This is a genomic window from Streptomyces sp. NRRL S-455, assembly GCF_000717875.1.
Classification (GTDB): Bacteria; Actinomycetota; Actinomycetes; order Streptomycetales; family Streptomycetaceae; genus Streptomyces.
Map to the genome: position 1 here is coordinate 284,797 of NZ_JOCT01000001.1, position 57,671 is coordinate 342,467.

General features: G+C 71.7%; 43 protein-coding genes and 1 pseudogene (2 of these 44 only partly in view). 23 read left to right on the forward strand and 21 right to left on the reverse strand.

The window, feature by feature from the left end; genetic code table 11:
• From IE97_RS0101245 to IE97_RS0101265, 5 genes are all read left to right on the forward strand, one after another.
• Nucleotides 1-43, forward strand: partial view of a sensor histidine kinase gene (locus IE97_RS0101245; protein WP_030147279.1) — the end only. It extends 920 nt beyond the left edge of the window; the window shows 43 of its 963 coding nt (coding positions 921-963); its start codon lies beyond the left edge, outside the window; the stop codon is at nucleotides 41-43.
• The gene (locus IE97_RS0101250; RefSeq protein ID WP_030147280.1) at nucleotides 36-719 is read left to right on the forward strand and encodes a response regulator; all 684 of its coding nucleotides are present in this window, start codon (nucleotides 36-38) and stop codon (nucleotides 717-719) included. The genes IE97_RS0101245 and IE97_RS0101250 overlap by 8 nt, the downstream gene beginning before the upstream one ends.
• Nucleotides 716-1,114, forward strand: coding sequence for a hypothetical protein (locus IE97_RS0101255; protein ID WP_030147281.1), 399 nt, complete (start codon nucleotides 716-718; stop codon nucleotides 1,112-1,114). Before IE97_RS0101250 ends, IE97_RS0101255 begins: the two co-directional genes overlap by 4 nt.
• A gap of 75 nt (nucleotides 1,115-1,189) precedes the next feature.
• A complete protein-coding gene (secD, locus tag IE97_RS0101260) occupies nucleotides 1,190-3,487 on the forward strand; it encodes a protein translocase subunit SecD (protein WP_030147282.1) in 2,298 nt (765 codons plus the stop codon).
• Nucleotides 3,488-3,610: 123 nt separating this feature from the next.
• Nucleotides 3,611-4,561, forward strand: coding sequence for a pirin family protein (locus IE97_RS0101265; RefSeq protein WP_030147283.1), 951 nt, complete (start codon nucleotides 3,611-3,613; stop codon nucleotides 4,559-4,561).
• A gap of 25 nt (nucleotides 4,562-4,586) precedes the next feature.
• On the opposite strand, the gene IE97_RS0101270 is transcribed toward IE97_RS0101265, so the two are convergent.
• From IE97_RS0101270 to IE97_RS0101290, 5 genes are all read right to left on the reverse strand, one after another.
• A complete protein-coding gene (locus IE97_RS0101270) occupies nucleotides 4,587-6,326 on the reverse strand; it encodes an amylo-alpha-1,6-glucosidase (protein WP_030147284.1) in 1,740 nt (579 codons plus the stop codon).
• A 43-nt stretch (nucleotides 6,327-6,369) separates the two neighbouring features.
• A complete protein-coding gene (locus IE97_RS0101275; protein WP_030147285.1) occupies nucleotides 6,370-7,194 on the reverse strand; it encodes a carbohydrate ABC transporter permease in 825 nt (274 codons plus the stop codon).
• Complete coding sequence (locus IE97_RS0101280) at nucleotides 7,191-8,135, reverse strand: carbohydrate ABC transporter permease (RefSeq protein ID WP_078603036.1); 945 nt, start codon at nucleotides 8,133-8,135, stop codon at nucleotides 7,191-7,193. The genes IE97_RS0101275 and IE97_RS0101280 overlap by 4 nt, the downstream gene beginning before the upstream one ends.
• A 31-nt stretch (nucleotides 8,136-8,166) precedes the next feature.
• Nucleotides 8,167-9,408 (reverse strand): sugar ABC transporter substrate-binding protein, encoded by a 1,242-nt coding sequence (locus IE97_RS0101285; protein ID WP_030147287.1) that lies wholly within the window; start codon nucleotides 9,406-9,408, stop codon nucleotides 8,167-8,169.
• A 136-nt stretch (nucleotides 9,409-9,544) separates the two neighbouring features.
• Nucleotides 9,545-10,573: a LacI family DNA-binding transcriptional regulator gene (locus IE97_RS0101290; protein WP_030147288.1), complete on the reverse strand. Its 1,029-nt coding sequence runs from the start codon at nucleotides 10,571-10,573 to the stop codon at nucleotides 9,545-9,547.
• A 389-nt stretch (nucleotides 10,574-10,962) separates the two neighbouring features.
• Here IE97_RS0101290 and IE97_RS0101295 point away from each other — a divergent pair, with 389 nt between their 5' ends.
• Nucleotides 10,963-13,602, forward strand: a complete 2,640-nt coding sequence (locus IE97_RS0101295; RefSeq protein ID WP_051704809.1) for a cellulosome protein — start codon at nucleotides 10,963-10,965, stop codon at nucleotides 13,600-13,602.
• A gap of 80 nt (nucleotides 13,603-13,682) precedes the next feature.
• Here IE97_RS0101295 and IE97_RS0101300 read toward each other — a convergent pair whose 3' ends face one another.
• Nucleotides 13,683-14,555, reverse strand: a complete 873-nt coding sequence (locus IE97_RS0101300) for an LLM class flavin-dependent oxidoreductase (RefSeq protein WP_030147290.1) — start codon at nucleotides 14,553-14,555, stop codon at nucleotides 13,683-13,685.
• 428 nt (nucleotides 14,556-14,983) lie between these two features.
• On the opposite strand from IE97_RS0101300, the gene IE97_RS41230 reads away from it, so the two are divergent.
• The 5 genes from IE97_RS41230 (at nucleotide 14,984) to IE97_RS0101325 (ending at nucleotide 19,593) form a co-directional block, all read left to right on the forward strand.
• Complete coding sequence (locus IE97_RS41230; protein WP_106975261.1) at nucleotides 14,984-15,094, forward strand: keywimysin-related RiPP; 111 nt, start codon at nucleotides 14,984-14,986, stop codon at nucleotides 15,092-15,094.
• Between the two features lie 26 nt (nucleotides 15,095-15,120).
• On the forward strand, nucleotides 15,121-16,971 hold the full coding sequence (locus tag IE97_RS0101310) for a lasso peptide isopeptide bond-forming cyclase (RefSeq protein ID WP_030147291.1): 1,851 nt from the start codon (nucleotides 15,121-15,123) through the stop codon (nucleotides 16,969-16,971).
• A 98-nt stretch (nucleotides 16,972-17,069) separates the two neighbouring features.
• Entirely contained in the window at nucleotides 17,070-17,324 is a 255-nt protein-coding gene (locus IE97_RS0101315; RefSeq protein ID WP_030147292.1) for a lasso peptide biosynthesis PqqD family chaperone, read from the forward strand.
• Nucleotides 17,321-17,758, forward strand: coding sequence for a lasso peptide biosynthesis B2 protein (locus tag IE97_RS0101320; RefSeq protein ID WP_030147293.1), 438 nt, complete (start codon nucleotides 17,321-17,323; stop codon nucleotides 17,756-17,758). Before IE97_RS0101315 ends, IE97_RS0101320 begins: the two co-directional genes overlap by 4 nt.
• The gene (locus IE97_RS0101325; protein WP_030147294.1) at nucleotides 17,755-19,593 is read left to right on the forward strand and encodes an ABC transporter ATP-binding protein; all 1,839 of its coding nucleotides are present in this window, start codon (nucleotides 17,755-17,757) and stop codon (nucleotides 19,591-19,593) included. Before IE97_RS0101320 ends, IE97_RS0101325 begins: the two co-directional genes overlap by 4 nt.
• A 191-nt stretch (nucleotides 19,594-19,784) precedes the next feature.
• On the opposite strand, the gene IE97_RS0101330 is transcribed toward IE97_RS0101325, so the two are convergent.
• Nucleotides 19,785-21,524 (reverse strand): SpoIIE family protein phosphatase, encoded by a 1,740-nt coding sequence (locus tag IE97_RS0101330; protein WP_030147295.1) that lies wholly within the window; start codon nucleotides 21,522-21,524, stop codon nucleotides 19,785-19,787.
• A gap of 216 nt (nucleotides 21,525-21,740) precedes the next feature.
• Between IE97_RS0101330 and IE97_RS0101335 the strand changes: the two genes are divergently transcribed.
• On the forward strand, nucleotides 21,741-22,253 hold the full coding sequence (locus tag IE97_RS0101335; protein WP_030147296.1) for an ATP-binding protein: 513 nt from the start codon (nucleotides 21,741-21,743) through the stop codon (nucleotides 22,251-22,253).
• A 29-nt stretch (nucleotides 22,254-22,282) separates the two neighbouring features.
• Here the strand turns inward: IE97_RS0101335 and IE97_RS0101340 are convergent, their stop codons facing one another.
• Nucleotides 22,283-23,794, reverse strand: coding sequence for an MFS transporter (locus IE97_RS0101340; RefSeq protein WP_030147297.1), 1,512 nt, complete (start codon nucleotides 23,792-23,794; stop codon nucleotides 22,283-22,285).
• Nucleotides 23,795-24,016: 222 nt separating this feature from the next.
• On the opposite strand from IE97_RS0101340, the gene proP reads away from it, so the two are divergent.
• The gene (proP, locus tag IE97_RS0101345; RefSeq protein WP_030147298.1) at nucleotides 24,017-25,513 is read left to right on the forward strand and encodes a glycine betaine/L-proline transporter ProP; all 1,497 of its coding nucleotides are present in this window, start codon (nucleotides 24,017-24,019) and stop codon (nucleotides 25,511-25,513) included.
• Between the two features lie 458 nt (nucleotides 25,514-25,971).
• Here proP and IE97_RS0101355 read toward each other — a convergent pair whose 3' ends face one another.
• The 3 genes from IE97_RS0101355 to IE97_RS0101365 all read right to left on the reverse strand — a co-directional run bounded on the left by IE97_RS0101355 (nucleotide 25,972) and on the right by IE97_RS0101365 (nucleotide 28,621).
• On the reverse strand, nucleotides 25,972-26,631 hold the full coding sequence (locus IE97_RS0101355) for a DUF5701 family protein (RefSeq protein WP_030147299.1): 660 nt from the start codon (nucleotides 26,629-26,631) through the stop codon (nucleotides 25,972-25,974).
• Between the two features lie 31 nt (nucleotides 26,632-26,662).
• Nucleotides 26,663-27,673 carry a helix-turn-helix domain-containing protein gene (locus tag IE97_RS0101360; RefSeq protein ID WP_051704798.1) on the reverse strand — a complete coding sequence of 337 codons (1,011 nt, stop codon included), beginning with the start codon at nucleotides 27,671-27,673 and terminating at the stop codon, nucleotides 26,663-26,665.
• A gap of 111 nt (nucleotides 27,674-27,784) precedes the next feature.
• Nucleotides 27,785-28,621, reverse strand: a complete 837-nt coding sequence (locus IE97_RS0101365) for an alpha/beta fold hydrolase (protein WP_030147301.1) — start codon at nucleotides 28,619-28,621, stop codon at nucleotides 27,785-27,787.
• A 193-nt stretch (nucleotides 28,622-28,814) separates the two neighbouring features.
• Here IE97_RS0101365 and IE97_RS0101370 point away from each other — a divergent pair, with 193 nt between their 5' ends.
• On the forward strand, nucleotides 28,815-29,753 hold the full coding sequence (locus IE97_RS0101370; RefSeq protein ID WP_234310398.1) for a phosphotransferase: 939 nt from the start codon (nucleotides 28,815-28,817) through the stop codon (nucleotides 29,751-29,753).
• A 17-nt stretch (nucleotides 29,754-29,770) separates the two neighbouring features.
• Here the strand turns inward: IE97_RS0101370 and IE97_RS0101375 are convergent, their stop codons facing one another.
• A complete protein-coding gene (locus IE97_RS0101375; RefSeq protein WP_030147303.1) occupies nucleotides 29,771-30,223 on the reverse strand; it encodes an Lrp/AsnC family transcriptional regulator in 453 nt (150 codons plus the stop codon).
• A 111-nt stretch (nucleotides 30,224-30,334) separates the two neighbouring features.
• On the opposite strand from IE97_RS0101375, the gene IE97_RS0101380 reads away from it, so the two are divergent.
• Together IE97_RS0101380 and IE97_RS0101385 are read left to right on the forward strand one after the other, a co-directional pair.
• Entirely contained in the window at nucleotides 30,335-30,952 is a 618-nt protein-coding gene (locus IE97_RS0101380; RefSeq protein ID WP_030147304.1) for a LysE family translocator, read from the forward strand.
• Nucleotides 30,953-31,080: 128 nt separating this feature from the next.
• Nucleotides 31,081-33,504 (forward strand): SpoIIE family protein phosphatase, encoded by a 2,424-nt coding sequence (locus IE97_RS0101385; protein WP_030147305.1) that lies wholly within the window; start codon nucleotides 31,081-31,083, stop codon nucleotides 33,502-33,504.
• A 6-nt stretch (nucleotides 33,505-33,510) separates the two neighbouring features.
• On the opposite strand, the gene IE97_RS0101390 is transcribed toward IE97_RS0101385, so the two are convergent.
• Nucleotides 33,511-34,416 (reverse strand): SDR family oxidoreductase, encoded by a 906-nt coding sequence (locus IE97_RS0101390; protein ID WP_030147306.1) that lies wholly within the window; start codon nucleotides 34,414-34,416, stop codon nucleotides 33,511-33,513.
• Between the two features lie 210 nt (nucleotides 34,417-34,626).
• Between IE97_RS0101390 and IE97_RS0101395 the strand changes: the two genes are divergently transcribed.
• The 5 genes from IE97_RS0101395 (at nucleotide 34,627) to IE97_RS0101415 (ending at nucleotide 43,962) form a co-directional block, all read left to right on the forward strand.
• On the forward strand, nucleotides 34,627-35,922 hold the full coding sequence (locus IE97_RS0101395; protein WP_030147307.1) for an ATP-grasp domain-containing protein: 1,296 nt from the start codon (nucleotides 34,627-34,629) through the stop codon (nucleotides 35,920-35,922).
• A gap of 49 nt (nucleotides 35,923-35,971) precedes the next feature.
• Entirely contained in the window at nucleotides 35,972-38,014 is a 2,043-nt protein-coding gene (locus IE97_RS0101400) for a CocE/NonD family hydrolase (protein ID WP_030147308.1), read from the forward strand.
• A gap of 355 nt (nucleotides 38,015-38,369) precedes the next feature.
• Entirely contained in the window at nucleotides 38,370-39,854 is a 1,485-nt protein-coding gene (locus IE97_RS38085) for a cytochrome P450 (protein WP_078603037.1), read from the forward strand.
• Nucleotides 39,838-40,845: a (-)-alpha-amorphene synthase gene (locus IE97_RS0101410; RefSeq protein ID WP_030147310.1), complete on the forward strand. Its 1,008-nt coding sequence runs from the start codon at nucleotides 39,838-39,840 to the stop codon at nucleotides 40,843-40,845. The genes IE97_RS38085 and IE97_RS0101410 overlap by 17 nt, the downstream gene beginning before the upstream one ends.
• A 207-nt stretch (nucleotides 40,846-41,052) precedes the next feature.
• Nucleotides 41,053-43,962 carry an ATP-binding protein gene (locus tag IE97_RS0101415; protein WP_030147311.1) on the forward strand — a complete coding sequence of 970 codons (2,910 nt, stop codon included), beginning with the start codon at nucleotides 41,053-41,055 and terminating at the stop codon, nucleotides 43,960-43,962.
• A 14-nt stretch (nucleotides 43,963-43,976) separates the two neighbouring features.
• Here the strand turns inward: IE97_RS0101415 and IE97_RS0101420 are convergent, their stop codons facing one another.
• Nucleotides 43,977-45,446: an MFS transporter gene (locus IE97_RS0101420; protein ID WP_030147312.1), complete on the reverse strand. Its 1,470-nt coding sequence runs from the start codon at nucleotides 45,444-45,446 to the stop codon at nucleotides 43,977-43,979.
• Between the two features lie 208 nt (nucleotides 45,447-45,654).
• Between IE97_RS0101420 and IE97_RS0101425 the strand changes: the two are divergent.
• Nucleotides 45,655-46,194 (forward strand): annotated as a pseudogene (locus tag IE97_RS0101425) (ATP-binding cassette domain-containing protein); the annotation flags it as partial.
• Between the two features lie 144 nt (nucleotides 46,195-46,338).
• Here IE97_RS0101425 and IE97_RS0101430 read toward each other — a convergent pair.
• The 7 genes from IE97_RS0101430 to IE97_RS0101460 form a co-directional block, all read right to left on the reverse strand.
• On the reverse strand, nucleotides 46,339-47,739 hold the full coding sequence (locus IE97_RS0101430) for a cytochrome P450 (RefSeq protein ID WP_030147314.1): 1,401 nt from the start codon (nucleotides 47,737-47,739) through the stop codon (nucleotides 46,339-46,341).
• Between the two features lie 144 nt (nucleotides 47,740-47,883).
• Entirely contained in the window at nucleotides 47,884-48,990 is a 1,107-nt protein-coding gene (locus tag IE97_RS0101435) for an NAD(P)/FAD-dependent oxidoreductase (RefSeq protein ID WP_030147315.1), read from the reverse strand.
• Nucleotides 48,991-49,158: 168 nt separating this feature from the next.
• A complete protein-coding gene (locus IE97_RS0101440) occupies nucleotides 49,159-50,322 on the reverse strand; it encodes a substrate-binding domain-containing protein (protein ID WP_030147316.1) in 1,164 nt (387 codons plus the stop codon).
• 46 nt (nucleotides 50,323-50,368) lie between these two features.
• Nucleotides 50,369-51,451: an ABC transporter permease gene (locus tag IE97_RS0101445; RefSeq protein WP_030147317.1), complete on the reverse strand. Its 1,083-nt coding sequence runs from the start codon at nucleotides 51,449-51,451 to the stop codon at nucleotides 50,369-50,371.
• On the reverse strand, nucleotides 51,448-52,998 hold the full coding sequence (locus tag IE97_RS0101450) for a sugar ABC transporter ATP-binding protein (protein WP_030147318.1): 1,551 nt from the start codon (nucleotides 52,996-52,998) through the stop codon (nucleotides 51,448-51,450). Before IE97_RS0101450 ends, IE97_RS0101445 begins: the two co-directional genes overlap by 4 nt.
• Before the next feature lie 104 nt (nucleotides 52,999-53,102).
• Nucleotides 53,103-56,009 carry a SpoIIE family protein phosphatase gene (locus tag IE97_RS0101455; RefSeq protein ID WP_030147319.1) on the reverse strand — a complete coding sequence of 969 codons (2,907 nt, stop codon included), beginning with the start codon at nucleotides 56,007-56,009 and terminating at the stop codon, nucleotides 53,103-53,105.
• 184 nt (nucleotides 56,010-56,193) lie between these two features.
• Entirely contained in the window at nucleotides 56,194-56,616 is a 423-nt protein-coding gene (locus IE97_RS0101460) for a secondary thiamine-phosphate synthase enzyme YjbQ (protein ID WP_030147320.1), read from the reverse strand.
• Nucleotides 56,617-56,675: 59 nt separating this feature from the next.
• Between IE97_RS0101460 and IE97_RS0101465 the strand changes: the two genes are divergently transcribed.
• Nucleotides 56,676-57,671, forward strand: the 5' portion of a protein-coding gene (locus tag IE97_RS0101465; RefSeq protein WP_030147321.1) for an NAD(P)-binding domain-containing protein. Its footprint extends 81 nt past the window's final position; the window shows 996 of its 1,077 coding nt (coding positions 1-996); its start codon is at nucleotides 56,676-56,678; its stop codon lies off the right edge, out of view.

Here is a 57,671-nt window from a genome sequence, read left to right on the forward strand (position 1 = left end):
GCTCACCGCGCCTCATGCCAGGAGCAGTCCTGACCATGCCTGAAACGACCGTGACCGCCAGGCCGGGGACGAGCACGATCCGCATCCTGCTCGCCGACGACCACGCGCTGGTCCGCCGCGGTGTGCGGCTCATCCTCGACCAGCAACCGGACCTGCACGTGGTCGCCGAGGCCGGCGACGGCGCGGAGGCCATCGACCTGGCCCGTACCCACGACGTCGACCTGGCCGTACTCGACATCGCCATGCCCCGCCTGACCGGACTGCAGGCCGCCCGCGAACTGACCGCCCGCAAGCCGGGCCTGCGGATCCTGATGCTCACCATGCACGACAACGAGCAGTACTTCTTCCAGGCCCTCAAGGCCGGGGCCAGTGGGTACGTGCTGAAGTCCGTCGCCGACCGGGACCTGGTCGCCGCGTGCCGGGCCGCGATGCGCGACGAGCCCTTCCTGTACCCCGGCGCGGTCACCGCGCTGATCCGCAACTACCTCGACCGGGCCCGTCAAGGCGAGGAGACCTCCGACCAGATCCTCACCCCCCGCGAGGAAGAGGTCCTCAAACTGGTGGCCGAGGGGCACTCCTCCAAGGAGATCGCCGACCTGCTCTTCATCAGCGTCAAGACCGTCCAGCGGCACCGCGCCAACCTGCTGCAGAAACTCGGCCTGCGGGACCGCCTGGAACTCACCCGCTACGCGATCCGCGCCGGCCTGATCGAACCATGACATCCCCCTGCCCCCGCAGCGCCCGGCCGCCCGCCGTCGCGGTACTCGCGACCGTCGTCCTGACGCTGCTGGCCGCGCTCGGCCTCGCCGGGCCCGGGGCGGCGGGCGGCCCCACCGCCGACGTGGCCGCGGCAGCGGGCCACCACCGGGACACCGGGCCGCGTGCCGATGACAGGTGTGACACCGCCTGCGCCGTCCGGGCGGCAACCCGCCACGAGCCGCACAGCGAGCAGCCTGCCCCCCGCGGCCAGTTCGCCACCGGCTGCGGCCACGGCACGGACGTCGCCCCACCCGGCTCCGAGCGGCTCCCGGCACCGGTCGGCCACATCCCCTCCTCGGGCCCTCATGTCCCCCACGACCGTGGACGGGCACCCCCTGAGCTCTCCGGCACCTGACTCCACCCATTCCTCTCTCCTCGACACCAGCGGCCGCGCCCGTGCGGCCGGTGGTGCGCCTGCCGGAGGTCTTCTGTGACCCGTTCCGCCCGGGTGAGGGCGCTGCTCGCCCTCGCCCTGCTCGCCGTATCGCTGTACATCGCCGTGACCGTGCCGGTCCGCCTGGGACTCGACCTGCGCGGTGGTACGCAGATCGTGCTGGAGACCCGTTCCACCCCCACCGCCGAGGCCGACCGCGAGGCCACCGACCGCACCCTGGAGGTGCTGCGCGGACGTATCGACGCGCTCGGCGTCGCCGAACCCGCCCTCGTCCGCTCCGGCGAGAGGCGGATCATCGCCGAACTGCCCGGTGTGCAGGACCCGAAGCGGGCCGCCGACGTCCTGGGCCGTACCGCGCAGCTCACCTTCCACCCGGTGCTCGGCGCCGCCGACAGCGCCCCCGAGCGGCACCGGGACCGGGTGCTGCCCGACGAGTCCGGAACGCCGCTGCGCCTCGGGAGCGCGGCCCTGACCGGCGAGCACGTCAAGGAGGCCGCCGCCCGGTTCGACCAGCAGGGTGGCGGCGGATGGCACGTCACGGTCGGCTTCGAGGGCGCCGGCCGCGACGGCTGGGCCCGGCTGACCGGTGAGGCGGCCTGTCACCAGGCGGGCGACCCGGCACGACGGGTCGCCATCGTCCTCGACGAGAAGGTCATCTCCTCACCCCAGGTCGATCCCTCGGTCGCCTGCGGGGCCGGCATCCGGGACGGCGCCACGCGGATCACCGGCTCCTTCGGCCCGGAGGAAGCCCGCGAGCTCTCCCTGCTCATCAACGGCGGCGCCCTGCCCGTCCCCGTCGAGACCGTCGAACAACGCACAGTCGGGGCGACCCTGGGCGCGCAGGCCATCACCGCCGGCGCCTGGGCCGCGGCCATCGGCACCATGCTGACCTCGCTGTTCATCATCGTCGTCTACCGCTTGATGGGCACCCTGGCCGTTGTCGCCCTGGCCTGCTACGGCCTCGTCTCCTACGCTGCGCTGGCCGCGCTCGGCGCGACCCTGACCCTGCCGGGTCTGGCCGGCTTCGTCCTGGCCGTCGGCATGGCCGTGGACGCCAACGTGCTGGTCTTCGAACGAGCCCGCGAGGAGTACGCGGCCCGCCGCCGCCCCAGCACCCGCTCGGCGCTGGCAGCCGGTTTCCGCAACGCCTTCAGCGCCGTCGCCGACTCCAACGTCACCACGCTGATCGCGGCGGTCCTGCTGTTCTTCCTCGCCTCCGGGCCCGTGCGGGGCTTCGGCGTCACCCTCGGCATCGGCGTGCTCGCCTCCATGTTCAGCGCCCTGGTGATCACCCGCGTGCTCGCCGAGTTCGCCGCGGGCCGCCCCCGGGTACGCCGCCGCCCCCGCCTCACCGGCATCGCGACCACGGGCCCGGTCCGTGACCGCCTCACCCGCCGCGACCCCCGGCTGATGCGCCGCCCGCGCCGCTGGCTGGCCACGTCCGCCGCCGTGTTGGTCCTGGCCGGCTCGGGCATCGCCGTGCGCGGCGTCGACCTGGGCGTGGAGTTCACCGGTGGCCGCCTCATCGAGTACGCGACGAGCACCCCCGCCGACCCCGAACGGGTCCGCTCCGCCCTCGCCGATGCCGGATTCCCCCGAGCCGTCGTGCAGTCCTCCGGGGACACGGGCCTGACCGTGCGCACCGACCCACTGACCAACGCCGAGGAGGCCGAGGTCACCGGCACCGTGCGCGAACTGGCCGACGGCGTGGACAAGGTCCGCGACGAACTGATCGGCCCCAGCCTCGGCGAGGAACTGCGCCGTGGCGCCCTGATCGCGCTGACCGTGGCCCTCGGAGCGCAGCTCGTCTACCTCGCCGCGCGCTTCCGCTGGGTGTTCGGCGCCGCCTCGGTCGCGGCCCTCGCCCACGACGTGGTCATCCTGGTCGGGGTCTTCGCCTGGCTCGGCAAGTCCATCGACGGCGTGTTCCTCGCGGCCCTGCTCACCGTCATCGGCTACTCGGTCAATGACTCCGTGGTCCTCTTCGACCGCGTCAGGGAACTGGCCCGCAGGTCCCCCGGGGCGCCGCTTCCCGGCGTCGCCGACCAGGCGATCCTGCAGACCCTGCCCCGCACCGTGAACACCGGCATGGGCGCCGCCTTCGTCCTCACCGCCCTCGCCGTGCTCGGCGGGTCCTCCCTCACCGACTTCGCCCTGGCCCTGCTCATCGGCCTGGCCGTCGGCACGTACTCGTCCGTCTTCACCGCTGTTCCGGTGGCCGTGGAGCTCGACCGGCGCGGCGACCGGGGCAGACCGAGCGGCCGGCGGCGCGTCAGTGGGCCGGAGGGTGCGGGGGCGGTTCCGACTGGCCGTTCCGGCCGGTCAGAACACTGATCATGCCGTTGGGCACGAGGTAGGCCAGATGGACGCGGGCTCGGATTCCTGCCGGGTGTCGCCCCACCCACCGGGGACCGATCCTTGAGGTATGCGGACAGCGACACGGAAAGAGGGCTTGTGATGAGCGGACCGGTCAGCACTGTCGACGCGCCCGCCGATCAGCCCGACACCGGCCATCCGGCCCCGCCCTGCCTGGAGGTGAGTGACAGCCGTGAGGCGACCGTCGGGGCGGTGCGGGTACGCCGGGCCCTGCCCCGCCGGGGCCGCCGGACGGTGGGCGCCTGGTGCTTCGCCGACCACATGGGGCCGGCCGACGTCACCGAGAACAGCGGCCTGGACATCGGCCCGCACCCCCACATCGGCCTGCAGACCGTCACCTGGCTGACCGACGGCCAGGTCCTCCACCGCGACAGTCTGGGCTCCGAACAGGTCATCAAGCCCGGCCAGCTCAACCTGATGACCTCCGGCCATGCCATCGCCCACGCGGAGGAGGCCACCGGCCATTACCACGGCACCCTGGAGGGCATCCAGTTGTGGACCGCCCTTCCGGAGCACACCCGGCATGGTGCACCGGCCTTCGAGCACCACGCGGAGCTGCCACAGGCGGACCTCAACGGTGGAGCCGGCGCCGCGACCGTCCTGATCGGCGGCTTCGCGGGCCTGACCAGCCCTGCCCGTCAGGACTCTCCGCTGGTCGGCGCCGAGCTGGACCTGCGTGGACCGGCCACGGTGCCACTGCGGCCCGACTGGGAGTACGCCCTCGTCGTCCTGCGGGGTGTCGTCGACGTCCACGGGCAGGCCCTCGCCCCCGGCCGGCTCGGTTACCTCGGCGAAGGGCGGGACGAACTCTCCCTCGGCGTGCGGGAACCTGCCCGGGTCATGCTTCTGGGCGGCGAGCCCTTCCCTGAGCCGATCCTCATGTGGTGGAACTTCGTGGGCCGGAGCCGCGAGGAGATCGACGCCGCCTATGCCTCCTGGGCCCGGCAGGACGACCGTTTCGGCCGCGTGGCGTCTTCTCTGCCCCTCATTCCCGCCACGGCCCCCTTCTGGCACCGGACCGCGGAGGACTGAGACGCCCGGGGTCGTACGGGGCGGATCAGTCCCGAGGCGGAAACGCGCGGAGGGCGTGTGCCTCCGCCAGGAGGAGGTAGCCGGCGGCGGTCCAGGTGTAGGCCCGGTCGCGCAGGCCCTTGCCCGTGAGGGCGTCGAAGTTCTCCGCGAAGCCGTGGGTTTCGCACAGGGTGCGGAAGCGGGCGCTGATCTCGTCGGCGAGGCGGACGTGGCCGCCGCGGCGCAGCCCGTCCTCGATGAGGACGGTGGCGGGCGCCCAGATCGGGCCCCGCCAGTAGCCGTCCGGGCGGTAGTGGGGTGAGGCGGGCAGTTCGGTCGCCAGTCCGTGCGGGGTCAGATGGGCCTCGATGCGTGTCGCCAGCGCGGCCGAGACGTTCTCGGGCAGATGCTCGCCGAGCACCATCGGCATGAGGTCCAGCAGGCTCGCGGTGCTCCAGGTCCGCGAGGTCTCGACGCCGCGGGCGACGAACCGCTCTCCCGTCCACAGCTCGTCGAGCATGGCGGCCCGGGTGGCCGAGGCGGTGCGCGTCCAGCGGCGGGCGTCCTCGGGAAGGCCCAGTTCAGCCGCCAGGGACGCGAGTTCCTGGAGCTGGAGTACGAGGAACGCGGCCAGGTCGGCGGTGACGATCAGGCGCTCGGGGTCGAAGGTGGTGGCGTTGTCCCAGCCGCTGTCGTTGCCGTGCTGGTAGTGGGGCAGGGCGGAGCCGGGTGCGCGGCGCATGGTGAGCCAGAAGTCCGTCCAGCGTTCCAGACGGCGGTAGATCTCGCTGAGTTCCGTCCGGTCGAGGGGGCCGGGGAGTCTTCGGCGCAGGTGGCTCAGGGTCCAGCCGTGGATGGGGGGTTTGACGAAGTTGTGGAGGACCTCCGAGTGGGTCACCGAGTCGGGCAGGGCCCCGCTCTCGTCCTGGTGGTCGAAGGGCAGCGAGAACTGGTCCCGGGCCAGCGCGGGTACTCCGCGTGCCAGGGCGAGGGCGTTGAAGCAGTGGTCCCAGCTCCAGACCTTGTCCATCCAGTGCTTGGACATCAGCACCGCGGGCCGGGTGACCAGGGCCGCGGGGCGGACCGTCGCCGACCACAGGACGTACACGGCGAGTTCGGCGGCCGGCGTGCCGGGCGAGCGCCAGGGGGCCACCGCGTCGGCGAAGGCGGTGAAGGCACGCTCCGCGGACGTCACCACATCACCGAAGGTCTGTGAGGAGGCGTAGGGGCGCCGTGCGCTGTCCAGTTCCTCCACGGCCGCTTCCCAGGCCCCGTCTCTGTCCGCGGTGATCGTGAGGCCGCGGTCGCCGCTGCCGAGGGCCTGGCTGCCGGACACCTCGGCGAGGGAACCGGACAGCAGGGTGATCCGGTAGCGGCGGCCGGTCTCGTACGAGGTGAAGACGTACGCGCCGGCCACCGGGTCGCGGTGGAAGTAGGTGCCCGTGAAGGGGGTGAGGGCGTCCGCGGCCGCGGCGATGCGCAGCCCCAGCCCCTCGCCCCGCAGGCGGACGGTGTCCGGGGACTCGTAGGCGCAGCCGACGCTCCCGCCCGGGTGAGCCCAGGTGAGCAGACCTGGTGTCGTCTCGACCCGGGTCTCGGCCCGGTCGCCCGTCGCCGGGTCGAGGGGCACGAGGCGCAGGACGGCGTGCATGCCGTTCTGGTGGGAGACCAGGTGGAGGTCGTCGGCGTAGGTCTTCTCCCCCACCACGGGCGAGAGGTCGAACCAGGAGCCGTGCGTGCTGAAGGGGATGTCGTGGACGGAGAAGGCCGGGCCGGCGGCGGTCATCAAGGAGTACTCGTTTCTTGGGCGTTGGTGGTCGGCGAGCGGCTCAGTCCTTGACGGCCCCGGCCGTGACGCCGGCGGCGACGTAGCGCTGGGCGAGGACGAGGATCACCGTGGCGGGCAGCGAGGCCACGACGGCGGTCGCCATGATGGCGTTCCACTCCTGGTTGTTGTTGCCGATGTAGTGGTAGATGCCGAGCGTGATCGGCTCGTGGGCGCCGCCGCCCGCGAGGGTGCTGGCGAAGACGAAGTCGGACCAGGACCACAGGAACGCGAACAGCGACACCGTGACGACGGCGTTGCGGCTCATGGGGAGCACGACGGACCAGAAGGTGCGCAGGGCCCTCGCCCCGTCCACCTGCGCGGCCTGGAGCAGTTCTCCGGGGATGCCGGACATGAACGCGGTGAAGATCAGCACCGCGAACGGGACGGCCAGAGTGGAGTCGGCGACGATCAGGCCGGGCACGGACTGGAGCAGGCCGAGCTGGAGGTAGATGGCGTAGAAGCCCATCGCCATGATGATGCCGGGGATCATCTGGGCGACCAGGAGGAGGAAGCCGAGCACCCCGCCGCCGCGTGGGCGCAGTTTCGCCAGGGCGTAGCCGGCGGGCGCGGCGAGCGCGACCGTCAGCACGACCGTGCCCAGGCCGATGAGCAGGCTGGTGGCGAGGTAGGGCAGTTGCTGGTCGAGGACGGCACGGTAGCCGTCCAGGGTGCCGTGGACGGGGAACCAGTCAGGCGGCGATTTGCGCATGTCCTGATCGCGGGTGAAGGAGACGTTGAGCATCCAGTAGACCGGAAAGAGCATGACCGCGGTCAGGAGCAGACCGACGGCCGTTTTCCACCAGGTACGGCCTGAGGCTCGGTTCATGACAGTGCCTGCTTTCGCTGGACCCTCAGGTACACCAGCCCGAAGACCAGTGCCGCGACGACGAGCAGGTTGCCGACGGCCGCGCCGGGTCCGAAGGCGGGCAGCAGGTTGCCGAAGCCGAGCCGGTAGGACCAGGTGGCGAAGGTGGTGGAGGAGTCCGCCGGGCCGCCCTTGGTCATGATCCAGATGATGTCGAAGACCTTGAGCGTGTAGACCAGACCGAGCAGCAGGGTGACGGCGGAGACCGGACGCAGCAGCGGGAAGGTGACGCGCCAGAAGCGCTGCCAGGCGTTCGCACCGTCGAGGGCGGCCGCCTCGTACAGGCTGCGGGGTATCGACTGCAGACCGCTGTGGAGCAGTACCAGGTTGAACGGGACGCCGATCCAGATGTTGGCGATGATCACCGAGGTCAGCGACCAGGACGGGGAGGTCAGCCAGTTCACCGGGTCGGCACCGAAGGCGCTCAGCAGGGCGTTGACGACACCGGAGTCGCTGTTGAGCATCCACGACCACGTGGAGGCCGACACGATCAGCGGCAGCAGCCAGGGCACCAGGAACAGGGCCCGCAGCGTGGCCGACAGCCGGAAGTGCTGGTTGAAGAAGACCGCCAGGGCCAGGCCGATGGCGTACTGGAAGGCGAGGCACACGGCGGTGAACACGATGGTGTGCGTCAGTGCCGGACCGAAGGCCGGGTCGTCGAGGACCTTCTGGTAGTTCTCCAGTCCGGTGAACGGCGCGTTGCCCTGGACGAAGGAGCGGACGGTGTAGTCGCGCAGGCTCAGGTCGACGTTGCGGTAGAGCGGGTAGGCGTAGAACAGGATCAGGTAGAGGGTCACCGGTGCGAGGAAGGCCCAGGCGGCCCTCCCCCGGGCTTCGCCCGGGGGGACCCCCAGCTGTGCGGCGGGGCGTGGGCGGTCCGGCTGGTGTGTCGCAGGATTCATCAACGGGTTCCGGGTCGCGGTTGCCTGACGGTTACTTGACGGCGTCCTGTGCCGCGGTGAGCGCGTCCTTCGGCGATGTGGACCCGCTGAGGGCGGACTGGACCGCCTTCCACATCTGCTCCGAGATCTTGGGGTACTTGGTGCCGAGGTCGTCGCTGGTACGGCCCTTGGCCGCCTTGACCGCGTCGACCCATGGCTTCAACTCGGGCTTCTCCGCCGTCTGCTTGTCCTGGACCTCGCCGGTGGGGGCCACGTAGGAGAGTGTGGTGTCGGTGTCGTAGAGGTTCTCGGCGCTGGTCAGGCAGGAGACCAGCTTCCGGGTGGTGGCGTACCGGCCGGTGTCGCCCTGGACCGGGACGGTGACGAACTCGCCGCCGGTCGGGGCCGCCGCGCTGCCTCCGTCGGCGCCGGGGATGGGCAGGACGCCGTGGTCGAAGCCGGCCTTCTCCGCGTTGGCGAGCTGCCAGGTGCCGTTCTCGGCGAACGCGTACTCTCCGCTCGCGAACTCCTGCCAGCTGGTGGTCTGGGTGTTGTTGATGACCGAGTTGGGGGCGTAGCCCTTCTTGAGCCAGTCGCTCCACAGGGACAGGGCCGCCACGGCCTGGGCGGAGTCGAGCCGGGTCAGCTCGGCCCCCGAACCCCAGAACCACGGCAGGAACTGGAAGCTGCCCTCCTCCGTTCCGATCGCCGAGAAGGTGATGCCCTTCTTGCCGGCCTTCTTCACCTTCTCCAGCGCCGCTGTCAGCGACTTCCAGTCCTTGACCGAGGCGATGTCGACCCCGGCCTCCTTCAGGACGTCCTTGTTGTAGTAGAGCGCGAGGGTGTTGGCGCCGATCGGTGTGCCGTACGTCTTCCCGCCCGCCTGACCGGCCGCGAGCAGATTGGCGTCCACCTTCGAGGTGTCCACCTTGTTCTCGTCGGTCGTGGTCAGCGCGCCGGACTCGGCGAGCGTCGAAACCACCGGGTTGTCGAGGATGAGGACGTCCGGGGCGTTGTCCTGCTGTGCGGCCAGCAGGACCTTGTTCGTCAGGTCGCTGGTGTCGAAGGCCGTCCGCTTGATCTTGACCCCGGCCTTGCTGCCGCAGCCGTCCAGCAGCTTCACCCACGCCGAGTCCTTGGCGAACTGCGGGTACGGGTCCCAGACGGTGTAGCTGCCGCTGTCCGCGGCCTGCGTGGACGAGGTGCCGCCGGAGGAGCACGCGGTGGCCCCGACGACGAGGCCGGCGAGGGTCATGGCGGTGACGGTGAGACGGCGTCCGGTGGGTCTGTTCATGGGGTGTCCTTCAAGAGGGTCCGGTCTCGCTTGCATGGACATGAGGGCGAATACGAACATGGGCATGCCAAGCCCACGGGCGGCAGGGCGTGAACGTCCCGGCGGGGACAGGCGCGACTCGGACAGGAACAGCCGGTCAGGTATTCGGGTCGGGGTCCGGACTCACGGGCCCGGTGCTGGCACGAAGGGAGATCGGCGGAGCGAGCAACTGATGGCGGGGCGGTGCCTCCGGCTGGTCGAGCCGCTCGACGAGCAGTTCGACGGCCAGCCTCCCCAGCTCCGCCGCCGGCACGTCGGCCGCCGTGAGCTGCGGGGTCACCGTCTCGGCCCACCGGGCCGCGACAACGCCGGTGACCGAGAAGTCGCGCGGCACATGGCGACCCGCGTGGGCCAGGCCCCGGTAGAGGCCTCCCAGCGCGGCCTCGTTCAGTGTGACGAGGGCCGTGGTGGCGGGGTCGTCGTGCAGGATCCGCTCCAGGCAGGCCTGCCCCGAGGGTGCGTCGTCCCCGCAGGTGTACGTACGGACGGTGAGTCCGCGCTCCGCGGCGGCCTTGGTGAAGCCGTCGAGCCCCCGGTGCGCGGATTCGTACCCGGCGCGCAGGAGCCGTTCGGGGCGGTTGACGAAGGCGATCCTGCGGTGGCCCAGGTCCGCGAGGTGGTGGACACAGGCCGCGGTCAGCGCGGTGTGGTCGAGGCCGACCCACCAGTCGTTCTCCGGCCGCGCGGTGCGGCCGATGCAGACGGAGGGGAAGTTCTCCGCGAGGAGGTGCTCGACCCGGTCGTCGTGGAGTCTGATCTCCATCAGGATCGCGCCGTCGACGCGGCGCTCCCCCAGCAGCCGCTGGAACGAGCGGTCGCTGTCCACGCCGCTCGGGGAGAGCAGTACGTCGTAGTCGTAGGCGGCCGCCGCCTCCACCACGCTGCCGATGAAGTCGAGTTGCATCCCGGTGTAGTGATCGCCGGCGGGCGGGAAGACCAAACCGAGGGTGCTGGTACGGCCGTTGGCCAGGGCCCGTGCGCTGGCGTTGGGCCGGTAGCCCAGGTCGTCGATGACTCGCTGGATCTTCTCGCGGGTCTCCTCCGACACCGGGCGCTTGCCGCTCAGCGCGTACGACACGGTGCTCCGCGAGACACCGGCCCGCTTGGCGATCTCACCGATGTTCACGGGCACTCCTTCATCGAGTTCGTTCGAGTCCATCGAGTTCGTCCGACCTCGTCGAACCGGTTCGCGTGAAGGGAAAGTAGGAGCTGACCGCGCGGGTGTCAATGCCTTGCGCACAGATCCAGGCGCCCTCCGGAAATCGGCACGTACTGGTAAAGAGAGTCGCGCGGGGAGTATTGCTGCCCCGGTTCGCCGGTGCTAGCTTCCGGCGAACCGGTTCGACGGGTGCCGCCGGCCCGTCCCGCACACGCCCCCCCGTGCAGACGAGCCCCGTGGACGTGCCGCCCCATCGAACCGGTTCACCCCCACCGACCTTTCCCCTCACGGACGACACGGAGATCCCAGTGCGACGCAGGAGAAGAACCACAGGAGCAGGCGCGGCGGCCGTGGCGGTGGCGGTTCTGGCCACCGCACTCGCCACCACGACCGGCACGGCCGGCGCCGCCGAGCCGGAACGACTCGTCGTGGACCTCGGCACCGACACCGGCGCCTTCCACGGCGGCGCCTCCGGCTCGCTGTACGGCGTCTACGGCGACGGAGTGCCCAGCCGCAACCTCCTGGAAGGCATGCACGTCCGCACCGTGTCGACGAAGGCGCAGGACGGCCCCCAGCACCCGGGCGCGGACGCCCTGGAGATTCTGCCGCCGTTCGTGGACTCGGGCGGCAAGGACGTCTACATCTACATGACCGACATCTACCGCGGCTTCCCGTACCAGTGGCCGGGCGCCGACGGTCCGGCGCGGCTCGCCGACTTCAAGGAGAAGATCAAGAAGCAGGTCCGGCAGGTCCTGACCATGGGCGAGTACCAGGACCACGTCGTCTACGTGCCCTTCAACGAGCCCGAAGGGAACATGTTCGGCACCGGCGAGTGGAGCTACAACAAGGTCTCCTGGCTGAACGACCCGCAGTACTACTTCGCGGCCTGGAAGGAGGTCTACCGCCTCATCAGGAGCCTGGACCCGGACGCCCGCATCGCGGGCCCCAACACCAGCGTCCTCTACGACCAGGTCAAGGGCTTCCTCCAGTACGCCAAGGCCAACGACGTCGTCCCCGACGTGATGACCTGGCACGAGCTGTCCAGCCCGGCCGCGGTCCGCACCAGCGTGGCGAAGTACCGGCAGATGGAGAAGGACGTCGGCGTCGGCCCGCTGCCGATCAACGTCAACGAGTACGGCCACAACTACCACCTGTCCGTGCCCGGCCAGGTCATCCAGTGGGTCTCCGCCGTCGAGGAGTCCAAGATCGACGCCGATCTGGCGTACTGGAACATCGACGGCAACCTCAACGACTCGGCCGTGGAGGCCAACAAGGGCAACGGGCAGTGGTGGCTGTTCAACGCCTACGGCCAGATGACCGGGCACACCGTCAAGGTGACCGCCCCGCACCCCAACCAGCAGTACACCCTCCAGGGCGTGGCCACCCTCGACAAGGACAAGAGGCAGTCCCGGGCCCTCTTCGGCGGCAAGAGCGGCGACGCCGACATCGTCTTCGAGAACGTCGACCCCGAGCTGTTCGGTACGACCGTGCGCGCCACCGTGCAGGAGATCCCCTGGACCGGGCAGGTCGGCGACTCCGCGCAGCCGCTGCGGCTCGCGGACCGGGAGGTCACGGTCGGCGAGGACGGTACGGTCAGCCTCCCCATGACCGGCATGAACGAGATGTCCGCCTACCAGATCATCCTCTCCCCCGGCGGCACCGGCGGCGCAGCGGCCGACCCCTCGGTGAGCTGGCGGCAGACGTACGAGGCCGAGAACGCCACCTACACCGGCAGCGGCTACTCGAAGAACGGGCCCGAGGGTTCGCCGAAGGACGTCGGCAAGTTCGCCACCTCCGGCGCCTACAACGTCGGCGGCCTGCGCACCGGCTCCGACGGCGTGCTCGCCTTCGACGTCGAGGTACCGCGGGACGGCACCTACGATCTGAGCGTCTTCGCCAACTCCTACAACCTGTACGACCTGGTGAAGGAACAGGGCCCGACCAACGTCTTCCTGCGGGTCGACGGCAAGGATCCGCAGGAGTTGCAGCTGCCGCTGGGCTACAAGTGGGTGGTGTGGGGGCACACCGACACCACGGTGAAGCTCACCGCCGGCAGGCACCGCATCACGCTCGCCGCGCAGGACCCCGACCTCGGGGTCACCCAGGGCGACGCGATCATCGACAAGATCGACCTGGCCCTGCGCGACGAGCAAGTGACCGCGCCCGCGATCTACGAGGCCGAGTACGCGACGCTCTCCGGTGCCCGCCCCGACTACACCCGCCCCGCCGCGTCCGGGGCCGGCACGGTGAAGCTGGCCAAGGGGGCCTACGCGACCTTCTGGGTGTACGCCCCCGGCGACGGCGAGGCGACCGTGTCCGTCGACCACCTCGGCGGCGGCCGGGCGGGCCTCTCCCTCAACGGTGACAAGCTCGACGTACCCCAGGCAGGGGGCGGCAAGAAGGGCACGGACGATGTCCGGCTGTTCCTGTCCGGCGGCATCAACAAGCTCACCGTCACCGGCACTTCGGGCGCGCTGCTGCTCGACCGCCTGCGCGTCGTACCGTCCAGCGGCACCCTCGTGCCGAAGGTCTACCAGGCCGAAGACGGTACGGTCAGCGGCGCCGCCAAGGTGACCGACGCCTACCGCTTCGCCTCCGGCGGCAAGGCGGTGACCGATGTCGGCAAGGGCAGAGCCAACGCCCTCACCTTCGACGTCGTCGCCGAGCGTTCCGGCCGTCACGCGCTGACGATCCGTTACTCCAACGCCGAGCAGGCCCCGGCCACCCACTACAACCCGGACCCGATCGCCCGCCACGCCGACCTGTCCGTCAACGGCGGACCGGCGCGCCGGGTGCTGTTCCCGACCACCTTCCACTTCAACAACTTCTGGGACCTGACCGTCCCGGTGACCCTGAGGAAGGGAACGAACCGGCTCACCTTCACCGCCGAGGAGTTGCCGGACTTCGACGGGGACACCTACAACCAGTACGACCAACGGTCTCCGTACGCACCGGTCATCGACCGGATCGCCGTCACACCGCTCGCCCGCGGGTGACGCCGGAACGCCCCGGGACGGCCGGTGTCACCGGCCGTCCCGGGGCCGCGCCGTTCCCGAACGGCGCGGACGATCCCCGGTCAGGGAACGAGGGGGCGGACGTCCTCGGCCACGAAGCGGACGAAGCCCTCGGGGTCCGGTTCGTCGCCGGTCGGTTCGAGGACGACGGTGTCGGCACCGGCGTCGACGAGGCGCCGGACGGCCTCGGCCACCGTATCGGCGTCACCGGCGACCCCCAGGCCGGGAATCCGTTCCGTGCCGGAGGCGATGCGCTCGGCCTTGAGGCGGGCGGCGGCATCCGGCCCCGTGGCGGTGAGGAGGTAGACGACCACGCGGTGAGGGCCGGTGCGGCCGGCCGCCGCGCGGCCCTCGTCGATGAGCCGACGGGCCTGTCGTACGCCGTCGGGCGGGTTGGCCTCGCTCAGCAGCGTGCCGTCGGCGGCCTCGCCGGCCAGGCGCAGCGACCGGGGGCCGGTGACGCCGGCAAGTACCTCGGGGGCGGCGGACGGGGGCCAGTCGAGGCCGACTCCGTCCAGTTTCACGTACCGTCCATCCGTGGTGACGCGCTCACCGCGCAGCAGTGCCCGGAGCGCGTCGAGGTACTCCCGCAACAGGGTGACCGGCGATTCGGCCCGCGCGCCGACCTGCCCCATCCACTCCTGCACACCGTGTCCGACGGTCAGCGTGAAGCGCCCCGGGAAGAGCCGGTCCAGGGTGGCGGCCTCCATCGCGGTGAGGGCGACGTTGCGCAGGGGCACGGGCAGGAGCCCGATGCCGACCCGCAGCCGCTCGGTCCAGGCGAGGGCGGCGGAGGCGGTGGCGATACCACCCTCCAGGAAACAGTCCTCCCAGAACCACAGCTCCTCCAACCCGGCCGCGTCGGCGGTACGGGCTATGTCGCGGAGCCTCTCGGGCGGCAGTTGAGGCCGGAAGACAGCACCAAGAGAAGTCATGGGCCTTACCCAACCCGACTGTTCCAGGATGAGCAACAGACTCGGCTGCACTCCAGGCGCCTCACGTTTCGCAGCGGCCAGAGGAGCACGCGCAGGATAGGTGAGCGCCCAGCGCCGCCGTCCACGGCCGCCGGCAGACACGTCCGGCATGTTCGGCGATCGGCTGCCAGGCAGCACGTCGAAACGATTCTCTGAGCGTGCGCACACCCAGGTCGCCCACTGATGCGGCGCCGGCAACGGCCCGAGTGCGACGGGCGCACAACCCAGGCGATCCAGATTGCTCATATTGTCCGACCTTCGTTGATCCTCTTGCCTCGGCCTTACTGTCCGCAGCTAGCTAGGTGCTGCGGCCGTTTCCTGGCCCGGGCTCCCGACGAGCCCGGGCCGTCGCATGGGAAGCGGTCGGAAACCGCATGTGAGGAGTAGTCATGAAGAAGGCCTACGAGGCACCGACGCTCGTCCGGCTCGGCACCTTCCGGAAGGAGACCGGGCTCCTCGGAGACGCCGGCAACGACCGGCTGATCCTGAGCAAGAACTGACGAGCGACGGTCTTTGACCCGACGTCATGACTGAACTGCACGAAAGTGCGGGGACGGGCCCCGGCGACGCGCACTTCACGGTCTTCACCGACCGTGCGGACGCGGCCGCCGTGGCCCGCTCCTTCGCCCGCCCCGGAAGCCGGACCCTCACGCACGCGTCGGGCCGGCCCTGGCTGGTCGGCCACTGGCACGACGACGAGGTCCTCGTGGCCCACACCGGCGGCGCCTCCGTCGCCGTGGTCGGCTGCTGCCCGCTCGACGCCGGTGAACTGCGGCGCCGGACCGCACGGTTGCGTGATCTCGCGGAGCTCGACGCTCTGGCGCGCTCCCTGCCCGGCAGCTTCCATCTCGTCGGCGCCCTCGACGGACGCGTCAGAGTGCAGGGAACCGCATCCGGGCTGCGACTCGTCTTCCACACAGAGATCGACGGCGTGCGGGTGGCCGCGACCCGGGCCGACACGCTCGCCACCGTCCTGGGCCTCGACCCCGACGTGACGGAACTGGCCGTGAGGCTGCTGTGGCCGGCCCCGTACCCGCTCTCCGAGACGTCGATGTGGCGCGGGATCACCGCCGTTCCCCCGCAGGACGCCATGGTCGTCGCGGCGGACGGGCGCACCGTACGGCACACCCGGTGGTGGACACCGCCGGAGCCGGTCCGGTCGCTGGCCGAAGCGGCACCACTGGTCCGGAAGGCACTGGAGGAGGCCGTCGACGCGCGTACCCGTCAGGGCGGCGTGGTGAGCTGCGACCTGTCCGGCGGCCTGGACTCGACCTCCGTGTGTTTCCTGGCCGACCGCTCCGCCGCCCGTGTGGTGGCCAGTACATGGCCGGGACGCGATCCGGCCGACACCGACCTGCACTGGGCCGAGCGGGCGATCGGGCACCTCCCGGACGTCGAGCACGTCGTCTGGGACCCCGATGCCTCGCCGCTGGTCTACGAGAACCTGCTCGGCATCGACGACCTCCTCGACGAACCCACCATCGGCGTCATGGACCGCTCCAGGGTCCTGCACCACCTGCCCGGTCTCGCCGCACGCGGCAGCAGATTGCACCTCACCGGTATCGGAGGCGACCACGTGGCATGGTGCTCCGAGGCGTACTACCACCGGCTGATGCGGACCCGCCCGCTGTTCGCCCTGCGTCAGGTGCGGGGCTTCCGGGCGCTGTGGCAGTGGCCGCTCGGCGGCACGGTCCGTGCTCTCGCCGACTCTCGGCCGTACGGCACGTGGCTCGCCGACGCCGCCCGCCGGCTGCGCGACCCCTCGCCCTCGTCCGTCTCCACGGGACTCGGCTGGGGCATGGCCCCGCGCCTGTTCGACTGGATGACCCCGGAGGCGGAACGGATGGCTCGCCGGGCGCTGCTCGAGGCCGCGGCGACGGCCTCGCCGCTCCACCCGGACCGCGGACTGCACGCGGACCTCCAGCAGATCCGCTCGTGCACCCGCGTCATCCGGCAGTGGGACCGGATGGCGGCCCGCAGCGGCCTGCCGATGGCCTCCCCCTTCCTCGACGACCGCGTCATCGAGGCGTGTCTCGCCGTACGTCCGAGCGAACGCGTCTCGCCCTGGCGTTACAAGCCCGTCCTGAGCACAGCCATGCGCGGGATCGTGCCCGAGGAGTGCCTGCGGCGCAGCAACAAGGCCACGGCCGCCATGGACGCCGCCAACGGACGGCGCGAACACCGCGCCGACCTGCTTGCCCTGTGGGACGACTCACGGCTGGCGGAGCTGGGTCTGGTCGACGCCGCCGAGCTACGCCGCCTCGCCTTGCGGCCCGCCTCCCGTGGGCTCTCCGCGGCCGTCCTGTATTCCACGATCGCCGCCGAGGTGTGGCTGCGGGGGCTCGCCCGCGGCCGCACCCGTGTCCCGCAACCCTGACCCCGTCCACCGCCAGACACATCGGAAATGCCGGGCCTCCGGCACCTCCGGCACCTCAGACGCCTCAGACACATCAGACACGGCAGAAAGGCCCTTACATGCCCCTGCGGTTCGGCGAGAACGTCTCCACGGCCGAGACGGACTACGGCACGGTGCTGCTGGACGAGCGGGCCGGCGCCTACTGGGAGTTGAACCCGACGGCCACTGTGGTGGTGCGGACGCTGCTGGACGGGGGCGAGGAGGCGGACGCGGCCGCCGCCCTGGTCAGGGAGTTCGACATCGACCAGGCGCAGGCCCTGCAGGACGTCGAGGCACTCGTACGGGAGCTGCGCGGCTCGGGACTCGCCTCATGACGACACCCAGCGCGCTGGAGCGGCCCGACGGCGTGCCCCTGTCCCGGCGCCTGGCCGCCCGACTCGTCCTGCTCCCCGCCCTCGGACTCGCTCTGCTGCCACCCCGCCGCATCCGCACCGTACTCGGTGTTCTGCGGCGCGGTGCCGCGCCCGCCACCCCGGCGCAAGCCCAGAAGGCGCGCGACGCCATGTGCGCCGCCAGCCTGCACTGCGCCGGGCCCAAAGGGTGTCTGCCGCGCTCCCTGGGGGCGGCACTGCTGTGCCGGCTCGGCGGAACGTGGCCGACCTGGTGCACCGGCGTACGCGTGGTCCCGCCGTTCACCGCACACGCCTGGATCGAGGCGGAGGGCCGCCCCGTGGGCGAGGGTGCGCCGGAGGGCTATTTCGCCCGGCTGGTGACCATCGGCCCGCTGTCGCGGTCGACAGACCGATGACCGGCGCTGCCGTCCCGCCGGGCGGCCGGGCCGAGGTCACCGAGGGCGACAGGTCCACCCGGACGGCGGTGGCCACGATGTACCGGCTCACCGCCGGGCACCGCAGCACCATCGCCGTCGCCACGGTACTGACCCTCGCGGCCTCCGCGCTCGGCCTGGCCCAGCCACTCGTCGCCAAGAACGTCGTGGACGCGACCGGCCGCGGACAGGTCGTCTGGCCGCTGCTGGTACTCCTCGGCGCACTGTTCATCGTCGAGGCGGCGGCGGGAGCCGTGGGGCGCTTCATCCTGCAGCGGATGGGCGAAGGAGTCGTACGGCAGCTGCGTCACGGGCTGGTGGGACGACTGCTCCGGCTGGAGATGAGGGAGTACGACCGGCACCGGGGCGGCGACCTCGTCTCCCGGGTGACGGCCGACAGCACCCTGCTCCGGGAAGTCGTGTCGCAGTCCCTGGTGGATCTGGTGACGGGAAGCCTCGTGGCCGCCGGGGCGATCATCCTCATGGCGTGGCTCGACCCCCTGCTGCTGCTCCTGGTCGCCGCCACCGTGGCAGCGGCAGCCGTGGTCGTCGCTTCGCTGCTCACGGGCATCAGACGCGCGTCCGAGCACATGCAGAACTCGGTCGGTGCCATCGCCGCCGACCTGGAACGTGCCCTGGTCTCCCTGCCGATGGTCCGTGTACACCGCGCCGAGGAACGCGAGGCGGCCGGCATCGGCGCCCGCGTCGATGCCGCCTACGGCGCGGGTGTGCGCACCCATAAACTCGCGTCCTTCATGAACTCGGCCGTCGAACTCGCCGTCCAGGGCTCGTTCCTCATCGTTCTGGTCATCGGCGGACTGCGCGTGAGCAGCAACGCCGGATCCCTCGGCGACCTGGTCGCCTTTCTCCTGTACGCCTCGTACCTGGTTCTGCCGTTGTCCTCCGTATTCCGCGCCGTGGGCCTCGTCCAACGCGGGATGGGCGCCTACCAGCGCATCGACGATGCGCTCCACCTGCCCGTCGAGCCCACCGCTCACCGGATCCCGAGGGACCGCACGCCCACGGCACGGCCGACCGGGCCGTCCCACACCCCCGAGCACCCCGCCCTCGCCCTGCAGGACGTCCACTTCTCCTACGATCCGCGCCGACCGGTCCTCCGTGGCGTCTCGTTCGCCGTCCCGCACCGGCGGTATGTGGCACTGGTGGGCCGGTCCGGGGCCGGCAAGAGCACGGTGTTCGCCCTGGTGGCGCGCTTCTACGAGCCGGATGCGGGCACTGTGTTCTTCGACGGGCTGCCCGCGGCCGAACTGACCCGGGAGGCATGCCGCCGACGCATCGCCGTGGTCGACCAGAACACACACGTCATCCACGGCACTCTGCGGGACAACATCGCCTACGCCGTACCCGGCGCCACCGAAGCGGAAGTCCGGCGCGTCATCGAACTGGCCAGACTCGAAGAGGTCGTCGACCGGCTGCCCGGCGGCCTGTCCGCTGTCGTCGGCGAACGCGGCAGCACGCTCTCCGGCGGCGAACGCCAGCGCGTGGCCCTCGCCCGGGCGTTGCTGGCCCGCCCCGCGCTGCTTCTGCTGGACGAGCCCACCTCCCACCTCGACGCGATCAATGAATCGGCGCTCACCACCGTCATGAAGGACATCGCCCAGGAGTGCGCCCTGCTGGTCATCGCCCACCGTCTGTCCACCGTGCAGCACGCGGACCACATCGTGGTGCTGCAGGACGGCCGCACCGTCGCCGGCGGACGCCACGAGGAGTTGCTCTCCGGCAGTGCCCTCTACCGCGAGCTCGCCGAGAGCCAGATGCTCCGGCCGGGCGGGGAGCCGGGAGGCGGCACGGCTTAGCCCGATCACCCGCTTCGGTGGCGAGTAACGTGGAGCGCACGCGGCGGTCGGTTCCCGGGAGCTTGCCTTCGCGAGGTTTCCTCGGTTCGAACCCGAGCCGGGGAAACCGCTCGTCGGCAGCGAGGCGGCGTCACTGACGGTGACGACCGCCTACTCGTATCGGAGCCAGCGGAAACCCTGACGCCCGTCGGTCACCTGCCGCCTGCACGTGCATCGGCGGACGGGGTGCGCAGGGCCAGGAGGGCGACGTCGTCGTCGTTGTCGGCGGGGCGGACTCGGCGCAGCAGGTGGTCGGTGAAGGAGGCCAGGGGACGGTGGACGAGGGCGGCGGCGTGCTGGCGCAGCCGGTTCAGGCCCTCGTCGAGAGTGTGGCCGGGTGCTTCGATGAGACCGTCGGTGTACAGCACGAGGGTGGAGCCGGGCGGAAGCAGGGTGACGGCGTCCGGGCGCGGGGCGCCGGCCCCGGCGCCCAGGACGATGCCGTGACCGTCGGTGAGATAGCTCGCCAGGCCGTCGCGGCTGATCAGCAGGGGCGGTGGGTGCCCCGCGTTGGTCCAGGACAACTGCCACTGCCCGTCGTTCGCCGATTCGATGCGGGCGAAGATCATCGTGGCCATGGCGACGTCCGTGATGTGCTGGAGCGCTTCGTCCAGCCGTGTGACGATCCGGCTGGGGGGTTCGTGCTGGGACCAGGCGTAGGCGCGGAGCATGTTGCGCACCTGTGCCATGCCGGCCGCCGCCTCCAGGTCGTGCCCGACGACGTCTCCGACGGCCAGGGCGGTGGACCCGTCGGACAGCGGGAAGGCGTCGTACCAGTCGCCACCGACCTGTGAGGCGTCGGGCGCGGGCAGGTAGCGGACGGTCATCTGCAGGTCCGGGACCACCGGCATCTGGGGCAGCAGATGGTTCTGCATGGTCTCGGCGACCTTGCGCTGACGCTGGTACAGACGGGCGTTGTCCAGGGCGAGGCCGGCCCGGCGCGCGATGTCCTCGACCAGGGGGAGATCGGCGGGGGTGAAGGCGACCGGGTCCTTGGCGCGGCCCAGGGTCAGGGCGCCCAGGACCGCGCGGGTGCTGCGGATGGGCGCGATGGCCGCCGAGTGCATCCCCGTCGTGTCGAACAGCCGGCGCTGCTCGACCGCGATGCCGGAATCCGGGGTCCGCTGGTAGGTGCCGGGCCCGGCCACCGTCGAGGCCACGCCGCGCAGGGCCCTGGACAGGGGCATCGGGGACTCCTCCGGGACGGGCGGCATGGGGCCCTGCAGGTCTTCCTGGCGCACGAGGGTGCCGTCCTCGGCGTGGACGACGGCGGCACGCCACACCTCGTCGCGCTCGGTGATCAGGTCGATGACCACCCAGTCCGCCAGCCGGGGCACGACCAGCCTCATCAGGCGTTCCAGTGCCTCGTCGACATCGAGGGTGGAGGTCAGCTGCGCGGTGGCCTCGGCCAGCAGGGCCAACCGCTCGAGTTCGGGCAGCGGCGTGGCCGCCGGTTCCGGCTCCGGCCCGGGTTCCCGGGGCTGTTCGGCGGTGTGGAAGAGCACCAGCGTGCCGGCTCCGTCACCGCCGATGTCATAGGGGGTGATCAGCCAGGAGATGGGCAGCACGGAACCGTCTCCGCGGGCGAAGTGGTCCTCCGCTGCCTGGGCGGTCCGCCCGGCGTGGAAGGCCTGCCGCATTCCGCACCGGGTCCTCGGCAGCGGCTGACCGTGGGCGTCCCGGTGCAGCAGGTCGTGCGCGTCATGGCCGAGCATGTCCTGGGCGGACCGGGCCAGCGCGTCCTCGGCACGGGCGTTGACGGCGAGGATGCGGCCCTCCTCGTCCACGACGTAGGCGCCGGTTCCGATGGCCTCCAGCCCGCGGGTCAGCGAGGCATCGGCTGCGGCCGGGGACTTCTGTGCGGCGGCCCCCGTACGCTCCGGCCCGGCCATGTCGTCGCCTCCTCGCTGATCGACCGCCCCTGCCGACTGTCGGCACGTCCCTGCGGACGTCCTCCGGGCGTCACTCCCGTGTGCCCCCTGAGGCCGAAACCAGCCCCGTGTGACTGCGGCCACTCGCGAGGCGTCCGGGTATGCGCGGTGTTCGCCTGGGTAAATGCACGGCGAAAGCTGCCCCGGACGGGGCGAACACAACGAAAGAGTCTCCGCATGGTCACTCCGCTTGGGAAGCAGGCGGCGGATCGGCAGGGCGCGGACCGGCACGCCTTGCTGCGCTTCGGCGCGGCCTGGGGCGACGGCGCGGCAAGCGCCCTCGACGCGCGCCTGGCCCTGCACGCCTTCCTCGCCCGCGGTCCGCGCACCGCCCCCGCAGCGATTCCGGCCTCTCTGGCCGTGGACGCAGAACTCGTCGTCAGCGAACTGATCACCAATGCCATCCGGCATGCGCCAGGACCGTGCGAGCTGATTCTGCGACTGTTCCGGGGAAGGCTGGCCATCACGGTGCGGGACTCCTCGGACGAACAGCCCACCGTGCGGACGGGCGACCGGTACCGCGTCGGCGGCCACGGGCTGCGCCTGGTGCACACGGTCAGCGACCGGGTCGCCGTGGCACCCCGCGGCAGGGGGAAGCAGATCACCGCCTACCTCCGCCTGGCCCCCGGCAGCGGGACGAGCGAAGGGATGGGTGACGGGGCGGAGCAGGCCGTACTGGCGGCCGGCTGACCCCCGGTACTCGGCCGGAGCACCGGGGGTCAGTTCTGCCGGGCGTGCATGGGGCTGTTGGCGACGTCGTCCGGGCAGGTGGCGTGCGGCCGACGCATCCGTCGGTCGCGCCTGTAGTCGGATGCCGCGAGGGCCAGGGACGCCGCCATGCCGACGAGCCCGGCGCCCAGTGCGGCGACGAGCGCGCCGCGGTAGTCGTCGCCGCCGCCGAGCACGAGGTAGAAGAGGCCGGGCAGCGCGGCGGTGCCCACCGCGGCGCCGAGCCGCTGCCCGGTCTGCAGGGCGCCGCCCGCCGCCCCCGCCATGCGTACCGGTACGTCGCGCAGCGTCATGGTGATGTTGGGGGAGATCACGCAGCCACTGCCCACGCCACCGAGGAACAGCACCGGGGCGGCGGCCCAGGGCGCGATGTCGAGGGGTGCGAAGCGGAGCAGCAGCGCGGTGCCGCCCAGCCCGGCGATCACGGCCGTGAGGCCGCCCACGGTGAGCATGCGGCCGAGCCGGTCCACCAGTCGGCCGGCGACCGCGGCCGCGACGGCCGAGCCGAGGGCGAAGGGGGTCACGGCGAGGCCGGACCGGAGCGGGGAGAAGCCCAGGCCGTCCTGGTAGAAGAGCGCGAACACCAGCCAGACACCGCTGAAGCCGACGAAGTAGAGCGTGCCGACGCCGGCGCCGACGGCGTAGCCGCGCACCGTCGTGAACAGCCGCGGGTCGAGCAGCGGCTGGCTGTCCCGGGCCACCAGGCGGCGCTGCCACCAGGCGAAGGCGGTGAGGATCGCGGCACCGGCGGGGAACATCCACCACAGCCGACCGATGCCGCCGGCGCCCGCCTGCACGAGCGGGTACATGAGCGCGAGGACCCCGAGCCCGAGGAGCAGGACGCCGGGCAGGTCGACGTGCTGCCGCCCGGACGGCCGGGTGCGGGGCAGCAGCCGGCGGCCCAGGAGGACGGCGAGGATGCCGATGGGGACGTTGACGTAGAAGATCCACCGCCAGCCCTCGGCGCCGGAGGCCAGGGCGAGGATGACACCTCCCGCGAGGGGGCCGACGGCGGAGGAGATCCCCACGGTGGCGCCGAAGAAGCCGAAGGCGCGGCCGCGTTCCCCGCCCCGGAACATCTGCTGGATGAGCGCGGAGTTCTGCGGGGCCATGAAGCCGGCCGCCAGTCCCTGGGCGAGGCGGGCCAGGATCAGCAACGTGATGCTGGGAGCCGCACCGCAGGCCGCGCTGAAGAGCACGAAACCGCTGAGGGCCAGCAGGAAGATGCGGCGCCGGTCCAGCGCGTCCCCGAGGCGGCCGGCGGTGACCAGCGCGAGCGCGAAGGCGAGGGCGTAGCCGGAGACCACCCACTGCACCTGCGCGGGAGAGGCGTGCAGACCGCGCTGGACGGAGGGCAGGGCGACCACCACGATCGACACGTCCAGCAGGCTCATGAAACCGGCGACCAGAGTCACCCACAGGGCCCGCCACCGGCGCGGGTCCGGCTCGTGTCCCGCCTCCGGTGCACCCTGGTTCCGGCCGCCCGCCGCTGATGCCGTCACATGGGCTCCTCTCACCAGGTGCGCACCACGGCGAACCAAGTTCCCCCACCGACGCACGGACACACCACACGGTGCGGGCAGCCGGCCGAGGGTCTCACCCCACCGCATCCGGTCGTCACCCTGGGTGGTCGTCCGGGCGCCGCGCGAAGGGGCTCGTTTGAGCGCGCCATATCTGTACAGGCGTTGTGCTTGGGAAAGACGACCGGCGAAAGGAACGACGAGATGGCGGCGCCCGACAGCGAGGAGTCGGTGGACCCCGAAGCCGTGAGGCGACACCGGATGCTCTTCCGGGCGATCGAGAAACGACGGAATCCGAAGCTGCGCCGCAGCGACATCACCGTGACCGACGAGACGGCGGTCAAGCGCGCCACGAAGGCCGCCGCCCTCGGCAACGCGATGGAGTGGTACGACTTCGGCATCTACAGCTATCTGGCCTCGACCATCGGAAAGGTCTTCTTCCCCTCGGGGAACGACACCGCCCAACTGCTCAGCTCCTTCGCGACGTTCGCGGTGGCCTTCCTGGTGCGTCCGCTGGGCGGAATGGTGTTCGGGCCGCTCGGCGACAAGGTCGGCCGCAAGCGGATCCTCTCCCTCACCATGATCATGATGGCGGTGGGGACCTTCGCCATCGGCCTCGTCCCCTCGCACGCCGTGATCGGACTCTGGGCCCCGGCCCTGCTGATCTTCTTCCGGCTGGTTCAGGGCTTCTCGACCGGCGGAGAGTACGGCGGCGCGTCCACGTTCATCGCGGAGTACGCGCCCGACAAGCGCCGCGGCTACTTCGGCAGCTTCCTGGAGCTGGGCACGCTCGCCGGTTACGTCGGGGCCTCCGGCCTCGTCGTCGTCCTGCAGAGCCTCCTCAGTGACGACCAGATGCTGGCGTGGGGCTGGCGCGTGCCGTTCCTGGTCGCGGCGCCGCTCGGCCTCATCGGCCTCTACCTGCGGCTCAAGCTGGACGAGACGCCCGCCTTCCAGAAGCTGGAGGGCGGCCAGGTGAAGGCGAGCGAGGCCGCCGACTCCGTGGAGACCTCGGCCGCCGCGGACCTCGGCAAGATCTTCACCCGCCACTGGCGGCCCCTGCTGCTATGCCTCGCGCTCGTGGCGGCGTACAACATCACCGACTACATGCTGCTGTCGTACATGCCGACGTACCTGTCCGACGAGCTGGGCTACGGCACCAACCACGGGCTGCTGATCCTGCTCATCGTGATGGTGCTTCAGATGTGCGTCATCAACCAGGTCGGGCGGCTCTCGGACCGCTTCGGGCGCAGGCCGCTGCTGATGACGGGGATGCTCGGGTTCCTCTTCCTCTCGCTGCCGTCGTTCCTGCTCATCCGGCAGGGCGGTGTCGTCCTCATCGCCCTGGGTCTGCTCCTGCTGGGCCTGTCCCTGGTGACGATGCTCGGCACGATGTCGGCGGCGCTCCCGGCGATATTTCCCACCCATGTGCGGTACGGGTCCCTGTCGGTCGCCTACAACGTGGCCACCTCGGTGTTCGGCGGCACCACTCCCCTGGTGATCACCGCTCTGATCAGCGCCTTCGACACGACGCTCATGCCCGCCTACTACGCCACGGGGGCCGCGGTCATCGGCGTCATCGCCGTCCTGTGCATGCGGGAGACCGCGAACAAGCCCCTGGCCGGCTCCCCGCCCTCGGTCGAGACGGAGGCGGAGGCGGCCCAGCTCGTCGAGGCGCAGGCGCCTCGCCCCAAGTTCTGACCCGCCCGGACAGGGCCGAGCCGGGCCGGCCGCCGGCGTGGCGGCCACCGGCTCGCCGAACGGGCGGCGCCGGCACCGCCGTTGTCCTCGGCACCCGCTGCCCGAGTCACCTCACGGGTACGGCGTCCGGAAACCCGTTGGCGCCGGGGGGGGGCTGGGACGACCGCATCAGCCGGGCGATGGCCGCGTTGATCTCAGCCGGAGACCTCCAGGGCCATCGACGCACCGTCGAGGCGCGTGTCAAGGAAGTCGAACAGGCCCGGGTTCGGCTTCTGCACGATGCCAGGGCGCTCACCGAGGGATACGGGACCTGACGCTGACGTCCAGGCCCAAGCCCTCGTCACCCGGCACCGGCACCTCCCAGCCCGTCCCCCGGGTTTCCGGGTGGGCCGTGTCGCGGGAGAGCCGCAAGGGGTGACCGTGGCCTCGTCGCCCGGAGGGCACTTTCGCAATACCCCCTAGCCCCGGCGTACCGTCGCGGAGGCGAAGCCGAGCCAGGTGTGCCGGTTGTTCCACCAGCACCAGCCGACCTTCGGGGCGTTGCGGCGCTCGCGGCCGTCGCGCCCGGTGCCGTTGCTGATCCAGATCGCCGGAGTGCGGGCGTCCAGGTCGCCGTTGGCCTTGCGCAGGCGGGAGCCGATGGTCATGAAGCAGCGGTTGCGCTCCAGGACCGCCGGCTCCTGGAGTAGCCAGTGGATGCCTTCGCTGAGCAGGAGGGGGGTGTGCCTCTCCTCGGTGAGGGCGGAAAGTGCCTCTTGCGGGCTCCAGTTGGCCATGCGGTCGCCGCGGTCGAGGCCGGTGACGGTGTAGAGCGGAGCGTCGGGCAGTTCGATGCCGCAGGGGGCGAAGTCGTCGACGTCGGGCATGTCGGTGACGACGAAGCCCGGTCTGCCGTCACGGCGGAGCAGCGGTGTCAGGGCGGAGGCCGGGGCTCTGTCCGGGTGGACGGCGAGCAGGGCGCCGTCGTCGCCCGCCCGGGCTTCGGCGAACGTACGGATCTCGTCGGCGGACAGCCCGGCGGTCTCGTGCACTCCCAGCTCGATCAGCCGCTCGGCCTGTGCGCTCAGGACCGGCAGTGCGGGGAGGACGGTGGACGTGTCGGGCGTGGCGTCGGGCACGATGCTCCCTGGGTCGGTGCGGTGGGCGAACTCATGTGCAACGAGCCGGTCTGCCGGGACGTTCCCGCCCCGCCGCCTCCGTCTGCCGTGCTTCGGACAGGCCGTACGTCTGCCACTCGCGCGGCGTCACGCCGTAGGCCGCGCGGAAGGCACGGCTGAAGTGGCTGGGGCTGACGAAACCCCAGCGCCGGGCGACGGTCGCCACACCGTGCCCAAGGGCCGGGGACAGCAGCAGGTCCCGCCGGCACCGCTCCAGACGCTGCGTCCGGATCCACTCCCCTACCGTCACTCCCTCGAGCTGGAAGAGTTTGTGCAGGTAGCGGACGGACATGAAGTGCGCGGCGGCGATCACGGGTGGTGACAGGTCCGGGTCGGAGAGATTGCGCAGGATGTGGTCCTTGACGCGCACGAGGGTGGCCGCGGCGGTTTCCGGCGCCCGGGGGGCGAAGCGACCGCGGCGTTCGTTGATCAGCAGCGCCAGCAGGTCGAGCGCGGTGGCGGCGAACTGACGGCCGACGACGGGGTCGAGCCCCGCCGCCTCGCGGGCCAGGCCCGCGAAATAGGTCGCCACCAGTGCGGCACCACCCTCCCGGCCGGAAAACGCCGTGGCGGTCATTGCCCGCAGGTCCTCGTCCCGGACGCCGAGGGCCTCGCGGGGGAAATGGAACGAGGTGAAGCAGAAGCTGCTCTGCACCTGCTTCCTGAACAGCCGGGAGGAATCGGAGAGGGAGAAGTCACCCGGCCCTATCCGGGCCTGTCTTCCGTCCTGCTCCTTGATCGCGCTGCCCCGGTGCTGAAGGGTGAGGATGACGAACTCCTTCCCGTCCCGGGTCAGCCGCCTGCTGCGCGTCACCGTCTGCGGGCCCGCCTGGACGTGTGCCACCCGTAAGGAGCCCAGCTGGTGGCTGACGATGCTTCCGGGTGACGGATCGTCCTCGTGGAGCTGCACATCGAGCGGTATGAAGGTGCGCGACACCGCGTGGTGCCAGCGCTCGCCCCGGTCGGCTGCCGGCAGTGACGCGGTGGAAAGGACGACGGGCACCTGGTTCCCCCCTGGGCATCATCGAGGCCGGCAGCGTGCTTCCGCTGCCGGCCTCGATGATTGTCATCCCCCCGGCCCAGGCGGTCCAGGAGGTATCGGAGGAAGAGTCGACTACTTGCCCAGGAAGGCGAGCAGCGCGGTGTTGACCTCCTCCGCGTGGGTCCACAGCAGCCCGTGCGGGGCGCCCTCGATCTCCACGTAGTCCGCGGCCGGCAGGGCCTTGCGGAACTGCCGCGCGGTGCCGTCCACGGGCAGGATGCGGTCGCCGGTGCCGTGCAGGATCAGCGCCGGCACGTCGATCGCCGGGATGTCGGCCCGGAAGTCGGTGTACCAGGTCGACGGGGCTGCGGCCGCCGCGTGGAAGCCGCCACCCGCGGCGACGTTCCAGCTGTTGCGGACGGCCTCCTCGCTGATCCGGGTGCCGAGGTTCTCGTCGAGGTTGTAGAAGTCCTTGTAGAAGTCGGTGTAGTACGCGTAGCGGTCCGCCTTGACGGCCGCGACGATGCCGTCGAAGAACTCCTTCGGGGCAACCCCCTCCGGGTTGTCGTCGGACTTGAGCAGGCAGGGCTCCAGCGAGGCGAGGAAGGCGACCTTGGCGATCCGGGCTGAGCCGTACCTGGACACGTACCGGGCGACCTCGCCGGTGCCCATCGAGAATCCGACCAGGACGGCGTCGCGCAGGTCGAGGGTCTCCAGCACGGTGTTCAGGTCGGCGGCGAAGGTGTCGTAGTCGTAGCCGGTCGTCGGCTGGGAGGACTGGCCGAAACCGCGCCGGTCGTACGTGATCACCCGGTGGCCGGCGTCGAGCAGCGCGGCGGTCTGCCGCTCCCAGGAGTGGCCGTCGAGCGGAAAGCCGTGGATGAGGACGACCGGCTGCCCGGATCCGTGGTCCTCGTAGTAGAGGTCGATGGCGGTGGAGTTCTCCTGGCCCACGGTGATGTACGGCATGCGCTGTTTCCTCGTTTCCGGGTGGCTGGCGGAGGGGACGGGGTCACGCTAGGGGGTCCCCGCGCGGCGAATTGCCGGGCAGCGCACCGGTACCTGACCGAGAGCGCACAGCGGCCGGCCCGGAGGGCCCGGAGATGCAAAAGCGGTGTCACTCCTGTGCCAGGCGTGACACCATCGCGGCATGCAAGGGTTCATGACGCCTGATCAGATCGACAGCCGTAAGGCCCGCGCACTCGCCGCGGCCGTCGCCGCGGGTCGGGATCTGGGGCTCACGGTGACCGACCCGACGGTGCTGTACGACGTGTTCTCCGTCATCGTGCACCTCGCTCCGTCGCCCGTGGTGGTGCGGGTGCCCACCGTCCTTCCCGCGTACGCCGACCCCGGCTTCCAGAGTGCGCGGCAGCGCCAGGAACTCGCTGTGGTGGGGTGGCTCGCGGACCAGGGATTCCCGGTGATTCCGCCGAGTCCGCTCGTACCGAGGGAGCCCGTGCGGCGTGACGGTTTCTCGATGACGTTCTGGCAGTTCGTCGAGCTGGACAAGGGCGTCGAGCCCGATTACGCGCACAACGCCGGCCTGGTCGCCGAGCTGCATGCCACGCTGCGCGGGTACCCGGGAGAGCTTCCGTTCCTCTCGGCGGCCGAACCGCGGTTCGTCTCCGAGGGACTTGCCGCGCTCGAAGGACGTCCCGATCTCCTCGATCCCGCCGACCTCGATCGCGCGCGGCGCGAGTGGGAGGTTCTGGAACCCGTCGTCAGTTCACGAGCCGGGTTCGAAGAGGTCTTCCCAGGAGTCGAGTTCCAGCCGATCCACGGGGACTCCCCCGCGGCCAACATCGTCTCCGCCAAGGACGGCGAGCTGTACTCCGACTTCGAGCTGACCACGCTAGGACCGGTCGAGTGGGACCTTGCGGCCCTCGGCCCGGACTGTGAGGCCGCGTACAACTCGGCCGCGGAGCGCCGGGGCCTGCGGCGGCTGGACGACGGTGTGCTGCGCGTCGTCAATGCCGTGGGGATGTCCCGGGCCGTTGCCTGCCTCGCGCTCGCGCCGCAACTGCCGATGCTCGCCGAGGCGTTGAAGCCGGCCGTGGAGCAGTGGCGGACGATGCCGTTCGCCGGTGGCCTGGAAGGCTGAGCGGAGAGCGGCGCCGCTCACTCGGGGAGGGGCCGGTCGTCGACGACGTGCTTCATGACGAGGGTGGAGTTCAGGCGCTGGACCCCGGGCAGTCGGGCGAGTCGCTGGTCGTAGAGCTGCTGGAAGGCGGCCAGGTCGGTGGTGGCGACGCGCAGGAGGTAGTCGGGGTCGCCGAACAGACGCTGGGCCTGGAGCACGTGCGGGACGGCTGCCACGGCCTCCTCGAACGCCGAGACCGTGTCGGCGTCCTCCCAGCGCAGGGTGACGAAGACGAGGGCTTCGAAGGTGAGCCCCACGGCGGCCGGGTCCACGACCGCCCGGTACCCGCGGATGGCACCCTCGCGTTCGAGATCGCGCAGTCGGCGGTGGCAGGGCGAGACGCTCAGCTTCACGCGGGCGGCCAGCTCGGTGACCGTGAGACGGCCGTCCAGCTGGAGCTCGGTAAGAATTTTCCGGTCCAGGGCATCCATGGAGAAGATTCTGCCCCAGAACCCCGGATCATGAGGGAAACAAGGGAACACCTTTGGGCTGATCCGGCCTAGCCTTCCTCTCGCAACATGGCATGTGAGAGGGAACGACCCATGGACACGACGACCCTGGCCGCGTTTCTGGCGGTGGATCTGCTGCTGGTGTTCACCCCCGGCGCGGACTGGGCGTACGCCATCACGGCGGGGCTCAGGGACCGGTCGGTCGTCCCGGCGGTCGCCGGGCTGGTAGCCGGGTACGCGGGTTACACCCTGCTCGCGGTCGGGGGCCTGGTGGTGATCGTGGCGAGCTCGGCGACCCTGCTCACCGCCCTGACCGTGGCCGGGGCCGGCTACCTGGTGTGGCTCGGCTGGGGCGTACTGAGGCAGCCGGCCACCCTGACGGCGTCCGCGCGGGAGATGGGCTCCTCACGGTTGCGGGTCATGCTCAGGGGAGCCGGGACCAGCGGGCTCAACCCGAAGGCGCTGCTGCTGTACTTCTCGCTGTTCCCGCAGTTCATCGACGCCTCGGGCGACTGGCCGGTCGCCACACAGACCGGACTGCTCGGCGCACTGCACATGACCGCCTGCGCCGTGGTCTACCTCGCCATCGGCGTTCTGGCCCGCACCGTTCTGAGGACCAGGCCCGCCGCGGCCCGGGCGGTCACCCGCGCCTCCGGTGCGCTGATGATCGGCATCGGTGCCTTTCTGCTGGTGGAACAGCTGATCGCGTGAGGGGAGCGTCCGCGGAAAGAGCAGCCGCCCAGGCAACCGGCGAGCCACATCGCGCCGCAGGACGAAGCCCCGCAGGTATCCGGCGCCCTTCCCTGACATGATGGCCGGGGAAGCCGTAGAGGTGCGGCATGTCCGGAGGCACCGTGGAGGGACGCGCACCGGAGGATCTGGCGGTCGTCGTCGACGCCCGTGGGGCGGTCACGGCGTGCAGCGACGGCGCTCGTCTGCTGCTCGGACACGAACCCTCCGACATCGTGGGCCGGCGCGCCATGAGCCTGCTGGCGACCGGCCTTCCCGAGTCCACGCGACGCAATGTGGCCGGCGGGCGCCGGTGGGCCGGTGAGGTGGCGCTGCGGCACCGGGACGGCGACCGAGTCGTGGTCCGGCTGCAGGGCACGCCGCTGCTCGACGCGGACGGCGGGCGGCTCTGGCTCGTGACCGGCACGACACCGGCGCCCACGACCGGGCGGGCCGAGCACCGGGCCCTGTCCCTGTGGGACCTCACCCTGGCGCGGCTCCCCGTGCCGGTGGCGGTCTACGACCGGGAGGCCCGGCTCGTGGCCGCCAACGAGATCATGACCCAGGTGATGGGCAGGTCCGAGGAGGAGATGAAGGGCCTGACGCTGTGGGAGATCGAGCCCAGTCCGCCCTTCGACGAGTACGACCGCCTCCAGCGGGAGGTCCTGCGCACCGGTGAGATGATCTTCCACGAGGAGCACGGCAAGACCCCGGGCGTGACCCGGACGCACGCCTGGTCGATGTTCCTGTCGCCGCTGAAGGACGAGACCGGTGCGGTCCAGGGGATGTCCGCGACCGTCTTCGACACCACGGAGCAGCACTGGGCCCGCCGTCGGCTCGCGGTACTCAACGACGCCAGCCTCAGCATCGGAAGCACACTGGATGTGACCCGGACGGCCGACGAGCTGGCCGAGGTGGCCGTGAGCGGGTTCGCGGACTTCGTCACCGTGGACCTGCTGGAGTCCGTCGCCCTGGGCGACGAGCCGGAACCGCTGCCGCTGGACGCGCCGATCACCGTGCGCCGTACGGCGCAGCGGTCCGTGCTGGAGGGCTGCCCGGAGTCGGTGGTCGCCACGGGCGACACGATGCTCTACCCCGTGGACACGCTGCCGTCCCGGACGCTGGCCGCCGGCCGGGGTGCCGGGCACCGGCCGGGGGACCCGGGGCTGCGGGAGTGGATCAGGTCCTCGCCGGGGCGCGCCGAGTCCGTGGCCCGGCACAAGATCCATTCGGTGATGATGGTGCCGCTGCGCGCCCGCGGAGTGACCCTGGGCCTGGTGCACTTCCTGCGGCACCGGACGCCGGAGCCCTTCAGCGAGGACGACCTGCTGCTCGCGGAGGAGATCGTCGCCAGGGCGGCGGTGAGCGTGGACAACGCCCGCCGCTACACCCGTGAACTCCGCGCGGCGCTGGCGCTCCAGCGGAGTCTCCTTCCCGAACGGCCGCCGGACCTCGCGGCGGTGGACGTCGCCTACCGTTACCTGCCGACGGGCTCGGGAGCGGACATCGGAGGCGACTGGTTCGACGTGATCCCGCTGTCCGGCTGCCGGGTCGCGCTGGTCGTGGGCGACGTGGTGGGGCACGGCATCCACGCGACGGCCACGATGGGCCGGCTGCGGACCGCCGTACGGACGCTCGCGGATGTCGATCTCGCCCCCGACGAGCTGCTCACCCAGCTCGACGACCTCGTCATCCGGCTCGACCGGGAAGAGGGCCCGGAGGTGCGCGAGCGGGCGGCGGAGGCGTCGGGGCAGGTCGGTGCCACCTGTCTGTACGCCGTGTACGACCCGGTGTCCCGGCGCTGCAGCATGGCCCGCGCCGGACACCCGCCGCCCGCCCTGGTCACGCCCGGCGGCGACGTCCGGTTCGTGGATCTGCCGGCGGGGCCGCCGTTGGGCCTGGGCGGTCTGCCGTTCGAGGCCGCCGAGGTGGAGCTCGAGGAGAACAGCCTGCTCGCCCTCTACACCGACGGGCTGATCGAGGCCGCCGACCACGACGTCGAGGTCGGCATCGGTCTGCTGCGGCAGGCCCTGAGCAGCCCGGGCGACGCGCTGGAGGACACCTGTGACCGGGTGCTGCGAACAGTGCTGGCCGACCGCCCCGCCGACGACATCGTGCTGATGCTGGCCCGCACCGCCGCGCTCGACGCCGGGCACGTGCGCACCTGGCAGCTGCCCCCGGATCCGGCGGCCGTGGCCGGGGCCCGCAAGATGGCGGGCGAACAACTGGCCGCCTGGGGTCTGACGGAGGCGGCGTTCACCACGGAACTCATCGTCAGCGAACTGGTCACCAACGCGCTGCGGCACGGCGGCGCCCCGATCGAGCTGCGGCTGATCCGCGACTCGGCCCTCATCTGCGAGGTGTCCGACGGCAGCAGTACCGCACCGCACCTGCGCCGGGCCCGCGTCTTCGACGAGGGCGGACGCGGACTGCTGCTCGTCGCCCAGCTCTCGGAACGGTGGGGCAGCCGCCAGACGCCCACGGGCAAGACCATATGGGCGGAACAGCCGCTGCCCGGCGAGACGTCCGGCTGAGCCGGGCTACCGCGTGTCGACGATGCCGCCCGTCACGGCGATGACCTCGCCCACCGTGTAGCTGGAGTCGGCGTCGGAGGCGAGGTAGACGTAGGTCGGCGCGATCTCCTCCGGCTGGGCGGCGCGCTCCAGCGGGGCCTCGCTGCCGATCTGGGCGAGCCCGTCCGGCGGCATGTGCTGGTCCGCCTCGTTGAGGGGCGTCCAGGTCGGGCCGGGTGCGACCACGTTGGCGCGGACGCCCCGCTTGGCCAGGTGCACGGCGACCGACTTGGTCAGGGTGATCAGCGCGGCCTTGGACGCCGCGTAGTCGATCATCGTCGTGCTGCCCTTGAGGGCCTCCTCGGTCGCGGTGGCGATGACGGCGTCGCCGGGCCCCAGGTGGGGCAGAGCCGCCATGAGCAGGTGGAAGTACGCGTAGACGTTCGTCTTGAACGTGAGGTCGAAGTCCTCCGCGGTCAACTGCTCGAGTTCCAGCTTGCTGTTGAGGTACGCGGCGTTGCTCACCAGGATGTTCAGCCCGCCGAGTTCCGCCGCCGTCCGATCGACGGCCTCGCGGCAGAACGCCGGGTCGGTGAGGTCGCCGGGCAGCAGCAGGCAGCGCCGGCCCTGCTCCTCCACCTCGCCGCGCACCCGCTCGGCGTCCACCTGCTCCTCGGGCAGGTACACGATGGCGACGTCGGCGCCTTCCCGCGCGTAGAGCAGCGCCACGGCCCGTCCGATTCCGGAGTCGCCTCCGGTGATCAGCGCCGTCTTCCCCTCCAGCTTCCCGCTGGCCCGGTAGCGGCTCCCCCGGTAATGCGGCTTGGTGCGCATCTCGGCCTCGAGGCCGGGTCGCCGCTGCTTGTCCGAGTCGTAGGGCGGGTCCGGTTCGGACACGACCTGTGGTGCGGACTTTTCCTGCTCGGGCTGCACAGCCTTCCCTTCGCCGGGGTCGTCCACGGCGAGGCCGCTCGCACGGACCCGCCGTTCTCACGCCGCTCCGCGTTCCCACGACAGCGGCAGGCATGTCCCTCGTCTCCCACAAGGGGCGAGGGGCCGGGCCGCGCATGCCGGCAGGCACGAGGGGTACTCAACGATCTTGCAATCCCGGCCTTCGAGCCGGCTGTAGTCGGAAGGAGAGCCGTGTCTGACGAGACGGTGAAGAACGTTTTCGTGATCGGTCTCGACGAGGCCAACCTGCCGACCCTGCGGCAGGTGCCCGGGGCAGACCGGCTGCGTTTCCACCAGCTGCTGACCGTCGAGGAACTCCAGCTGGGCGAGGTGCATCTGCCCACGCTGTTCGACAAGGCCCGGAGCGTGCTGGACGCGTTCGACGGCAGCATCGACGCGATCGTCGGCTACTGGGACTTCCCGGTCAGCACCCTGGTCCCGATGCTGAGCGAGCGGTACGGCACCCGCAGCACCAGTCTGGAGTCGGTGGTCAAGTGCGAGCACAAGTACTGGAGCCGGCTGGAGCAGCAGAAGGCCACCGACCGGCACCCGGCCTTCGGCCGGGTCGACCTGTCGGCCGAGCCGCCCCGCCCTCCCGAGGGCGTGACCTTCCCGATGTGGGTCAAGCCCGCACTCTCCTACTCGTCCGAACTCGCCTTCGGAGTCGATGACGAGGAGGAGTTCCGCAAGGCCGTCACGGAGATCCGCGACGGTATCTCCCGCATCGGGCGCCCCTTCGAGCACATCCTCGAACGCATCGACCTGCCGCCGGAGATGGACGGCGTGGGCGGCCGGGTCTGTCTGGCGGAGGAGGCGATGTCCGGGGTCCAGGTCGCCGTGGAGGGCTACGTCCACCAGGGCGAGGTGACGGTCTACGGAGTCCTGGACTCCATCCAGTACCCGGACTCCCCCTGTTTCCTGCGCCATCAGTACCCCTCGACGCTGCCGCCCGCCGTCATCGCCCAGCTGCACGACGTCAGCGAGCGCGTGATGCGGCAGATCGGCATGGACTCGGCCACCTTCAGCATCGAGTACTTCTACGACCCGCGGACGCAGGAGATCAACCTGCTGGAGATCAACCCCCGGCACTCCCAGTCGCACGCGGAGCTGTTCCAGTACGTCGACGGTGTCCCGAACCACCACTGCATGCTCAGCCTCGCCCTCGGCGACGACCCGCGCATGCCGCACCGCGAGGGTCCGTACGCGATGGCGGCGAAGTGGTACCACCGCTGGTTCACGGACGGCGTGGTGCGCCGGGTTCCGGGGCCGGAGGAGATCGCCCGCATCGAGCGGGAGACACCCGGGGTGCGTATCGAAGTGGTCCCCGAGGAGGGCGACAGGCTCTCGGAGCTTCCCGGCCAGGACAGCTACAGCTACGAGCTGGCGCACATCTACACCGGCGGGGCCGACGAGGAGGAGCTGCGGGAGAAGTTCGACCACTGTGTGGCCGCCCTGGGTCTCGCCTTCGACGATGCCCCGCCGGAGTGACAGCCCGCCGCAGTGAAGGCCCCACGAGAGTAAGGAGCACGTGGGTTCCATGCGTTACGTGACCAACCTGCCGTACGAGACGAAGGAAGAAGAGCACGTCACGATCCCGATGTCCGACGGGGTCCGGCTCTCCGCGCACATCTGGCGGCCGACCTCCTCGGACCAGGAGCCGGTGCCCGCGGTGCTGGAGTACATCCCGTACCGCAAGCGCGACCTGACGGCCGTACGCGACTCGATCCACCACCCGTACCTCGCGGGGCACGGCTACGCCTGCGTCCGTGTCGACCTGCGCGGCACCGGCGACTCGGAGGGTGTGCTGCGGGACGAGTACCTGGAACGGGAGCAGGCCGACGCCGAGGAGGTGCTGGCCTGGCTGGCCGAACAGCCCTGGTGCGACGGTGGCACCGGCATGATGGGCATCTCCTGGGGGGCGTTCGCGGCGCTCCAGGTGGCGGCCCGGCGGCCGCCGAGCCTGAAGGCCATCGCCATCGCGTCCTTCACCGACGACCGGCACGCCGACGACATGCACTACATGGGCGGCGCCCTGCTGTCGGACAACCTGGCCGAGGCGGGCACCATGTTCGCCTACGCCACCTGCCCGCCCGACCCGGCCGTGGTCGGCGACCGCTGGCGCGAGATGTGGCACGAGCGGCTGGAGAACACGGAACCATGGGTGCTGGACTGGCTGCGCCACCAGCGCCGCGACGACTACTGGCGGCACGCCTCGGTGTGCGAGGACTACGCGAGTGTGAGCTGCCCGGTCCTGGCCTCCAGCGGCTGGGCGGACGGCTACTCCAACGCCGTCACCCGGCTGCTCGGCAACCTGGACGTGCCGCGCAAGGGCTTGATCGGCCCGTGGTCGCACAAGTTCCCGCACCTCGGGGAGCCCGGCCCGGCCATCGGCTACCTCCAGGAGCTCGTGCGGTGGTGGGACCACTGGCTCAAGGGCGTCGACAACGGCGTCATGGACGGCCCCATGCTGCGCACGTGGATGCAGGACAGCGTCCCGCCCTCCACCGCGTACGAGGAGCGGCCGGGACGCTGGGTCGGCGAGCCGGACTGGCCCTCCCCGCACATCCGGCAGGTCGTGCACCCGCTCACCCGGCACACCATCGAGCCTCCGCGGGAGACGCCGGGCGAGCGGGAGACACCCGGCGGTGCCGCGCTGACCGTGCAGTCCCCGCTCTCCGTCGGCCAGTTCGCGGGCAAGTGGGCGTCCTACAACGCGCCCCCGGACCTGCCGTACGACCAGCGCGAGGAGGACGGCGGTTCCCTGGTCTTCGACACCGAGCCCCTGACCGAGCAGGTGGAGATCCTCGGCTCCCCGACCGTGGAACTCGACCTGTCGGTCAGCGAACCGGTCGCCATGGTGGCCGCGCGGCTGTCCGACGTGGCCCCCGACGGCGCCGCGACCCGCGTCTCCTACGGCATTCTCAACCTCACCCGCCGCGACAGCACGGAGTCCCCCGAGCCGCTGGAGCCGGGCCGTCGCTACCGGGCCACCATCCCGCTGAACGGGCTGGCGCAGGCGTTCCCGCCCGGCCATCGCATCCGGCTCTCCCTCTCCACGTCCTACTGGCCGCTGGCCTGGCCCCCGCCGAAGCCCGCCCTGCTGAGCGTCCACGAGCACTCCAGCACGCTCACCCTGCCGGTGCGGCCGGTCGACGAACCCGACGAGGTGCCGTCGTCCCCCTTCGGCGAACCCGAGGGCACTCCCCCGCTCGCCACGAGCCAGGTGACGCCCCCCGAGGCGCGCTGGGAGGTCAAGCGGGACCTGGTGGGCTACCGGTCGGAACTGGACATCGTGAAGGACCGGGGCAGGGTCCGCTTCGAGGACATCGGCGTCGAGGCCGGGCTCCGCGCCGAGGAGCGCTACACGGCGGTCGCCGACGACTTCACCTCGGCGAGCGGCGAGTCCACCTGGACCATGACGTTCCAGCGGGACGACTGGGACGTACGGGTGGTGACGGACACCCGGCTGAGCTGCGACGAGACGGACTTCTTCGTGGACGCGACCCTCGACGCGTACGAGGCGGGCCGCCGGGTGTTCTCCCGCACCTGGAACGAGAAGGTGCCCCGCGACCTGCTGTAGGACGCGTGCAGGCGAGCTGTCGCGGTTCGCCGGGGGCCGCGTCGCCGCCGGGGGCACCACCGGGCCCCGGCGGCGACGCGGCCCTTCTCCGTGTTCATGTCAGGCACGGCGCACGACTGCGGTGACACCCGGGGCGCATACGGAACTCGGATCGCTCTGTGCACGGAAAAACAAGAGGAAACCGGGGGCATGAGGAATTCGCGATCCACTCGACGCCCCTCCGTGCATCCGTGCGCCCCTGTGGAGAAAGGATTCGGCGAGACGCCACCGGATTCCATGGGCAGGACTGAGACGACCGTCAAGTCGGTGCAACCGCACCACTATTCCGTGTACCAACCGAAGCAGGTGGTATTCGATGAGCGGCTCCGTTCCCGGCCCAGCTCGAGATTGGACAGTGGGCACTGCTCCAGGCATATTCCCATTCCTCGGCCACGGAATCGATTTGGCCCGTCGTCCGCTGGATTTTCTGGAATCTCTGCCCGCGCACGGGGACCTGGTCGAAATACGCCTGGGTCCGCAGCGTGCCTGGATGGCCTGTCACCCGGACCTGGTCGCCCAGGTGCTCGGCGACCCGGGCACCTTCGACAAGGGCGGCCCGCTCTACGACAGGTTGCGGATCCTGCTGGGCGACGGCGTCGGCACCTGCCGCCACCAGGATCACCGGCGACAGCGCAGGCTGCTGCAACCCGGATTCCGCAAGACCCGCGTCGCCGACCAGGTGCGACTGATGGGCGAGGAAGTGGAGTCGGTGTGCCGGACGTGGCGGGACGGGCAGGCGGTCGACATCAGCGCGGCCATGCTGGACCTGTCGACCCGCGTGATCTGCCGCGTCCTCTTCTCCGACTCGCTCGACGCCGCGACCGCCGTCGAGATGCGCAAGTGCCTGGCCACCGTGATGCGCGGCATGTTCGTCCGCACGGTGATGCCGGTCGACGCCCTGTTCCGTCTCCCCACACCGGCGAACCGGCGCTACCGGCACGCTTCCGGCCGCCTGCGCGCGATCGTCGACGCGGCTGTCGCCGAGCGCCGGCGAGGCACTGCCCGGGCCGGCCGGGACGACCTGCTGGGGACGCTGCTGGCGGCCGCGCGGGGTGACGGCGGGGACGCGGCGATCACCGATCAGGAAGTCCACGGCCAGGTGATCACGCTGATGTTCGCCGGCGCCGAGAGCACCGCCCTGTGCCTCTCCTCCGCCTTGGACCTCGTGGGACGGCATCCCGAGGAGGAGCGTCGCCTGCACTCCGAGGTCGACGCCGTGCTCGCTTCCGGACGCCCGCCCGGCCGCGACGAGCTGCCGCTCCTCGCCCACACGCGGCGCGTCCTCACCGAGACCCTTCGCCACCGCCCGCCCGGATGGCTGTTCACCCGTGCCACCACGAAGGAGACGGAGCTCGCCGGGCACCGTCTCCCGCGGGGCGCCACCGTCATGTTCAGTCCGTACCTGCTGCACCACGACCCCGCCCTGTTCCCCGACCCCGGCCGTTTCCTCCCCGACCGCTGGCTGCCCGGGCGGGCCGACGCGGTGCGCCCCGGAGCGATGATCCCGTTCGGGGCGGGCCGCCGGAAATGCCTCGGGGAGACACTCGCCATGGCGGAGGCCACGGTGGCGGTGGCGTTCATCGCCCGCCACTGGCGACTGCGCCCTCTGCCCGGCCGCCAGGAACGGCTGCGTCCCGCAGCCTCGTTGGGGCCGAGGGGACTGGTGATGGCCTGCGAAACGCGAGCGCGGCGGTCGGCGGGCACATCCTCTCCAGCGGATTCTTTCCCGGCCCGGGCGGCTGCCGTACCCGTCATCCACAACTCCCGAACGGCAGGTGGCAACGATGTACACGACGCATGAGGACATCACGCTCGTCACGCGGGACGGAATTCCGGCAGCCGGTCTGGCGGAACTGATCGACGCGAACCTCTACATGCCGTTCCCGTACGAGTGCCATCCCGGCGCGGCCGAAGCGGCGGCAGGCGTCGAGAAATGGCTGCGTACCTGGGGGCTGACCGATGACCCGGCAGTGGCGGCCATGATCTCCCGCACCCGCCCCGCCGAACTCGCGGCCTGCAACGGTCCGGCCATGGATTCCGGGCTCCTCCAGATAGCCGCCAACCAGATCGCCTACCAGTTCGTCTTCGACGACCGGGCGGAGGACCTCGGCCGGCGCTCGCCCGGCCTGCTGCTGCCGATGCTGTCCGAGAGCGTCGCGATCCTGCGGGACGGCGAACCGCCCACCACCCCGCTCGGGGCGGCCCTGACCGACCTCCACCGTCAGGTCCAGGAGCGGTGCACACCGGCTCAGGCAGCACGATGGGCCTGGAACAGCCGTGAGTACGTGCACGGCCTGCTCTACGAAGCGGTGGCCCAGGCCCGTCCCGTCCCGGTGGGAAGCGGGCTGTGCCGGTCCATACGCTCCCTCATCGCGGGCGTCGAGCCGTTCTACCCACTGTGCGAGGCCGCGCAGCCGTGCGAACTGCCCCCGGACGAGCTCCACCACCCCGTGATGCGACGCCTGAGCCGGTTGTCGGCCGATGCGGCGGTCTGGATACCCGACCTCTACTCCGCGGTGAAGGAACAGCGGGAGGGCGGCACGATCAACCTGGCCCTCGCCTACCAGCGGTCCCACCGGTGTTCCCTTCCGGCGGCCGTCTCACTGGCCGTACGGCACATCAACCGCACGATCCGCGAGTTCGAGGAGCTCTACGGTGAGATCCGGCCGGAGTTGAGCCCGTCCGGCGTCGGCTATGTGGAGGGCATGGCCGGCTGGATCCGCGGCTGCTACTTCTGGTCCCGGACCGTGCCCCGGTACGCGGACACGAGGGCGGTACCCGCAGGGATCTGACCGTGCGCCGGACCGGTCACCTTCACCACAGGCTTCCCGAATGGGGCGGAAACAGAGCAGGCTACCCGAAAGGAGGAGACCTGATGCGCCCCCGCGGGAAATTCACCCTCCCTGTCGACCTCCTGTTCCGACCCGGCCAAGGGGCGCGCACGAGGGCGTACGCTCGCCCCGTCCGGCGGGGAGCAACGACAGGAAGCGGTAGACCACATGACCCATGGGCTGCGGCAACCGATCGCCGAACACCGGCCTCTGCTCGAACGCGACGTGGAACTGAAGGCCATCGACCGCGCGATGGCGGGGCTGCGTGACGCCGCCGACGGCGTGCGGCGGGCACCGCGCGGTGGGCTGCTCGCCTTCACGGGCGAGGCCGGGCTGGGCAAGACGACACTCATCGCGGCGGCGCGCGCCCGCGCCGCCGCACTGGGGTTCACGGTGTTCTCGGGCAAGGGCGGTGAGACCGAGCAGGGACTGGCGTTCCGCGTCGTCCGCCAGATCATGCAGCCCGTCCTGGCCGCGATGAGCGAGACCGAGCGCCGGGACTTCCTGGGCAGTTGGTACGACATCGTCGGCGCCGCGCTGGGTCTGGAGGCGACGGACACCGCTCGGATGCCGGACCCGACCGGAGTGCGCGACGGCCTGGACTGGGTCATGACACGCCTGACGATGATGAACGCGCCCGTCGTGCTCCTCCTGGACGACCTGCACTGGGCCGACACCGAATCCCTCGACTGGCTCGCCTCCTTCGCACCCCGGGTCGCGGACCTCCCGCTGCTGACCGTCGTGGGCTACCGGCCGGACGAACTCCCGCCCGACGCGACGTCCTTCCGCACGCTCGTCGAACGCCATGAGCAGCGCCCCCACAAGCTGTCTCCGCTCGGCGCGGCCGCCGTGGCGCGGATCATCAGGGACGAGGTGGGTGAGGAAGCCGAGGACGAGTTCTGCGGAGAGTGCTGGACGGTCACCGGCGGGAGCCCCTTCGAGACCGTCGAACTGGCCATCAGACTCCGCGAGCAGCATGTGAGGGGCACTCAGGACGATCTGCCCGTGATGCGGGGCCTCGCCGCGGCGGTCAAGGGCCCGGGCCTGATCGAGCGTCTCAAACGGCTCGGACCGAGCACGGTCCGCTTCGCGTGGGCCGGTGCTGTCCTGGGCGAGCCGTTCTCCCCGGAGGCGGCCGCCGACCTCGCGGTGGTCGGCGACGCGGAGGCCGCCGAAGCGACCGAGAAGCTGCGCGCCTGCCGCATCCTCGCGACCACCGACGAGCCCGCGGGAGACCTGGAGTTCGTCCATCCGCTGATCGCCACGACGATCTATCACGACATCCCCTCGGGCCTGCGCGTCGGCATGCACGACGCGGCCGCCCATGCCGCCCAGGTGGTCGGGGCCGACCCCACCGCGGCCGCCCGGCACCTGCTGGAGGTGCCCTGCGACGGCCGGCCCGAGACGGTCGCGTGCCTGCGTGCCGCCGCGCGTGAGTACCTTCGCGCGGGGGCACCGGAGGCCGCCCGCCGCGTGCTGACCCGGGCGTTGCGGGAACCGCCCCCCGCCGGAGACCGTGCCGCCCTGCTCCACGAGCTGGCCTGCTCGACCTTCCTGATCGACCCCACGGCCACGGTCAGCCATCTACAGGAGGCGCTGAAGGAACGCGGACTCGATCCTGAGCTGCGCGCCTCCATGGTCTACCGGCTGACCCAGGCGCTGGCCCACACCGACCGGCTGACCGAGGCGGCGACCGTGGCGGCCGACGAGGCGCGGCGCGCCACCAACCCGCGCGTCAGGCTGCGCATGCAAGCGGATCACTTCGTATGGAGCGCGTTCCGCACCGACGAGCCGGACTCGTCCGCCCGCTCGCGCCGGCTCGCACGGCTGGCCGCGAAGCTGACCGGGCGAGGGCTGGAGGAGCGCTACATCCTCGGTCTGCGGGCGTGGGACGCCCTCGTGCGCGGCGAGCCACGGCGGACCGCCCTCGGGTATGCCGGTGAGGCCTTGCGCGGAGGGATGAGCTGGGCCGACGAGAACCGCGGCTTCGAGGTGCCCGTCGCCGTCGCCCTGCTGTTCATGTACTGCGACCAGCCGCGGCGCGCCGAGGAACTGTTCGCCGAGGGGATGGCCGAGTGCGAGCACCGGGGATGGCGCGGCTCCCATCTGGCGCAGGGCCGGACGCTCCTCGGCTACATCCGCTACCGCCGTGGCTGCCTGCCGGAGGCTGAGAAACTCGTCCGGGCGGGGCTCGACACCGCCGAGCGGGTCGAAGGAGCGGTGCCCGCCCAGTTGTTCGCCATCGGCATCCTCATCCAGATCCTGCTGGCCCGCGGGCAGACCGCCGAGGCGCGCCGGCTCGCCGACACCTACCACTACGGCGACGTGGTCCCCAACGCCGTCATCTTTCCCGATCCGCGCACGGTGTACGCCGAACTGCTCCTGGCGGAGGGGCGACTCGCCCAGGCGGCGCGTCTGCTGTCCGACGTCGGCGACTGGCTCCAGGCGCGGGACTGGCACAACCCGGCGTGGTGTCCCTGGCAGTTGGGGCTGGCCTCGGCGCTCGCCCGCACCGATCCCGGCCAGGCGGTCCGCCATGCCCAGGACGCCGTGGAGCGGGCCCGGGACTTCGGGGCGGCGTCCGCGATCGGCCAGGCGCTGCGCGTGCAGGCGGAGGTGACGGGTGGGCAGGCGGCGCTCGATCTGCACACGCAGGCCGTCGACCATCTGGAGCGGTCGCCCGCCGCGTACGAACTGGCCCGTGCCCTGGTGGGCCATGGCGCAGCGCTGGTTCGCTGCGGCCGGCTGCAGGACGCCGCGGACCGGCTCTACCAGGGGCTGGAGGGGGCGGTGCACTGCGGAGCCGCGGGGCTGGCCGACCGGGCCCGGCGCGAGCTCTCCGCCGCGGGACTGCGCCCGCTGCCCCTTCGCTACGCGCCGACGGACATGCTGACGGCGCAGGAACGCAGAGCCGCCGAGATGACGGCCCTGGGACACCCGCCGTCGGTGGTCGTGGAGGACCTGCGGCTCACCGAGCAGGGCGTGCGGCATCTGCTGTCCTCCGTGTACCGGAAGCTCGGCACGGACGCGTCCGGCCTCTCCGACGCCCTGTCGAGGGGCCCCCGGCACGAGCCGTAGTCCGTGCGCGGGGCTCACATCGCGCCGGGGCCCGTCCCTCCCTTGAGGCGTTCCAGGTCGGAGGGGCGGACCTGGATGACGATCAGGGCGATCAGCGCGGCGACGGCGGTGAAGATCGCCGCCATGATGAAGGCGGCCGAGACGCCGGCGGTGAGGATCTGGTCGGACCAGGGTTTCGGCAGTTCCCCCGTGCGTTCGATGCGCAGGCGCTCGGCGGGGGACGCCTGCTGGAGGAGCTTCTCGGCCTCGTTGGCGCTGGCCGTGCCGGACATCGTGGCCAGGATGGACAGGCCGAGGGAGCCGCCGACCTGCTGGGTGGCGTTGAGCAGTCCGGAGGCCGCGCCGGTCTCGGGGGTGGGCACGTTGGACAGCGCCATGAGGGTCAGCGACACGAACTCCATGCCCATGCCGAGGCTGAAGACGAGCATCGGGCCGAGGACGCTGCCCGCGTAGGTCGAGTGCACGTCGGTCAGGGTGAGCCAGGCCAGTCCGGCCGCCGCCAGGATCGCGCCGAGCACCATGAACGGCTTGGGCCCGTACACGGGCAGGAACCGCGAGGCCAGTCCGGCGCCGAAGGCGATGACCGCGCTGACCGGCAGGAAGGCGAGGCCGGCCTGCAGAGGGCTGAACTCCAGCACGTTCTGCACGAAGAGCGTCAGGAAGAAGAACATGCCGAAGATCGCGGCGGCCAGGCACAGCATGATGCCGTAGGTGCCCGCACGGTTGCGGTCGGCGAACATGTGCAGGGGCGTGATGGGCTGTCTGGAGCGCCGCTCGATCAGGATGAAGACCGCGAGCAGCACGACCGCCCCGGCGAACGAGGCCAGGGTGAGCGCGTCCCGCCAGCCGTCCTGCGAGGCCCGGATGAAGCCGTAGACGAGCAGCACCATGCCCGCGGTGGAGGTGAGCGCGCCGGCGACGTCGAAGCGCCCGGGGTGGCGCTCGGACTCCCTGATCCAGCGCGGTGTGGCGAGCACGATGAGCAGGCCGATGGGTACGTTGACGAACAGCACCCACCGCCAGTTCAGCCACTCCACCAGTATCCCGCCCGCGAGCAGGCCGATCGCGCCGCCGCCGGCCGAGACCGCGGCGAAGACCCCGAAGGCGCGGTTGCGTTCCGGCCCCTCGCGGAACGTCGTGCTGATCAGGGCGAGGGCGGTGGGGGACGCGATGGCGCCGCCGACGCCCTGCAGGGCGCGGGCACCCAGGAGTTGGCCGGAGTTCTGAGCGAACCCGCCGAGCAGGGAGGCCAGCGCGAACAGCAGCACGCCGAAGATGAAGACGCGCCGCCTGCCCAGGATGTCGCCGGCCCGGCCGCCGAGCAGCAGCAGGCCGCCGAAGGTGAGGGTGTAGGCGCTCACCACCCACGACAGGCTCGTGATGGAGAAGTCCAGCGCGCTCTGGATGTGCGGCAGTGCGATGTTCACGATGGTGATGTCGAGGACCACCATCAGCTGACACGAGGCGAGAACGAAGAGTGCCATCGCGTTCCCGCCACCACCGGGTTCCCTGGTGGTGATCTCCTGTGGTGAGGCCGGCTGCGGGCTGCTGCCTGCGGTGTCCACCGTTCGACCGTACGCCCGGCTCATGGGCCTCACCACTGGATCACCGTCAGCCCTTGCGGCCGCCCTTGGGTGACATCAGTTGCTCGCGCAGCACGGTCAGTTGGTGCGAGGTGTCCACGGCCCGTTCCGGATGGTCTTCCCGGGCCCGTACGTCTCGCTCGACCCGCGTTTGACTGCCGCCCAGCGCCCGCGCACCGCGTTGCGCCTGCACGGCCGGGACGAGGAGCCGGCCGCGCTGCTGCTCGACCGGGTCGGCCTCGGCGAGCGCGAGGCCGGGGCCCTGCCCCGTCACCTCTCGGGCGGTCAGCGCCAGCGCCTCGCGATCGCCCGAGCGCTCGCCCCGGGCCCCCGGGTGCTGGTGCTGGACGAGGCCGTGGCCGCACTGGACGTGTCGATCCAGGCCCAGATCATCCGGCTGCTCGACGAGATCCGCCGGGACACCGGGGTCGCTCTCGTCTTCGTCGGGCACGATCTGGCCGTGGTGCAGCACATCACCGACGACGTACTGGTCATGCGCCGGGGCCGGGTCGTCGAACAGGGCCCCACCGGGCAGGTGCTCACGGACCCGGCCCACCCGTACACGCGGCTGCTGCTCGCGGCCGTCCCCGGCGAGGGCTGGGACCCGGCCACGGCGGTCGCGGCCCGGGGGGCCGCACAGGGCACCTGAGACCCATGCCCCGGCGGGCGTCGTGAGACCCGCCACGGAGAAGGTGTGCCGACCCGAGCCGACCTCGAACGAGGGCTGCCACCAGGGCCCGGACCGGGATTCCCGGTGCGCGCGGTGATGACCCGATCCTGATCCGCCTTCCCGTCAGCGGCCGCCGCGGATCAGGCCCGTCAGATAACGCCACAGCGACGACCGCTGGCGGGCGGAGGGGTCAGGCAGCACCTCCGCGGCCACCTCGGGGGCGGGGCCGTCCGCCGGCGGCCCCGCCGGCGCCGCGGCGAGTTCGTACCGCACCGGCAACGAGCGCAGGCCGCGCATGAACGGGGAGGAGCGCCAGGGCAGTTGGTCGGCGGGCAGGGCGAGGTCGAGATGGTCGAAACGCTCGAACAGGCGCCCCACACCGGCGGCCGCGACCGTGGAGGCGAGCTCCCGCGCCGGGCACTGGCGCGGGCCGGCCCCCCAGGACAGGTGCGCCCGGGTGCTGATGGTGGTGCCGGAGGCGACGTGTCCGGCGAAGAGCGGGTCGGCGTGCGCGGCGCCCGGGGAGACCCACACGGGGTCGCCCGCCCGGATCGTGTAGTTGCCGAGCGGGGTGTCCTCGGCCGCGAAGCGCGGCACGAAGTTGACCAGCGGCGGCTTGCGCATGACCACTCGGTTCATGGTCTCCCTGACCATCCCTGCGGACAGGCTGGCTCGCACGCTGCCCTCCCCCGAGATGACCTCCACGACGGTGTTGGAGATGAGGATGCCGACGTGGTCGGAGGTCATGCCCAGCAGCATGAACAGCTCGCGGGCCAGGTGGTCCAGCGACAGGTCCGGGTGCGCGGCGAGCAGGTACGAGGGGAAGTCGTCGCCCGGCTTCTGGAGTTTCAGCGCGGCCAGTTCGGCCAGGGTCGCCAGGAGGCGCTCCAGCGCGGCCTCGGCGTCCGGGCCCGCGTCGAGGACGCGCCACATGTCCATCAGCGCGTCGTCGCCCTGCGAGCCGGGGAAGCCGAGGAGATGACTGGCGACCATCAGCGGCAGCGGCCGGGAGAACTGGGCGGACAGGTCCGCCAAGCCCGTTGCGCCGCCCTGCCCGACCAGGGTGATCAGCTCGTCGGCGTAGGCGGTGACGGCTCCCTTCAGACGCTTGGCCTGGGGGTGACGCGGATCCTGGAACGGCTTGAGCGCCACGTCCCACGCGGTCCGCAGCGGCCGGTATCCGGGGCCGCCCTGGATGAGGATGTGGTTGACCTCCAGGGACGGTCCGAGCGGCCAGTCGGCCGGGACCCTGCCCTCGGAGCGGGCCCGCCAGTTCTCCAGGCCCTTGGGCCAGGCGTCGTCGTTCTGGAGCACCTGGAGCGACTCGCGGTAGCCGAGGACCAGCCAGGCGGGTACACCGAGCAGATCGACGGGCGCGACCGGGCCGTGCTGCTGCCGCAGCCGCTCGTACACGAGCGAGGGACGCGTCTCGTAGTCCCGGGTCAGCAGCGGCTGGGGATCCAGCGCCTCCAGCCGTGTGTCGTCCAGGTCCACGGATCCGCCGCCACCCCGCTGGGTTTCCATCGTCTTGCCACCCTCCGACACGCACCGTACCGGCACACCCTCAGCCGGTAGCCGGAAACGGTGGGGACCCTACCCCAGAGGCAACTCGTGGGTAACGAGGGGGTGGGGTGACGAGAGTGGCCCGTGGGGCGCGCGAGCCGTGCGTCAGGCGGCGGTGTAGCCGAGCTGGCGCCGCATATAGGGCGTCATGAGGGTCTTCGCCTTGGCCATGGCGGTGGTGCGGCCGCCGAGGACCGCGGACTCGCCGCCCGGCACGGGCAGCACGGTCACCCCGTCGGCGGAGCCGAACGGCACGATGAGCGGGGTGCGCTGGATGGGCCGGTAGAAGCGCGGCTCCTTGCGGTGCCTGCCCGAGCTCTGGAGGTAAGCGCGGATGTTGTGGGCGGCGATGTCCGCCTGGGCGAGGGCGGCGGGGGTGATCTTCAGTTCGCTCACGTCGTTCACGTCGCCGACGGCGAACACGTCCAGCTTGCCTTCGACCCGGAGTGTCCGGTCGACCTTCACGTGCCCGGACCCGTTCAGCCAGTCGCCGTGCCCGGACAGACGGAGCCAGAGCGTGTTGGGCGTGGTGCCCGTCGCCCAGAAGGACAGGTCGGCCTCGAGGACGGTGCCGCGCGCGTCGCGGTAGGTGCCGAAGTCGTTGCCGGGGGACATGAACGAGTCGAGCCGCACCTCGACGTCGTGGGACTCCAGCCAGGCGAGGGCCTTGCGTCCCGGCCGCTCGCTGCCCGTGAGATCGAGCAGCGCGGATCCGGAGTGGGCGAGCGTGACGCGGGCGTCGGGCCGGGCGAGGCGGAGCTCGGCGCTGAGTTCGACGCCGGAGGGGCCGCCGCCGACCACGAGGATGTGCTCGGCGGCGGCGACGTTGCGCTGGTGTCCGGCGAAGGCCTTGGCCGCCTCCTCGGTGGTGGTGCCGCAGAAGCGGGCCGGTTCGGGGTAGTCGGCGCCGGTGGCGATCACGACCACGTCGTACGGGAGCCGCTCGCCCGTGGCGAGGACGACCTGCCGCTCGGCGGTGTCGATCCGCAGGACCTTGCCCGCGATCACCCGGCCGTGGTGCAGCAGCCGGTCGTACGGGATGAAGGGGGTGTGCGTCCACTCGGGGCGGACCCCGGCCCGCAGGGACGCGACGCGGTGGAAGAAGGCCTCCTTGCGGTCCACCAGCGTGACCCGGGCCGTCCCGTCCAGCCGCTTCGCCAGCCGGACGCCGGCGTAGCCGCCGCCGATCACCACTACGTCGCCGTCGTACACACCGAGTCTCCTGTGCCTGGTGGGGGGTGCGAGTGCCGCCGTGGACGGGCCCCGCTCGGATCGACCCCCGGCGGCCACTCGACTGACGGTGACATTAGCGCTTGAAACCTCAACGAATTTCGAGGTTCCGTGCGTGTTCCGTGAAGAGATCGGCACCGTGACGAGCCGTCACTTCCCCCAGATCTCGCGGTACGCCTCCCGGTAGCCCGACGGGTCCCAGGTCTTGGCACCCTCGCTGTTGACGGCCGTGGCGATGTGCACGGGGGCCGTGTATCCGCTGGCCGGGCGGCCTGAGAAGGCGCGGTTGAACTCGTCGACGATCTGCCAGCCCTGCAGGGACAGCGGCTCGGGCACGGTGGCGGCCTGGTACTGCCTGCTGTTGATGCGCTGGAAGGCGGACGGGTCCCCGTCGCCGGCGCCGATGTTGAACGGCGGGCCCGCCCCCTTCTCACCGGCCGCGCGGAAGGCCGGGGCGGCGTCGGCGAAGTACAGGTCGTTGATGGCGACGGAGTGCGTCCACCGGTCCTGGAACCGGGAGAGGAGCGAGGAGATCTCCCGCGGGGTGCGGGTGCTCGCGTCCGGGATCGGGATGTTCTCCACCGACAGCAGCCGCACGCCCTCGCAACGCGCCAGTTCCTTCCTGATCAGGTCGGACTTGTTCCTGGCGAAGGGGATCGAGGCGTCGGTGATGACCACGACCCCGGCGCGGCCGTCCGAGTCGGAGATGATCCACTGTGCGCTGATGCGGGCCACGTCCTGGACCCGGGTGGTGACGTTGGTGAAGAGGTCGGGCTGCCGGCTGGGGCCCGGCTCGGGGACCGCGTGCCAGCCGATGAGCGGGATGCGCTGGGCGTTGGCCCGGGCGGCCTGCTGGGCCGTCGAGTCGGGGTCGAAACCGCCGATGACGATGCCCGAGGGTCTCAGGGCCACGGCCTCGCTCATGGCCGCCTGGATACCGGCCGGAGTGCCACCGCCGTCGATCACCCGGACGTCCCATCCGATGGCCCGCGCGGCCTCCCGCACCCCGTTCGCGGCGCCCGCGACGCCGGGGTTGGTCATGGTCTGGGCGACGTAGACGATGCTCTTGCCGGAGACCGCCTCCGGGCCGCTGGTGGGGCCGCCCCAGGGGGTGTCGCGGCGCTCGGCCCGGGCGACGGCTTCCTGGGCGCTGGTCTGGACGACGGGGCAGCCGCCCGGGCCCGTCGCGGTCTCGTCCGCGCCGTCCGACGAGCCGCGTTCGCAGCCGATGAGGGCGGTCGCCGTGACCAGCAGGGCGCACGAGGCGAGCCGCGCGGCGCGGGTTCTGGGAGGGGCCTTGCGGGTGCGGTGCACGAGAGCTCCTGTGAAGGGATCGACGCGGGGGCCGGCCGGTGGGGCTTCAGCGGGGTGTGCCCGTCGTGCCGCCCTCCGCCGCCGGGGAGGACGGTGGCGGAGGCGGTGCGGCGGGCGAGTCCCGGGCAGCGCCGCCGCGCAGCCGGCGGCGGGCGGCGTATCCGGCCAGGCCCACGGCGATGAGCAGGGTGCCGCCGTGGAACAGCGGGACCGTCCAGAATTCGGCGCCCAGCTGGGCGATGCCGGTGAGGCCGACGGCGAGGACGGCGACGGCGACGACGGTGCCGAGGGCGTTGGGCCGGCCGGGCTTGATCGCCGTGGAGCCGAGCAGGGCGCCGACGAAGGCGGGCAGCAGGTAGTCGAGGCCGACGCTCGGGTTGCCGATCTGCTGCTGGGCCGCGAGCAGCACCCCGGCGAAGCCGACGATCAGCCCCGAGGCGGCGAAAGCATAGACGGTGTAGGTGCGGGTCGGGATGCCGACGAGGTCCGCCGCGCGCGGGTTGGACCCGACGACGTACAGGTACCGGCCGAGCGGCAGCCGCTCCAGCACCACCCAGAGGACGCCGGCGAGGGCGAGCACGTAGAAGGCGGGGACCGGCAGGCCGAGGAACGTGGAGTCGTAGAGGTCGGTGAAGGCGGACGGGAGGCCTTGCGGGCCGGGGACGATCCGGCTGCCGTCGGTGATCCAGCCGGTCACGGCGTACATCATGCTGCCGGTGCCGAGGGTGGCGATGAAGGAGTCGATCCGGCCGAACTCCACGATGACGCCGTTGAGGACGCCCAGGACCAGGCCTCCCGCGAGCACGGTGAGGCAGGCGAGCGGCCAGGGCCAGCCCTCGTTGACGATGAGCTGCAGCACCATCACGTGCGCGAGGCCCAGGGCGTAACCGATGGACAGGTCGAACGCGCCGGTCACGATGGGCACCATGGCGGCCAGCGCGAGGACGGCCGGGATCGACTGGTTGGACAGGATCGAGTCCAGGGTGTCCAGCGTGGGGAAGGTGCTCGGCAGGGCGAGGGAGAACGTCAGGTAGAGCAGGGCGGTGAGGACGAGCAGGCCGTAGGCGCCGATGTGGTGCCCGGGGCGGCGCCGGGGGCGGGGCGGGGAGGGCGAGGGCCGTGTCGTCATGGGTTCACGGCGGTGGACGGGGGCATGGCCGCTGCCGCCCGGGTGAGCCCGGCGACGGTGAGGCCGGTGCCGCTCAGCTCGGCCACCACGGACCCGCGCACGAAGACCAGGGTGCGCCGGCACACGCCCGCGACCTCCTCGAAGTCGGTGGACAGCAGCAGGACCGCGAGGCCGGCGGACAGCGCCTCGTCGAGCAGGCGGTGGATCGCGGCCTTGGCGCCGACGTCCACGCTCGCGGTCGGCTCCTCGAGGATCAGCAGCCGCAGCCCGGTCCGCAGCCAGCGGCCGATCATGACTTTCTGCTGGTTGCCGCCGGAGAGCGTGGTGATGGGGACCTCGCTGTCGCGGGGGCGCACCGCGAACCGCTCGATCAGGGCGGCGGCCTGGACGCGTTCCCGGCGGGGGCCGATCCAGCGCGGCGCCCGCCGGTCTCCCGCACGGGGGTTGGCCAGGAGGTTCTCCCGTACGGTCAGCTCGGCGAGGCAGCCCTCCCGCAGCCGGTCGCCCGGCACGAAGCCGACGCCGAGGTGGACGGCCTCGGCGACCGTACGGGGGTGGTAGGGCCGCCCGTCGAGCAGGGCCCGCCCGCCGCGCAGGGGCCGGACCCCGGCGAGGGCGCGGCCCAGGTCGGTGTGCCCGGCGTCGGAGAGTCCGACCAGGCCGAGGACCTCTCCGGCGGCGAGTTCCAGGCTGATCGGTCCGGCCTCCGCGGTCCGCACGCTGTGGAGGGTCAGGACGGCGGGTGTGCCGGCCGGTCTCCTGGCGGGGCGGTGGGCGGCCGGTTCCTCCTCCTCACCGACGATGTCGTGGACCAGTCGGGCGGGGTCGTGGCCGGCGAGCCGGCCGTGGCTGACGAGCCGGCCGTCGCGCAGGACGGCGAAGGTGTCGGCGACCTGGTACACCTCGTCCAGGCGGTGGCTGACGTAGAGGACGGCGTGCCCGCGCTGCCGCAGTCCGCGCAGGACGTGGAAGAGCCGGGCACTGTCCGCGGCGGGGAGGCGGGCGGTCGGCTCGTCGAGGACGATGAGCTTCGCCCGGGCCGCGAGCGCCCTGGCGATGGCGACCAGCGAGCGGTCGGCCGGTGCGAGCCCGGAGACCGGCGCGTCGGCGTCGAGGTGCGCGGCGACGATCCGCAGTGCCTCGACGCAGGCATCGCGGGTGCGCCGCCACGAGATCAGCCCGGTGCGGCGCGCGTAGCCGGTGGTCAGGGCGATGTTCTCAGAGACCGTCATCCACTCCACGAGACCGAGGTCCTGGTGGATGAACGACATGCTCCGTGCTGCGGCAGGGCTGCCGAGGGGCTGCCCGTCCACCGTCACCTGTCCCGCGTCGGCCCGGTGGACACCGGCGAGCACCTTGATGAGCGTGGACTTGCCGGCGCCGTTGGGCCCGAGGAGAGCGAGCACGCTGCCGGCGTGGACATCGAGGTCGACCCCGGCCAGCGCGACGGTCCCGCCGAACCGCTTGCCGAGCCCGCGGATGCGGACCAGGGGCTGGGATCCGGAGGGCGAAGGCGCCTTCGCCGGCGTGTCGGGAGCGTCGCGCACCCGATCAAATTACAACATTCCGGACATCTTTCAGTCCGCCGTGACACCAAAGGAACGCTGGACGCGTCAGGAGCCCGGGGACACGTCCGGAGCCTGCGGACGCATCACGCCGCGTCGAGTCCGCATTCCGCCCAGATGACCTTGCCTTCCGGGAGGTAGCGCGTGCCCCAGCTCTGCGAGAGCTGCGCGACCAGGAACAGGCCGCGTCCACCCTCGTCGGTGCTGGCCGCCCGGCGCAGATGGGGGGCGGTGTTGCTGGTGTCGGAGACCTCGCATATCAGGGTGCGGCCGTACAGCAGCCGCACCCGGACCGGGCCGGCACCGTGCCGGATGGCGTTGGTCATCAGTTCGCTGAGGATGAGTTCGGCGGCGAAGGCCGTCTCGTCGAGCCCCCAGTCGGCCAGCCGCCGCATGGCGGAGGCCCGGACCTCGGCGACGACCGCCGGGTCGGCGGGCAGCTCCCAGGCGGCGATCCGGCCGGGGTCCATGGCGTGGACGCGGGCGACGAGCAGGGCGATGTCGTCGTTCGGGTGCACGGGTGCCACGGTGTCCAGCACCGCCTGGCAGGTCTCCTCGGGTGCGCGCTCCGGGTGGGCCAGGGCCACGCGCAGCTGCTCCAGCACCACGTCGACATCGCGCTGCCGGTCCTCGATGAGCCCGTCGGTGTAGAGGACCAGCTGACTGCCCTCGGGCAGGTCGACCTCGGCCGCGTCGAAGGGCAGCCCACCGAGGCCGAGCGGGGGCCCGGCGGGCAGGTCGGGGTAGGACACGGTGCCGTCGGGGTGGACGAGCGCGGGCGGCGGGTGCCCGGCGCGGGCCATGAGGCATCGCTGCGCGGCCGGGTCGTAGATGGCGTACAGGCAGGTCGCGCCAATGACTCCGGCGCCCTTGCCGTCGGGGTCCTCCCGGTCCAGGCGCCCCACGAGGTTGTCCAGGTGGGTGAGGACCTCGTCCGGCGGAAAGTCGAGCTCGGCGAAGCTGCGTGAGGCGGTGCGCAGCCGGCCCATGGTGGCGGCGGACAGCATGCCGTGGCCGACGACGTCGCCGACGAGCAGTCCGACACGGGCGCCGGAGAGGGGGATCACGTCGTACCAGTCCCCGCCCACGTCGGACTCGGCCGGCAGGTAACGGTGGGCCACCTCGACGGCGTCCTGGTCGGGCAGTCCGTGCGGGAGGAGTCTGCGCTGGAGGGCCAGGACCATTCCGCGCTCGTGGGTGTAGCGCCGGGCGTTGTCGATGGACAGGGCGGCGCGCGTGGCGAGTTCCTGGGCGAGCGAACAGTCGTCGTCCCCGAAGGAGCTCCCGGACCGGTAGAAGCTGGCGATACCCAGGACGACACCGCGGGCGACCAGCGGCACCGCGATGAGGGAGTGCACGTGGGACAGCAGGCGTCCGGTGTACTCGGGATCCTGGGCGAGCCAGCCCGCGGCCGCGCCCAGGTCCGGTTCCAGCACCGGCTCCCCGCTGGTCAGACTGCGCAGCTGGGGTGTGGTCGGGCCGAAGTCGGTGCGCTTGCCTGGCGGGGTGAAGGGCAGGCCCTCGCGGACGCCGTGGACCACCGTACGGCGCAGGTCGGCGAGGGGGTCGGCGGACTCCTCACCGCGCAGGACGGCGTCCGGCAGGTCGATGGTGACGTAGTCGGCCAGGCGCGGGACCGCCGTCTCGGCCAGTTCCCCGGCGGTGCGGCGTACATCCAGGGTGGTGCCGATGCGGGCGCTGGCCTCGGACAGCAGTTCCAGTCGCCGTCGCGCGGCCAGGGCGTAGGCCCCGACGTGCGGTTCGCCCACCATCACGAGTCCCCGGGCCGGGAACGGTGATTCAGGGGGGCCGGCCGGGGCGTCCGCGCCGCCACCACCGGCCTCCGCGGCAGCCCGGTCACCGTCGGCCGTTCCCGTGCCGCCGGACAGCGCGGCAGCGCTGTCACCGTCGGACACCATCGCCGGGCTCGGGACGGCGGCCAACCGGCCGGTCGGCGTGGTGAGCCGTGGTCCGGCGGGCCGTGTGGCTGCCGCGAGCGCGGCGAGGTCCGGCAGCTCGTCCGCCTGCCGCGACAGGACGAGGTGCTCCCCCGCCGGGGTGCCGAGCAGCACGTCCCCCGCCGGGGAGCCGTGCAGCACGGCCTCGACGGCGAAGCCACGCACTCCGGAGGCACTCGTCATGGGGCGGCTCACCAGCGTCACGCGCCGGCCGTCGGGCAGGGCCACGTCGAGTGCGGCCCGCTGCGCGCGAGAGATCAGTTCGGCGGCCTTGTCCATCAGAATCGCCTGGTCACGGGGGCGAAACGCGTCGGCCAGCGCGTCCAGGGGGAGGCCGTGATACAGGCCGGACTCGGCCCCGGAGGCCAGGTACGTCCGCAGCAGGGCACGCTCGTGCGCGGAGCTCTGCCCCAGCAGCCGCCGCTCGATGCTCTCGGCGGCCCGGCGGATCGCCACCCCCAGGCCGGGTTGCTCGAAACTGCGCGGATAGCCGAAGCAGAGGACGCCCTCGATACGTCCGCTGAGCGGGTCGCGGACGGGCAGCGCGACGCAGGCGTTGCCCTGTGCGCGTTCCGCGAAGTGCTCGGCGCCGGAGACGCGGATGAGTTGCCGCTCCGCCAGGGCCAGTCCGATGCCGTTGGTGCCGGCGACCTGTTCGGCGAACACGAAGCCCGGGACGACCTGGATCGCCGGGAGGCTGCCGGTCATCGACGCATCGCCGAAACGGCGCAGCAGGACCGTGCCGTTCGCGTCGGCCAACGAGATGTTGACCTGGCTGCCGGAGAACGTGATCTGGAGCCGGTCGAGCACCGGCACGGCCGCGCGGACAATACGGCCGCCCGGGTCGAAGTCGTCCGTGTGAGGCAGGTCGGACCGGTCCGGCGACAGGCCCAGGGAGCGGCAGCGCTGCCAGGAGTTCAGGATGGACGCGCGTACACCCTGGTCGACCGGCTCGCCCTGGAGGAACCGCTCACGCAGGCGAGCGGGCCCCGTCGCACGCCCCGCAGGCTTGGGTTCCTCGCCGGACCGAACCACTCTTCGCCTCGCTTGCCCCCGGGAATCATCCGCTGCCCGGGAATCATCCGCTGCCCCGGAAGAGCATCTGGCATTGTTGAGGATACGGGCATTACGGGCATGCGTCACGGTACGCCCGGTCCGTTCGGGGTTCAGGGAGGACGACGGGCGGGGTCGGACCGCCCTCGCCCCCGGGCGGACCGCGTCACCCCAGGAAACTCAGCCGCACCTTCCGCTGCGGATTGTCCTTGTTCGTGTCCACCAGGCACACCGACTGCCACGTCCCGAGCTCCAGCCGGCCGCCCAGCACCGGCAGGGTCGCGTGGGGCGGGACGAGGGCCGGCAGGACGTGGTCGCGGCCGTGGCCGGGGCTGCCGTGCCGGTGCTGCCAGCGGTCGTCGGCGGGCAGCAGGGTGTGCAGCGCGGCCAGGAGGTCGTCGTCGCTGCCGGCGCCGGTCTCGAGAACGGCGATCCCGGCAGTGGCGTGCGGGACGAAGACGTTGAGCAGGCCGTCACGGTCGGCGGCGGCCTCACGCAGGAAGGACTCGCAGTCGCGGGTGATGTCGACGACCTGCTCCGTGGAACCGGTGGTGACGTTCAGGACTCGGGTGGTGAAGACATCTGACATGCCCCCATCGTGACGTACCCGCCGGGAAGATCCACGCCCCCGGCAGGGTTGGCAGAAGCGTGAACACCACGCGCGAGGTCGAGGCAGTCGTCATCGGCGCCGGTCAGGCGGGTCTGGCCGGCGCCTATCACCTGCGGCGGTCCGGGTTCGAGCCGGACCGCGACTTCGTGGTGCTGGACCACTCCCCCGGGCCGGGTGGCGCCTGGCAGTTCCGCTGGCCGTCGCTGACGTACGGCAAGGTGCACGGGATGCACGCGCTGCCGGGCATGGAGCTGACGGACGCGGATCCGGCGCGGTCGTCCGCGGAGGTGATCAGTGGCTACTTCGACCGGTACGAGCGGGCCTTCGACCTGCGGGTGCGGCGCCCCGTCGATGTGCGGGCCGTGCGCGAGGGGTCCGGCGGGCGGCTGCTGGTGGAGACCTCGCAGGGGGTGTGGGCGACGCGGGCGCTGATCAACGCGACCGGCACGTGGGACCGGCCGTTCTGGCCGCGCTATCCGGGCCAGGAGACCTTCCGGGGGCGGCAGCTGCACACCGCGCAGTACCCCGGGCCGGAGGAGTTCGCCGGGCAGCGGGTCGTCGTGGTGGGTGGCGGCGCCTCGGGCACGCAGCATCTGCTGGAGATCGCCCCGTACGCCGCGGCCACCACCTGGGTGACCCGGCGCCCGCCCGTCTTCCGCGAGGGGCCCTTCGACGAGAACGCGGGCCGGACGGCTGTGGCGCTCGTCGAGGAACGGGTGCGGCGGGGGCTGCCGCCGAGGAGTGTCGTCTCGGTCACCGGGCTGCCCCTCAACGACGCGGTCCGGCAGGGCATCGAGGAGGGGGTGCTCGACCGGCAGCCGATGTTCGGCCGCATCACGCCGACCGGCGTGGACTGGAACGACGGCCGGCACGTCGACGCGGACGTCATCCTGTGGGCCACCGGCTTCCGGGCCGCCATCGACCACCTCACCCCCCTGCGGCTGCGGGAGCCCGGCGGTGGCATCCGCATGGAGGGCACGCACGCGGCCGCCGACCCCCGGATCCACCTCGTCGGCTACGGGCCGTCGGCCAGC

Bases quoted from the DNA above. Each gene is read 5' to 3' on its own strand.
- IE97_RS41230 (WP_106975261.1), top strand. From the start codon at position 14,984: ATGAAGAAGGCCTACGAGGCACCGACGCTCGTCCGGCTCGGCACCTTC.
- proP (WP_030147298.1), top strand. From the start codon at position 24,017: ATGGCGGCGCCCGACAGCGAGGAGTCGGTGGACCCCGAAGCCGTGAGG.
- IE97_RS0101370 (WP_234310398.1), top strand. From the start codon at position 28,815: ATGACGCCTGATCAGATCGACAGCCGTAAGGCCCGCGCACTCGCCGCG.
- IE97_RS0101430 (WP_030147314.1), bottom strand. From the start codon at position 47,739: ATGGAAACCCAGCGGGGTGGCGGCGGATCCGTGGACCTGGACGACACA.
- IE97_RS0101265 (WP_030147283.1), top strand. From the start codon at position 3,611: ATGAGCGGACCGGTCAGCACTGTCGACGCGCCCGCCGATCAGCCCGAC.
- IE97_RS0101310 (WP_030147291.1), top strand. From the start codon at position 15,121: ATGACTGAACTGCACGAAAGTGCGGGGACGGGCCCCGGCGACGCGCAC.
- IE97_RS0101375 (WP_030147303.1), bottom strand. From the start codon at position 30,223: ATGGATGCCCTGGACCGGAAAATTCTTACCGAGCTCCAGCTGGACGGC.
- IE97_RS0101270 (WP_030147284.1), bottom strand. From the start codon at position 6,326: ATGACCGCCGCCGGCCCGGCCTTCTCCGTCCACGACATCCCCTTCAGC.
- IE97_RS0101300 (WP_030147290.1), bottom strand. From the start codon at position 14,555: ATGACTTCTCTTGGTGCTGTCTTCCGGCCTCAACTGCCGCCCGAGAGG.
- IE97_RS0101365 (WP_030147301.1), bottom strand. From the start codon at position 28,621: ATGCCGTACATCACCGTGGGCCAGGAGAACTCCACCGCCATCGACCTC.
- IE97_RS38085 (WP_078603037.1), top strand. From the start codon at position 38,370: ATGAGCGGCTCCGTTCCCGGCCCAGCTCGAGATTGGACAGTGGGCACT.
- IE97_RS0101420 (WP_030147312.1), bottom strand. From the start codon at position 45,446: ATGGCACTCTTCGTTCTCGCCTCGTGTCAGCTGATGGTGGTCCTCGAC.
- IE97_RS0101325 (WP_030147294.1), top strand. From the start codon at position 17,755: ATGACCGGCGCTGCCGTCCCGCCGGGCGGCCGGGCCGAGGTCACCGAG.
- IE97_RS0101250 (WP_030147280.1), top strand. From the start codon at position 36: ATGCCTGAAACGACCGTGACCGCCAGGCCGGGGACGAGCACGATCCGC.
- IE97_RS0101335 (WP_030147296.1), top strand. From the start codon at position 21,741: ATGGTCACTCCGCTTGGGAAGCAGGCGGCGGATCGGCAGGGCGCGGAC.
- IE97_RS0101255 (WP_030147281.1), top strand. From the start codon at position 716: ATGACATCCCCCTGCCCCCGCAGCGCCCGGCCGCCCGCCGTCGCGGTA.
- IE97_RS0101330 (WP_030147295.1), bottom strand. From the start codon at position 21,524: ATGGCCGGGCCGGAGCGTACGGGGGCCGCCGCACAGAAGTCCCCGGCC.
- IE97_RS0101400 (WP_030147308.1), top strand. From the start codon at position 35,972: ATGCGTTACGTGACCAACCTGCCGTACGAGACGAAGGAAGAAGAGCAC.
- IE97_RS0101415 (WP_030147311.1), top strand. From the start codon at position 41,053: ATGACCCATGGGCTGCGGCAACCGATCGCCGAACACCGGCCTCTGCTC.
- IE97_RS0101320 (WP_030147293.1), top strand. From the start codon at position 17,321: ATGACGACACCCAGCGCGCTGGAGCGGCCCGACGGCGTGCCCCTGTCC.
- IE97_RS0101275 (WP_030147285.1), bottom strand. From the start codon at position 7,194: ATGAACCGAGCCTCAGGCCGTACCTGGTGGAAAACGGCCGTCGGTCTG.
- IE97_RS0101445 (WP_030147317.1), bottom strand. From the start codon at position 51,451: ATGACGACACGGCCCTCGCCCTCCCCGCCCCGCCCCCGGCGCCGCCCC.
- IE97_RS0101380 (WP_030147304.1), top strand. From the start codon at position 30,335: ATGGACACGACGACCCTGGCCGCGTTTCTGGCGGTGGATCTGCTGCTG.
- IE97_RS0101460 (WP_030147320.1), bottom strand. From the start codon at position 56,616: ATGTCAGATGTCTTCACCACCCGAGTCCTGAACGTCACCACCGGTTCC.
- IE97_RS0101410 (WP_030147310.1), top strand. From the start codon at position 39,838: ATGTACACGACGCATGAGGACATCACGCTCGTCACGCGGGACGGAATT.
- IE97_RS0101280 (WP_078603036.1), bottom strand. From the start codon at position 8,135: ATGAATCCTGCGACACACCAGCCGGACCGCCCACGCCCCGCCGCACAG.
- IE97_RS0101285 (WP_030147287.1), bottom strand. From the start codon at position 9,408: ATGAACAGACCCACCGGACGCCGTCTCACCGTCACCGCCATGACCCTC.
- IE97_RS0101385 (WP_030147305.1), top strand. From the start codon at position 31,081: ATGTCCGGAGGCACCGTGGAGGGACGCGCACCGGAGGATCTGGCGGTC.
- IE97_RS0101315 (WP_030147292.1), top strand. From the start codon at position 17,070: ATGCCCCTGCGGTTCGGCGAGAACGTCTCCACGGCCGAGACGGACTAC.